Raw genomic sequence first — 42,788 nt, forward strand, 5'->3', positions numbered from 1 at the left:
TGCAAACTATTTCGCCGCAGCAGGATATGACCCCGATTAAAACGGACGGGCTCTAGCGTTTCTGCCAGTGGGTATTCACAAGGGCGGGCGCTACGGGCGAATTCGATCGGCGACATAGGCACTTCATGACAGGTTAGGCCGAAGGCGCAAAAAGCCTCAAGCTGCACCCTGAGCTCCGGCACAGGGATCTCGCCAGTCAAGGGGAGGAGGTTGCGACATCGCCACGATCCGAGCGAGACGCTCCGATGAGGGTGGTCAAAGATACTGCTATCCCAATGTCTCGTCTTAAAGCTGTTGCTGCGCCGCAGCAAAAGACCGCCAAGGCCCTCAATCCTTTGCGACGGCATTCTTCTACAAGGGTTAACCAATCCTGAGCCCAATCCTTGTGCGGATTGCCCAAGAAGAGTCCACGCTGAGCCCAATTCTTGGCCATGTCACAGATCTGTTACATTCTTGTTTTTGCGAAGAAAATGTCCGGGAAACGCCACGTCCTGCCGGCGTCGCGTGAACCAAAGCTAATATACCCAAAAATGAGACAGTGAATGCAACTGAGAGTGACAAGATACTCCTTTCACACCATTTTGATAATGCTGTAATGCGAAAGGCGAACATTCCTCCTGCTAAAGCGGGTGTCAGCCAATGCAATCTCTTGTTGCAGTGGGTGGGCTCGTTTTTCTTCAATTTATGATCTGTCGAAAGGTGCAATAGTGAGCAAGAGCAATTGGCGTGTCAGCATCTTCGGTGCAGGCTACGTTGGCGCAGTGTCGGCTGGTTGCCTGGCGAAAGACGGGTTTACGGTCGTGGCTGTCGACCCAGATCAGTACAAGGTCAGATGCATTTCCGAAGGGAGCTCGCCGATCTATGAGCCCGGCCTTGCAGACCTTATCGAAAAAGCAGTCAAGCAAGGTCACCTGTCGGCAACCAGCGACTACAACGCAGCGATCCGCGACACTGACATTTCGTTTTGTTGCCCAGGAACTCCTAGCCGCGAGGATGGCTCTCTCGATGTGAGCTATGTCAAGCTCGTCTCTGAGCAGATAGGCGAGGCGTTGCGGGACAAGGACGATTACCACATGGTAGTCATGCGTTCGACCATTCTCCCGGGAACCGTCGAATCCGTCGTGGTACCGGCTCTCGAGGCAGCCTCCGGCAAGAAGGCAGGAGTGGACTTTGGTGTCGCCTATTATCCAGAGTTTCTGCGCGAAGGCACGGCCATTGCCGACTATTACGATCCAGGCGCCATAGTCTTCGGCCAGTTCGCAGGTGACGAGCGCACGATAGCGGCCCTTCACGATCTTTGCTCGGCCGTTGACGTCAAGCCGCATGTCATCCCGATCCGTAGCGCCGAAATTGTGAAATACGCCAATAACTGCTGGCACGCGGTGAAGATCTCGTTTGCCAATGAAATTGGCAATCTCTGCAAATCCGTCGATATCGATAGCCACGTTGTCATGGACGTTGTTTGCGCCGACACGCGTCTGAATATCTCTCGTGCCTACATGAAACCCGGATTTGCTTATGGCGGCTCGTGTCTGCCGAAGGATCTGCGTGCTCTGCGCCACTTCGGCAAGATCCAGAACGTGTCGACCCCCGTTCTTGATGCGGCGGTAGAGGCAAATCAGTACCAGCTCGACCGTGCATTTCGTCTCGTCTATCGCAGCGGAGCCAAGAAGGTCGGACTGCTTGGTCTCACGTTCAAGTCCGATACCGACGATCTTCGCGAGAGCCCGCTTGTCATCTTGGCCGAGCGGCTCTTGGGGAAGGGCTACGAGCTTGCGATCTATGATTCGAACGTGTCGGCTGACAACCATGGTGGCCGCAACTACATCTCGCATCTCGCAGGCTTCATGAAGTCGTCCCCGGAAGAGGTTGTGTCAGAGAGTGAGGCAGTCGTTGTCGGCATCAGCGGCAATGCTACGCAGGAGGCTTTGAAGAAGGCGGCTGACGGCATCAAGGTGATCGATCTCGTTCGCATTTCTGGAGAGGTTCCATCTGGCGTCCAGTACGAAGGGCTCGTCTGGTAAGCGCGAAATGTTGAATACCCTCAAGCATATCGTGTTCATTCTGACGGTCGCCCTGTGCGCTACGCTGCTGCCTGAGGGAGCGTTCGATGCGAAGGCCCGGGACGCGGCGTTGGTGGTCGGCGTCATCGGGATATGGCGATGGTCTTGGGGGCTCCTGCATTTCGTTCGTAGCCTCTGGTTCCGCCATGTGCGGTTCCCCGCAATGCGCAAGAAGGCCGAGGCGGCTGCGCGGCAATTGGGATTGGGGCACGCATTCTTCCTGGTCACCAGTTTCAGGATCGATGCGCCGACGACGACAAAGGTCTACCGCGGAGCCTTTAGAGCCGCGGCCAACGCGCCCGCCGGCGCTACGGTCGTCTGCTCCATCGTCGAACTCGGCGATGAGCTGCTGATACGTCGGCTGGCATCGGTCATGTATGGCGACGCTCTGCCGTTCCGCCTCGAAATCGTCCGGATCCCTGGTACCGGCAAGCGCGATGCGCTCGCTTCCGGGTTTCGAGCGATCGGCGCTCTCAATCCAGGTCGGAACGACACTGTTTCAGTCATCGACGGCGACAGTATCGTTCCGACCGATCTGGTCCAGCGTTGCGCGTCCTTGTTCCTGATCAATCCCAAGCTGGGGGCGCTGACGACCGACGAGGTCTGCACCGTGGAAGGCGCGGAGATCTTCAAGCAGTGGTATTCCATGCGATTTGCGCAGCGGCAAATTCTGATGTCGTCACATGGTCTTGCCGGCCGGGTTTTGACCCTCACCGGGCGCATGTCGATGTTCCGCGCGGCGCTGGCGTGCGATCCCAATTTCATCAACGACGTTCAGAACGACTACATCCAACATTGGCGTCTCGGTCGCATCAGAATGCTGACCGGCGACGACAAGTCGAGCTGGTTCTGGCTGCTCAGGAACGGATACGACATGTATTACGTGCCCGACGTGCAGGTGGAAACGATCGAGCAACCCCCGAGCCCGAGTTTCATCAACTCGGCCTATGTCCTGATGACGCGCTGGTTCGGGAACATGCTGCGCACCAATTCCCGCGCCTTGCGCCTCGGTCCATTGAAGACCGGCGCATTTACCTGGTGGTCGATCCTCGATCAACGCATGTCGATGTGGACAAGCCTGTCCGGAATCACGCTTGCGCTCCTTGGAACGGCGATGATCACGCCCTGGACCGCAGCCTTTTATGTCCTCTGGGTCATCGTCTCGCGCTACATCCTGGCTTTGACTTTCCTGACGGTCAGGCCGTCGATCAATCTGGTCTATATACCGCTTCTATACTTCAATCAGATTTTCGGCTCGGTTGTTAAGGTCATCATTTTCTTCCGTCTGGATCGGCAAAAGTGGACGCGCCAGAAAACGGCGTTCAAGAAGACGGATTCCCACTTCGATGCCCAGTTCAAGCTTTGGTCCTCCCGCCTGATGAACACCGTGGCGGTGTTGGTCTTCGTGTCGATCCTGGTGATCCTCGCCAATCTCGATGACTACTTCACGGAAGCTCAGCCGGAGCACCTGCCAAAAGTCACGGAGCGCGTATTCTGATGGCCGCAACCGCCAACGCAAAGCGAAGAGAGCGCGAGTTTCCGCGCTACAAGGTGCCGCTTTCGGCGCTGATCGACGGAAAGCGAGCCGAGGTTTGCGACTGGTCGGTTGCCGGACTGGGTCTTGCCGCGGTCGACCTCAAGCTGCTGCCCGACGAGCTCGTCAGCGTAACGGTGCTCATCGAGACGGAGGGCTCCCGCCTTGAGCTGACCCTCAACACGAAGGTTGTCTGGGCGAAGCCCGAGGAGCACCGCGCCGGACTGCAAATTCTCGATTCAGAGGACAAGACCGCGCCATTGGCTGATTTCGCCGATCTCTACCTGGCCGGCCGCATCCTGCAGAATGATTCAAAAATACTAGTATGGGAAAAACAGATGTCCGAAATTCAAGATGCCAAGACGGCAGTCGTGGGTGCCACGCTGCCGGCGGCGGGCAGCAATGGTCTCGCAGGGCGTGTATTCGGCTTATCCATTTTTGCCATCATCGGCCTGGCCGCCTTCTTCTTCCTGTTCGATATCGTATACAAGAGGCTGTTCACGTTCGAGGCCATTTCCGCAAGCATTGCTGCGGAAACCGTATCCGTGTTCCAGCCGCGCGACGGACTGGTCGAGTTCGAGAATATTCCTCAGAAGGTAAGGCGCGGAGACAAGCTCGCGACGATCGTCCTCGACGCGGCGGACCAGAACGGCAACAAAACGGTTGACGTCATCTCGCCCTGTAACTGCTACGTCCTGTCGATCGATCATCCAGCTTCGACTTATGGCCGCGCAGGCTCTCGTATCCTGTCTCTGGCCGACGAGGATGCCACGTCTTATGTGTCTCTGCGGCTCCCGTTCCGCCGGCTGTCTAGCATCTCGGGCAGCCCGCAAATCTCTCTGACCTATCTCGACGGAACCACCGTCACAGGTGTCGAGATCCTCTCCGTGCCGAAAGTAACCGAGTACACTGCGACGCAGCTGGAAATACTGGTGAAGCCCGGGCGCGACATCAACCCATCGATGATCGGGCAGCCGGTGCTTGCAACATTCGACGTCGCGCCATGGCATTAAGTGTCGCTGGCGATCTCCGCAACCATCAATCTGGAAGCATTGTGAATGAGCACTGAGCCAATGCCCAAGAAGATAACACCTGCCATCATGATCGGCGGCAGCGGCACGCGCCTCTGGCCGCTGTCGCGAACCAACATGCCGAAACAGTTCCTTCGGCTGGTAGGAGACCGGACCCTCTTCCAAAACACGCTCGCGCGAATCAACGATCCGTTGTTTTCGCAGCCGTGGCTCCTGACCGGCACGTTGTTCGTCGAGCTGGTCAACGCACAAGCCGGCCAGATGGGCGCTCCGTTTCAGGGAATTATCCTCGAACCCCTTCAGCGCGGCACTGCAGCCGCCCTGGCGGCCGTTGCCATCACGATCAGCGAGAGCGATCCGGACGCGCTCGTGCTCGCCATGCCTGCGGACCACGTTATCGAGAATACGCCTGAGTTCATCGAAGCGGTCAAGCGAGCCATCCCGCTTGCTGAAGCGTCGAAAATTGTAACGTTCGGCATTGTCCCGACCGCGCCGGAAACCGGCTTTGGCTATATTCGACCTGCGGAGCCGTACATCTACAAGGGCCAGGAGGTTGGCGCGCTCGTAAGCCAGCCCGGGGGATTCCTCGAGAAGCCGGACCTCGATCGTGCAAAAGAGTTTGTCGAGCTCGGCTACCTATGGAACGCCGGTATTTTTCTCTTCAGGGCATCGGTCTTGACCGAGGCGCTGCTGCGTCATGCCCCGGAAACCTATCGCTCGGCGAAGTGCTCAATAGAAAATGGCAGGCGGCGTGATCTCGGCAGCCACGTCGTGCTTATGCCATCAGAGGAGCACTTTGCGTGTTGCCCCCACGACGTGCCCATCGACACGGCCGTGCTGGAAAAGAGCGACAGCGTAGCCGTCGTCCCTTGCAATGACATCGGCTGGGCCGATATCGGCTCGCTTTCCGCTCTTTGGGACATCAGCCACAAGGACGAGAATGGGAACGTACTGAAGGGAGACGGCTTCTTCTCGCAGTCGCGAAACTGCTTCGTGCATGCGGAGTCCGGCCGACGCGTTGTCTTGAGCAACATCGACGATCTTATGGTCATCGACAGCGAGGATGCCGTTGTTGTGCTGCCCAGGTCGGAGGCCCAGGGCATCAAGCACGTCGTGACCTTCCTCAAGCAGATCAGCGCGCCGGAGATCAACTTTACTCGCAGCATGACAAAAGCGTGGGGTGCGATAGAGATCGATCGTACTTTCGACAAGGGCCAAGTCTGCTCCGTTGAGGTGCAGGAAAGCAGCTCGGTCACCTATCGCGTGGCGGGAGCGGAAAGCGAAATCTGGCTTTTGCAGGGCGGAGGTATCGCCGAATACGGTCTGGAAGGGACGTTTGCGCGCTTTTCTTCGGGGATCCCGGTCACTTTCCGAAAAGGGCAGATCGTGACGATACGAAGTGTCTCCGGACCGGTGCGTTTCACCTACATGCGCAACAGCCCTGATTTCAGCTGCAGGATCGACGACTGGTTCCCGCAGGTGGCGGAGGTAGACGCCATTCGTGCGCGGCTCGCCTGAGCCCGAGATGAGTGCGTCGACGAGCATAACAGTAGACATCGGGGGACGGGAGCTGCCGGTATTGGGCTCGACCGCCCAGGGTGTTCTTGTGCCTGCTTTTCCGGACATTCTTGGCTACGCCGGCGCCGCCCGGATCGTTGCGCTGAAGAATGGGGCGACATGGCAGGGGGAAGTCCAGGTCAAAGTGGAACTGCGTGAGAATGACGCCAATGTCATTCTCACCGGCCCGCTTGACGAGAAGCGTCGGGTCCTGAGCATCGTGAACTGGTATGTTGGCCGCTCGCACTCGTTCGCGGATGCATTCGGCGATACCGGCGAGGCAGTTCGACTGGCCACTGGTGGTCTGGGCAATACGGCCAAGGCCGCTGCCTTGGCAGTGGTTGCTGTCAGCCTCATCTTGCTGATCTCCTATTTGACGTTCCAGCGCAGCTTCTCCACGGTATCGCAAATGGCATTCGTGGCGACGCCAGGCGCGGAACTCGATGCGCGAACTGCCGGCAAGCTCGAATATGCCAAGACCGATGGACCGGTTCAGAAGGGCGAGTTTTATGCCGCCCTGAGGACGCCGCAGGGCTTCGCCAAGTTTCTTGAAGCGAACCAGGAAGGCACGATCAGCGCGAATGCCGTCGGTGCTGAGGACTATGTCCGAAAAGGACAGCCGATCCTGCGCCTGTCCTCCACCAGCTCCAAGCGGTTTGTCGCGGTTTTTGTGGAATTCGATGATGCCGTGAAAGCGCTGCAGTCCGCCACGGCCAGAGTCGAATTCGTGAAATCCGGCAAGGTGCTCAACCTGTCCGTCAATCCTGGCAACTACGCGAATGCTCCCCGCGTGTTCACCGATGAAAACGGGAAGGCGTTGGCGCAGATCAATCTCAGCATCCCCGAAGACACGGAGGTGCCCTTGGGGGAGCCCCTGATCGTAAAGTTTCAAAGACCGCTTTGGAGGTCCGGCGAAATGTCGGCGCTACTTTTGAAGACTCTTTCCCTCGTACTGCCTCAAGGGTCGTGAAGCCATGCGTGCATCTCAGATATCCAAGAGGCACTGTGCCAAGAGGAGCCGCGTCGCGGCTGCTGCGCTTGCTTTGACTTTGGTTGGCTTTCCCCAGTTGTCGCGCGAACTGCCGAGCTCTTTCGCCTATGCCCAGGAATTGACCGTCGACGAGAAAATTTCCGAACTCAGCGAGCTCGCGCCATTGGAGCGGGACCTGTCGGCAGAAAGTCTCACCTTCGGCGCCGAGGTAGCACTTACTCGCTGGACCGAGTTGGAGGCTGACCCGGCGGCGCGCTCGTTCGATGCATATTTCGAGGTCTTCAGGGAGGTCGCTCGGATCGAGAGCGTGGAGCATGCGGCGCAGGTCTCGGGCGTCGACGGAACGAGCAAACTTGCCTCCATGGCGTCGAAGGCGGCAGTCTTGCGTGCCGAGATGCGGAGCAGAGGCTTGACGGGGCGAGATGCCGGTATTGCCGCGTTGAAAACGCTGATCTCGAGTTCCGATCGAAGTGTATTTTCCGGCGATCCCGACATCATAAGAGTTCGCTACACGCTCATTTTGGATTATCTGTCCGGCATAGATATCGCCAGGCTAAGCATTGAACTCGCGGTGCGGCTTTCCGAGGCGAAGCTGCATCAGCTCTCTACGGATATTTACGCAGATTTTCTCCCTCTCTACTACGAGAAGTTCACCTCTGAGCAGGAGCGAGGGGAGCTTCTTGAGCTGGCCGCCGGAAACGCCCACCTTGTCGGCAATCCGGCGGTGCTGCGTGTGCTCGGCGACCTTTTGGTTGGCTCACCGCGCGAAGAGAAGGCCTCTCTGGCCCGCATGGTGTTTGAAAAGGTCGACTTAAATTTCCTGAAATCTGCCTATGCGTCTGCGAGCGGAACGGCCGAACGAACGCTTGCGGCATGGCTTCATGGTGTGGAGGTCGCAAACGGGCGCCAGCCCCAGCAGACCCTGGATCAGTTGAGCGCGGGAACGAGCCAGAGCCTCGATCCGCGCGCTTTCGAGCTGTTGACCCTCTCGGTGGAGGACGAGGCGGAGCGCGGCAGGATTGTTGGCGAAGCCGTCTTGAAGGACATCGAGAACGGCTACTCCTTGATCGCCTATCAAAAGGCGGTCAATCTCGGCTTGTCACCTGAAGCGGCGACCGATGCCTATCTCACCCTGACTGAGAGTCTCGCCAGCGCCGGCTACAGCAATTATGTCAGGGTGCTCGCGTCGGAGGTCAGGGCGTCGGTGACGTCCGGGGAGCTGACCCTCAATGAAGCGCAGACGGCTGCACTCCTTCGCAGCGTCGAGCTCGTTCGCGATCCGTCGCTCGTTCTGGAGATAGCCGGAACTCTCCCGGGAGCCACTGCGGTCGGGGAGGTGACGGCGCTTCGCGCGAAGATCCGCGCCGTCTTCTCCATGCCCGTCGATCAAGCCATCGGTGCGCAACCCATCGCCTTTCAGGCAAACGCCCCAAAGGCCCTGGCGTTTGCCGCAGGTCTCATAGACGGAAGCGAGTCCGACTGGGCGCAAATTGGAAAGCTCAGCGCCTCGAGCGCAGATGACGTCGCATTGCTTTCGCAGGTCTCGGCTCGACTTTGGCAATATGCGGCGCGGCGAAATCTTCTGATCGAGGCGCTCAGCGCCGATGGCGACATGGAGCTCAAGGAAGCCGTTGCCATCGGCGTCACAGCTTTCGCAGGTTTCGACGTCAGCCGCGGTGCCGGCGCCGAGTTCGCCGTTGCGCTCGAGAAGCTTCTGCCGAGCATGCGACCTGAAAACAGGCCCCTTCTGGCCGCCTCGATCGGCAAGGTGCCGGACGCAAGCAAGCTCAACGGGGAAGCACTAGCGCGCTATTCGCGCTACGTCGCAGCCACCGGCCGGTCCTTGAAACACTTTGCGGAAATCTCGAAAGAGGGCTCGTCGAAGGTCGCTGAAGCTGAAGCAGTTTTCGCAAGCGTGAACGCTGCCAGCGCCGGCTTGAAAGCCAACCCCGACTATCTCGAGCGGGTCACCGGGTTTCGCAGGCTCGCAGAGGCACGCGCCGCGGTTCTGGATCGAAAGGGATGGCTCAACAGTGCCACGCCTCCAGCTGCGTCCGCACCGCCGGTGCTGGATTTCAGCGGCACGTCTGCGACAAGCGACGGAAGGCTGGTCGTTGCTTCGCCAAGGCAGGACGGCCTTCCTGCTGCGGCAGCGCCGTTCATGCCCAATCTTCTCCTGGGGCCTGAGGCCGTCGCGTCTCGAATTCCAGTTCCCGCACTTCGCGAAAGCAATGAGTCCCTTGCCGGTATCTCGAAACGCGGTGAAACGCGGGCGACGCGCCTTATCCGGTTCTCATCGGAACACTTCGACGAGATCATTAATCTGGGCGTGCGCGAATATCTGTTCCTCAATGCCGCTTCTTCGACCCCGCGCGTCATATTTGTCACCCGCGGTGTCGTGACGATGAGTGATCTGGTGGCGCAAGTGGCAGCCACTGACCCGGACGCAATTACCTTTGACGGCAACGTTGTGACACTCAATGTCCCGCTCGCTGTCAATGATGGCGCCACCCTGATCGTCAGCGGCCGGGAAATCAAGGAACTGCGTCTGAACACCAGGGCAGGTGCCTTCATCATCAATAGCGGCAAGTTGTATTTCGACGGTGTGTCCGTGACCTCTTTCGACGACAGAACGGGCAAGCCGAGTTACGTCACTGACCACGAGAAGGGCATATTCTTCCGCCCCTTCATCCTCGGTTGGAGCGGCAGCGAAACCTTTGCGGCAAATTCCCGTTTCGTCGCACTCGGTTATGCGGGGGGGCGAACCTACGGCATGTCGCTTTCCTCCGGCTCGACCGACACGATCGTTCGTCAGGTCCAGGCTGCGCCGCCGACAGGCTACTTCATCAACAACTCGTTCGAGAACCTTTATTACGGCTTCTACGCGTTCGAGGCGAAGGACATTGTCTTCGTCGGCAACGAGCTCGTGAACGGCGTCATCTATGGTCTCGATCCGCATGACCGTTCGACGAATTTGAGGATGGCCTACAACACGGCCTACGGCACGCAGAAGAAGCACGGCATCATTATTTCGCGCGAAGTCGATGACAGCTTCATTCTAGGTAATCTCTCTTTCGAGAATCACGGCTCGGGTATCATGCTCGATCGTCTGAGCTACGGCACGATCGTCTATGCAAATGATGCGAGCCGAAACGAAGGCGATGGTTTCTCCGCCATGGAAAGCCCTTGTGCGCTCGTCGACAGCAACGTGTTCTCCGCAAACGGTCGGGCCGGGGTAAAGGTCAGGAACTCCTGGGACATTCATGTCGAGGGCAATCAGATACGGGGGAACGCAGCCGCCGGCATCGAAGCCTACATCGACAACCTGGTAGAGGCGGAAAAGAGCGAGTTTCGCGATTTCGAGGAGGATCCGTTCTACCCGATAGCGACGATCGCTGCCCGCGATAACGTCATCGAGAAGAACGGTGTCGGCCTGTCGACTCGCGGGGCGAGTGAGGCGATGTTCTTCCGAAACAAGTTCATTGACCAACTGCCTCGATATGCAGGTGGCGATCTCAAGCCTCTCGGTCTCGATATTATCGCACGCAGCATGGAATCGGGCGTTTCAGTGCGGTCGGTGTGCATGCCGAAAATACCCGTGGACAAGGAATGCTCCCTTTCACGAAGGGGGATCATCTTTGCGCAGTCGGCTCAGCCCGGGTTCGCCGGCGCGGATGCAGCGGCCAACTATTGCGTGGATACCATCGGTTCGCCGCAGGCTGCAGCCTTCAACCCGCAGACCGGAAACTGATCGGATGATGGTCGCGATGAAGAAAACACACCTCATATATGCCTTTGCGATTGCTCTGGCTTCGTCGATCGTGCTGACGGCTTCGTTGACAAGTGCGTCGGAGATGCCGAAGAGGCTGGCCGCCGACACAAGCGAGGCATTCGTTCAGCAGCAGAAAGCAATTGCAAGCTTCAAGGAATCCGCCGATCCGGAAGCGCGCTTGGACTATGCGCGCCTATTGGTCCGCGGCATGCTCAAGAACGATCATAACCCGCTTCGGGCAGCCGATACCAAGGCGGCGATGCAAATCTATCGCGGGCTTGTAGAGGAAGGTGATGCCGCTTTTCGCGACAAGATCCTCAGAGAGTTGAGCAAACTCGTACTTCGCGAAGGCACTATCGAGAACGAACAAGAAGTATCGGAACTCCGCAAGCTGGTCGACGCCGCCGCAAGCAGCAAGACGTCGCGCCTTTCGCCGGCGGGGAGCGAGGAAGTCGTCGGCGATCTGGAGCAGGTCCTGCGTCAGAAAATGACCAAGGGTTCGCTGGATGCTGCTCTTGAGCTTCTGCTGTTGCTGACCAGGCAGAATTCTCCGGAGGCAGACACGGTTCGCAGCCAGATGCTGCTCATGGCCAATATTTCGGTGCTTGATGGGGACAGTTCCGTAATCAAGCTCACTGACCGTTACGCTGCATCCCTTGATGCCGAGCAGCATCCGGAGGCTCTTAGATCGTTACTCGAGCTCGCAGCAGGCGGCGGTTCGGACAGCGTAGTCGGCCTCATTGAGGACAAGCGCGAGCTCCTTCTGAAGAGTGCAGGCCGGGAGGGGATCGCGAACGTGATCTGGCAGCTTGTGGCTGCCGGCTCCACCCGCGCGGCGGAGTTGATCGCGCTCGACCTTGTCGACGAGAATGTCTACGGCTTCGACGAAGCAGACGCGATGTGGGCCGTTTCCGCACTTCAAGAAGCCGGGAGCTACCGGACGCACTACCTCATCGCGAAGCTTTACTATCAGGGTATCTACGTCGCGAAGGATCTGCCGCGGGCGACCGCCGCAATGGACAACATGGTTGCCCAGTTCGCGAAAGCGGGGCAGGACCGCCTCATCGTCGCGGACCGCTTTTCGCGTATGAATCTGTCCGACAGCCTTGCAGCGAAATACGCGCTGCCGATCTACATGGAAATATGGAAGGACGGCAAAGCCTCAGTTATTGGACGTATCGCGCGTATCATCGTGAGCGCCGAGAAGGGCGGCTACTACGCAAGGCCCGATGCCATGCCGATGCCGGCCGCGCAACTGGTGGCCGAGCTCGAAATGGCCTTCCAACTCGGCGACGCTTCGGCAGGTTTCATTCTCGGCGACATCTATCGGGAAGGGCGCCTCGTCAACGCCGATGCGAGCAGGGCCCATGCCATTTATGACGAGCTTCGCGCCGAATTGGCCGGCGATGCGGAGATGGACCTAAAGCTGCGAGTCCAGGTTGCCAAGCTCATGCGCCACGAGCTCGAGGCTACTATGAACTATCCGGCATATTATTTGGAAGTCCGGGATCTCGCGGACAAGCAGGATCTTTGGGCGATGAAGGAATACGGCGCGCTGCTCGTCAAGGGCGGCCCGCAGCTTCAAGCTGATCCTGAAAGGGGTTTCGAGTTCCTGCTGAACGCCTTGTCGCGGGGCTATTTCTCCGCGGGGCCGGACGCGGCCGATTATGCTTTCAGCAGCGGCAGCACGGAAAAGCTCGAAAAAGTCGCGAGCGTTTATTCGAGCTTCGATCCGCGTCTTCTGACGCCGGAAAGCAACATTCAACTCGCCAAGGTTGTTTTCGCCCTGAAGCAATACGACAAGGTAGAGGAACTGCTGAACACCCCCGAGGTTCTCGCGCTTCCGGCAGGCCAGTTTCTGTTAGCCGAGGTGCGTCTTGCAAGCGGCGCCCTGGACAAGGCCGCGGCCCGCGACAAAATGAGAGACATCATCGTTGCCTTCAGGGGCGATGATGCGGCACTTGTTGGTTTCATCAATCAGCTGGCGTCGGCGGATGATCTCCGGCCGGACTTCATCGAACCCGTCCTGTCTCGTCTGGCAGAGCTTGCCGATCGGGGTGATGTCGATGCGATAAATGCTGCGTTCAAGCTTCGCCAGAAGTGGCCGCACACGCAAGCGCTCAATTTCCGGAAGGTCGTCGATTGGTGCGGGACGCTTGCAGAGCGCGGGCAGGGCGGACCGCTCACGCGCGTGGCGCTGAATGCCAACGAGCAGGCAGTCGGCCGCGAGAGTTACGAATACCTTATCGACAAGGTTGAAACGGTCCTGCACCATCTACCGAGCAACGGCAATCTGCGCATGTTCCTTTCCCGCCAATATATGAGGCAGGACTATCGCAGCAAGGATCTGCCCAAGGCGAACGCGCTGATCGCGCAGGCGGCCGAGCTCGGCAATGAAGAGGCGCTCAACGAGATCGCCACTAACTATTACTTCGGCCAGGATGTGCCGCTGGACCGCGCCCGCGCCGAGGCGCTTTACAGAGATCTGGCCTTTATGGGCTCCAACCGAAGCTCGCTGGCGCTTGCCCGAAGCTATTCCAAGGGGCCGAGCACTCGCGTCTACGAATCGAGAGCCTTTGCCTACTACATCAAGGCGGCTTTGAATGGCTCCGTCACTGCCATGACCGAAATGGGGCGAAGCTACCTGGCAGGGGCCGGAGCAGCGCAAGACGAAAAGAAGGGCGTTGCTTGGCTCGAAAAGGCTGCTTCGCTTGGTGACACCGACGCCATGACGCAGCTCTACTACTATTACTTCATCAAGAACCCGACCAATGACAATCCCGAGGCTGAGCGGTGGCTGGATTCGCTTGTGGCCGAGGACGTCCCTGAAATGATCGTGCGCAAGGCGGTACTGCTCTATGACCGTGACAAAGAGGGTAATCGACGCGCAGTACTGGCACTGCTCGATCATGCGGAAGAACTGGGCAGTCAATTCGCCCGGCGATTGAAGAATATGTACATCAAAGAAGACCGCGCCGGGGTGTCCAAATGAAACAAGCGCTCTGCCTTGGAAGTCGTCGCTTGATCTTCGCCTGGGTTGCGATGTCATGCGCTTTGATCAGTAATATCGCGGCAGCGGGTGATATTTTGTACACCTGTACTGGCCTTGAAGAAAAGTCGCCATATACCGCATTCGGCGTGAAAATGTACCAAGGATATGACGGTTGGTTTTTCCGCAAAGGTGACTTTGAAACGTTGTACGAATTACCCGATGATACCCTTCAGATGCTGGGTCGCATAAATAGCGCGCTGAAAGCTCAAGGTGTGCATCTGATCTTAGTACCAATGTTGCCGAGAGCGATCGCAGGAAGTGCATTCGTGCCCAACGGCGGGATGCTTTCCGATTTTCTTTACGACGCCCACTTGGCTGGTGAGCAATTCGACCTCTTGATTGAAACTATTCGGCATAGAGGTATTGATGCGGTTAATATAAACGAGATCCTGAAGGCGACCCCGTCTTTCAATCCGGGGAATTACTATTTCAAGCGAGACATCCACTGGACGCCCGAAGGGGCGCGACTGGTTGCCGCCGCCGTAGCCGACCGCATAAGGAGCCTTCAAGATGGCAGGGAAGGCTCTATCGAATTTGAGACGACGCAGAACTCCGGCGGTCGACTCCACAAGGCAAACTTCAATGCCATCCTGAACGAGCTTTGCCAGTCAAAAATTCCACCTGAGGATGTGAATATATACGAGACCAAGCAGAGGATCGGCTCTCTCGACGATCTAGTGGAGGACGAGACTTCTGCTCAAACAGAGCAGGTCCATGTTGTTGGCAGTTCTTACACGGATGAGCTAACACCTTATCATTTCAACGGTTTTCTAAAGCAGTTTCTGAAGCAAAACGTAGGCGGTTTCTCGGTATCAGGTGGCGGCGTCAATCAGTCAATTTATGCTTGGGCCCAGAATAGCAAGGGTATCGGGAAGAAGCCTCGCTTCGTCGTATGGGAGTTCGGAGATCTCGATGACTTGCGAAAGCTGACGACGGACATGAATGACTCCATCGTGCCAGCTATATTCGGAGACTGCGGAGATGTTTTCGCTGTAAGCGACCGTGCGTTCGAGGAGACCGACACCATCGGCTCCGATCTGCCAAAGCTAATGGACAAAGCCGCCGACTACTATCTTCGCTATGAATTCAGCAATAAAGCTCTATCGCGCTTCCAGCTGAGATATCGCTTAGAAGATGGCTCGGTGAGGAAAGTAAATTTCGAGAATCCTCCTCGGGTTCCCGGACTGAACACGCTTTATCAGTCCCTGCCAGCGAGCGCCGAGACCAGGCCCGTCCACGTGAACCTGAAAATTGAAGGCGGTTTGACTTCTGCCGGCCGCGTAAAGCTGTGCCGGTACCCGAGTGGAATAATTTCCCCAACCGCTACATCCAATTAATTCTTAGGGAGAAGAGAAATGAATCCGAAATCACAAGCGGTTCTTGCCGCGCTCGCCCTGACGATCGTAACTGCCATCGCGCCCAAGCCAACACTCGCAGGCGATGCTGCGCTCTACGATGCACCCATTCCAGCGGACAAAAGCCTTGTCCGGTTTCTGAATGTGAAGCTGAAGAGCGGCGTAATCCTCGACTTTTCGGGGCAGAAACTCGACGTGGATGCCATCGTCCTTTCCAACTACCGCGCTCTCGCTAATGGATCCTACAAGATCTCCGACGGGGCCTCTTCGGCTGAGGCCAAACTCGAAGCTGGCAAGCTCTACACTATCGCGGTCGGCGCAGCGGATGGCATCGTTGTCATCCAGGACAAGGATGTCGAAAACCCCTCCAAGTCCGCTCTGTCCTTTTACAACTTCTCTGCGCAGCCGGCCAATCTCCTGCTTCGGTTGGACGGGGACAGCAAGGCGCTGTTCAAAGACCTGGCACCCGCCGGCATGGCATCAAAGGAGCTGCCGGTGATCGACATTGGTCTTGAGGTAACGGAAGGCGACAAGAAGGTCATGGATGTCGAGAAGGTATCGCTGACCGCCAAGGAACGCCAAAATATTGTCGTTGTCGAGACGGCGAACGGACCAACCGCGTTTGCGGCTGTTACCGGCATCGATAACTAAAATACATTTGAGAGTGGGGCAACGGGCTGTGAGTACTGACAAATCTCGTAATTTTTCTTTCAAAAAGATGCTTGCTGCCGCCATTGCGGTATCTACCGTCTCCGCCGTGCCCTTCGGTGTGGCTCGAGCGGAGAATCCACTCATCCTACTCGACCCGCCGAAGCTCGACTACAAGGCGGTCTGCAAGGTTGACGCCGGTGGACATCAACGTCCCAAAATCGACCGGGACTGGACCACAACCGATCTGAAAGACATTCGTCTTCAACCCGACCAGGTCGTGGCCCTCGCACTGGAGTACAACCGCGGCAGCGAACGGCTGCAGAAATCGCCAGAGACAGCGGAGCAGATGTTGCGCGCCACGCTGGAGCAGTATCCGGGCAAACGCAATACTTTGCTGATCCCGCTCGCCCGCGTGCTCGTCGAATCAGGCAAGCCCGAGGTGCAAAAGGAAGGGGAGGCATATCTGCTCGAAGCCTACGGCAGCGGCAGCATGCGCGCGGCCTTCGCGCTCGGACAGCTTTATGGTGATGCGGGGCCGAGCGAATTGCGCGATCTCGCAAAGTCGCGGCACTACCTCGAGAAATCGGCGCTGGCTTCAGATACTCAAGGTCTGATTGAATATGCTCGCATCGTTACTTTGGATACTAAGGCATCCGAAGATCAGAAGAAGAGCGCTGTTACCAATGCACTTTTGGGCTTGATGGCGCAGATCAAGGAAGGCGATTGCTCGGCTCTCAGCCAGATCGGGTTCCTCTACCTTCGAGGAAGCCTCGTCGGCAAGGAAGTGAATACCGCGTTGAAGTGGCTGGAGGCTTTTGCCCAGACCGGCGACGCGCGTACCGCTCAAAATCTCGCCGAGCTGTTCCATTCAAACCAGGTGGATCAGATCGACATTCAGAAGTCGATGACCTATCTGAAGCAGGCCGCCGACGGGGGCATGGCATCGGCCCAGTTCAATCTCGGCAAAGCATATGCGACCGGAATTTCCGTGCCGCAAGACCAGAATCTCGCCATCAAGTATCTTACGCTGGCCTCCGAAGACGGCCTTCGTCTGGCCGACGAGTGGCTGGCGCGCGTATATGCCGCCGAATTCGGCGGTCAGCGCCACGATGCCAAGGCCAAAGCGTATTTCGAACGCGCCATGCAGGCGCCGGATCGCTCGGAAAACGTTCCGGTTCTGTACGGGGAATTTCTGGCCACGGGCAGCGGTTCCAAGAAGGACGCGGACAGGGCAATCGAGATCCTGCAAGCCGCGGCCGATGCGGGATCGCCCGACGCTAGCGGCGAAATCGGGAAGATCTACCTCTCGTTGGGGAAGTCCGATCCGGCCTATCTGACGAAAGCCATGCAATTCTTCGTTGCGGCGGCCAAGACCGGGAACTCGGACAGTGCATCCAAGCTTGCCGGCATGTTTGCCTGCGGTCAGGGTACCCCGATCTCGATCGAACTTGCGAACGAATGGCGCCACCGGGCGGCCGTCTTTGGCTCGGTCAACTCAATCTACGTGACTGGATTGAACCTGCTCGCCAAGAACGACGAGGCTGACCGTGCGAAGGGCCGAACCTACGTTCAGCAGGCGGCATTCAAGGGAAGTCCGGATGCGATCGGTTATGTGATCGCCCGTTGGGAGAGCGGAAGCGAGGGCTTCGCCAAGAACGCCGAGGCGGCGCAGCGCCTCATCCAGTTCGTTTCCTCATTGAACAACACGGATCAGCAGCGGCTTGCCGAGCTCGCGATGATCAGCAACCGTTTCGACGTTTCCTCCAAGCTCCAGGACAAGCTCACTCAAATCGAGGCGCTTGGGCCTTATATCGAATCGGGCGACAAAAACGCCCTGCTGCTGAAGGCGCAGCTCCTGCAGCGTGCCGGCCATGCAAAACCTTCCACACTCACGGAAATCTATCGAAAGCTTGCGGAAGCGGGAGATCCCCGCGGGATGCGCGAATACGGCAAGATCCTTCTGGCCGACCTTTCACAGGATTCGACGGCCGGGCGGCAGTGGCTGACGAAGGCGGCGGAAGCCGGCGACTTCAAGGCGAAACTCGCGCTGATCGATCCAGGTGCATCGAATGCGCTCCAGGATCTGGCGAAGATGACCGCCTCCGGCGAGGCGTGCACGGTCGACGAAATGGTCAACGTCGCCCGGGTATACGCAACCTTACCCGATCCCGAAGCCAAGACGCTGGCTCGCTACTGGCTCTCGCTTGCGGAAAGCATTTCCGACCAAGACGCCGACGATCTTTATGTCATTGGAGCGGCCTTTCGTGACGGTGTCGATGGCATCGAAAGTCGGGCCAAGGCGGAAGAATTCTTCCTGCATTCCTATAGTCTCGGCCGCATCTCGGTTCTTCGCGATCTGGCTGAGGGGGACCTTCAGGGCACTTGGAAGCAGTCTTCGCCGGAGAAGGCCAAGGACTACTTGCTGAAGCTTTATGCAATGGGGGATAGGGATGCCGCAAACAAGCTGATTAGCGAAATCGCCGATGCCAGGATGTCATCGAGCCCGGAAGAGGTGAACGAACTGCTCGCTTTCCTGGGCAATGAGGTAGCCTCGCCTGGAAAGTACCTTCTCAAGCTCGCCCGTCTGAACGTTGACGGCAAGCTCGGCAAGCCGGACAGCGAGTCCGCTATGCGGTGGCTGGCCACTTCGGCCGACAACGGCGATCAGCATTCGATGTATCGGCTTTATCAGGCCTATTTCTTTGGCAGCGGCGCGCCCAAGGACATCGGCAAGGCCTTTGAATGGCTGGAGAGATCTGCCGGTGCCGGAAACCGAAAAGCCGCCAAGGAGCTCGCCGTCGCCTACAGGGTGGGCGTTGTCGGACTGGAAGCCAATTCAGAAAAAGCGGCCTACTGGGAAGGCAAGTTCAAGGAGCTTTCCAGCGAACAGTAACAATTGCTCCCCCTGGGGACAGGGATTGTGAAATCGAGTTCGAGGTTCTGTTGAGAGCCTCGTTAGGTGGAATAGCCAAGCTCAAATGGGTGCGTAATGAGTGTTCTTCCCAAGGCCGGCGTGATCGCATGCCTGCTTTTATCCATCTGCGTGGTGAATGCGGACGCGCAGGCCAGTGCTCTAGCCGTGCCGTTTGAATTAGCCAGGCATGCCGAACGCAACAATGGCAAGACGCGATGCGCGGAAGCCATTCCGTCGCCGGTCAAAACGCTGGATCTTTCGAGCATCTACGAGGAGGACGATGAGAGCCATTCCACGATCGATGCCAAGAACAAGCAGCGATACGATGCGGCCATTGCGGAAACGCGTCGCTTCGCAGCCTTCGTGACAAAGCTGGCGAGCAACTACACCCAGACGGACGGCAACCGTATCGATGCCGCCGCGTGTACTCTGAAGGCGCTGGATGCATGGGCTAAGGCAAACGCGCTTTCTGATCTGAAATCCCGCCAAAGTTACTTGAGCGTGACGCGCATCATCGCCGCAGCGGCCATCGCTTACATCCAGGTACAACCAGCCGCGGAAGTTCTGCGCATGGACACGCGGGCGATCGACAATTGGCTTATTAAACTCGCCGATAGGACCGTCCCGGTTTTCACCGATTCCGGGGATCGCACCTCGAACAAGCAAAACCACCGCTACTGGGGTGGCTTCGCAGTGGCTGCGGTTGGTGTAGCGACAGGCCGGAAGGAATTTCTCGAGTTCGGATTCGAAAGCTACAAGCTCGGTGCATGCCAAGTGACGGCAGAAGGTGCCTTGCCGCTCGAGCTCGCCCGGAGGAAGAAAGCCCGAGATTACCATCTGCATGCGGTAGCGCCCTTGGTCATGATCGCTTCATTGGCGCAGTCCAACGGCTACGACGCCTTTTCGATCTGCAACAACGGACTTCAGCGCCTGGTTCATTTTGCACTCAATGCCGTCAACGATCCCTCGGAGATAGAGAAACTCGCGGGCGAGAAACAAGTGCCGCTGCCGCGCAAGAAGAACGGGCTCGTGCGCAGCGACCGGATCGCATGGCTTGATGCATATCTGCACTACTATCCCGAGGACAGAGAGAAGTTTGGCACGTTCTTTGATGAGCCTTTGTTTTCGGCAAGCCTCGGTGGACGGATAAGCGCCCTATACAACTTAAGTCAGCGAAACTGAAATGAGCTTTCCATTCGACTTTTTCAGGAGATTACCTTGAGCGTAAAGTTCGGAACCAGTGGTCTGCGCGGCCTCTCTGTAGATCTTCAGGGACGGCCGTCTTACGTCTACCCAGCGGCCTTTGTAAATCTTCTGCTGCGGAACGGCCATGCAAAGTCGGCCGATCGTGTGCTGGTCGGCTATGATTTTCGCGATTCCAGCCCTGCCATAGCGGCAAACGCGATGATCGCTTTAAGGCAAAGCGGTCTCGTTCCAGTCGATTGCGGGCATCTGCCGACGCCTGCACTCGCCTATTACGGGTTTCAGGCCGGCCTAGCTTCGTTGATGGTCACCGGTTCGCATATCCCAGCGGATCGCAATGGCATCAAATTCTACCTTCCGGATGGGGAAATCGGCAAATCCGACGAGCGGCAAATTGCCGAAATCGCTGCGGAACTTAACGACATGCCCGTTCCTGCGCTCGGGGAGATAACGAGTTACGAGAACCGAGCCGGGGAGGCGGTTGCACTCTTCATGGAGCGCAACAAGATCGTTCTGCCAGAAAGCGCGCTCTCGGGGAAACGCTTCGGAGTTTATCAGCACTCGACAGTCGCCCGCGATATGCTGAGCGAGATCCTTCGCTACTACGGTGCCGAGGTCGTCGAACTCGGCCGGTCAAGCGTGTTTACTCCGGTCGATACGGAAGCGGTCTCGGCGGAAACGATCGCTGCCCTTCGAGAGTGGTCCTATCAATTCGGCCTCGATGCCGTCGTCTCCGCCGACGGGGATGGCGACCGCCCCTTGATAGCGGATGAGACCGGATCTCCCATCAGCGGCGACATTTGCGGCTACCTCACCGCTCTGTTTCTCGGCGCGGATGCAATTGTTACCCCAATTACCTCCAACTCCGGCATAAAAACCGCGGGCGGCGTCGAGGTGGTGCGCACAAAGGTCGGCTCTCCATTTGTTATCGCTGGCATGCAAGAGGCCCTTGCATCGCATCGGCAAGGAGTCGTCGGCTTCGAAGCCAACGGAGGGACTTTGACCGCTTCGGAATTCCGAGCAGCAAAGGGTACGCTCAGGCCACTGCCCACCCGTGATTCATTCCTGCCCGTACTTGCCGTGCTCGGCTCCGCCGCAGCCGCAGGTCTCAAACTCTCCGGTTTGAAAGATCGGTTGGGACTGCCCTTCACGGCGGCGGACCGGCTGGAAAAATTCGCGACCGAGCGAAGCGTGAGCCTAATGGCTCGGCTACAGGCCAACCGGGAAAACCTCTCCGAATTCCTGCATCCGCTGGGCCTTCCGATTGAGGTCGACATGCTCGACGGGCTCCGCGTCACGCTCGACAACGGCAGGACCGTACACTTTCGGCCGTCCGGGAACGCGCCGGAAATGCGCTGCTATGTGGAGGCTGCCAATGCCGCCGAAACGAGAGAGGTCCTGGAAATGGGGCTCAGGCTCCTGCGGGAGGCCGATCTGGCCTGAGCCGTTTAAGAACGCGTTCACCAAGGCTAGGCCGACGTGAACTTTGAAATGCCAATGCGCAAACGACGTTTTTGTCCGATGGGGATGGACTTACTATGAAATACATGACGTTTTGGGGACGGACTTTGTTGCTGGCTGGGGTATGTATTCCTTTGGCAGCATGCACGAATACCGCGCACGAAGCCTATAACGATGCCAAAGTCCAGATTGGTTACGCGAAGGCGGGTTTCGAACCGCGCCGCGATGCTGGGGCCTTGCTCGCATTTGCTGCCAAGAACGCAACCGGCAGCAAGGACATTGTCAGGCATAACCGCGAATACGCAAAATACGAGCTCCGCCGGCGCAAGTACCAGGAAGCCTATTCTGCCTATGAGCGTGCGGCACTGGCGGGCGATAACGGTTCGGCCCGCAAGCTTGTCAAGGGTCACTACGACGGTCTCTATCGGCCCACTGACGTCGCTGTGGTGGCACGCAATGTTTATCTGCCGCTCACAGCGGACAAAGCGGATGTCAATACCCGATTGCTGCTCGCCAAACTGCTGGACAATGGCGAGATCACCGGACGTGAATTTGGCACCTCGTCGGAGTGGCTTCGCGAAGCGGGGGAAAGAGGTTCGACCAAGGCATTACGCGAACTGGCTGAACGCGCGGAAAAAGCCGGCGATGTTGCGCAGGCCTCCGAGCTCTATGCACGCTCGGAGACAGCGTCCAAGGCAGAAAGGTCGTTGCGGCAGGCTCGCAGTCACTATCTTGGGCAGGAGGGCCGTCCAAACGTGAAGCTTGGTCACGCCTGGATGGAGCTAGCGAGAAAGTTGGACAGAAAGGGCGCAGCCCAGCTCGCAGCTCGAATTCATCGCACGACGTCCGGGCAACGGGATGGCGCCTATTTGACGGATGTAGCGGCCGCGGCCGGCGTCAACGTGTTTGGTCAGGGGCAACTTCTGCAGGCATACAACGCCGCCAAGACCGATGAAGAACGGGGCAAGATCATCGCTCCGTTGCGGGCTGCGGCAGAAAAGGGTGACGGCAACGCGAGCTACACCCTCGCAATGCTTTTCATCAACACCGGAGATAAGTCCGGGCAGACAGCTGACCTCCTCGTTAAGGCCTATGCTGGCGGCAGGGCGGAGGCGCTCGATCAAATAATCGCACAGGTGCTGCGCGCCGAGGCCGGCCAGAAATCCGCAGACGAGCTCTATAGCACGGTGGAGAAGGCCGCTGAAAAGGGCAATGTCGAAGCAGCCAGGGCTTTGAGCTCCATCTACCGGATCGGCGGATTCAAGTCTGCGGATAAATCGGCCAGCCGAAAATGGCTGCGCTTGGCGGCAGACAGCGGCGACGTGAAATCCCAATATGAGTTGGGAGTGGATCTCTATGAAAATGGAGGCGACGGCCAGTCGAAAGAGCTTGCCCTGAAGTACCTGAAGATGGCGGCGCAGCAAGGCGATGCCTTCGCTCAGAGTTACCTCAGTTCTACGAACTGAGCCGGGATCGAGCATGTTGGAAGTAGAAGAGGTCGGTGCCCTCAAAGTCTTCGCAGGTGAAGTATCTTTCCTGCTCCACTGGCTGCACCACAACGCCCTTCCGCTGTGGCTGAAGTCAGGCTTTGATCGTGAAATGGGCGGTTTTTTTGAACGGGTCCGTCTCGATGGGGAACCCAGCCGCCAAGACAGCCGGCGTGCACGTGTCCAGCCGCGTCAAGTGTACTGCTACGCCGCGGCCGGCCTTCGCAACTGGCCCGGCGCTTGGCAGGAGGTTGCGCTCGAAGGCTTCGCTTGGTTCGAGAAGGTCTACCTTCGGGGTGATGGTTTCTATGGAAGCCTCGCTTCTGCCTCAGGCGAGCTGATCGACGACGGCTTCGATCTCTACAATCAGGCGTTCGCGCTCTTTGCTTTCGTCCAGCTGGCGCTGGGATTCCCAGAACGGAAGGACGAGATGGAAGCAAAGGCGCTGGCCCTGCTCAGCGCCTTAAGGGCCGGATATGCGCATCCAATGGGCGGTTTTGAAGAGGCTTGCCCACGAAAGCTGCCCTTGTGCTCCAATCCGCACATGCATCTGTTCGAGGCGTCTCTCGCGTGGGAAGTCGCGGCGAGCGATCCGGCGCCCTGGCGCGCGCTCTCTGACGAGATCGGCAACCTTGCGATCTCGCGGTTCATCAATCCGGAAAGCGGCGCGCTTCGGGAGTTTTTCGACCACGATTGGAAGCCTTTCGCGGGAGATAAGGGGCGTGTTGTCGAGCCCGGGCATCAGTTTGAATGGGCATGGCTGCTGTCTCGATGGGGCCTCTCCCGAGGCAATCCGGCTGCAATAGCGAAAGCAAGACGCCTCTTCGAGATCGGAACCAAACATGGGATTTGTGAGACGCGGCAGGTCGCTATCATGGGTCTTTTCGACGATTTCGCAATCTTCGATCCGGTCGCACGGCTCTGGCCTCAGACCGAATGGTTCAAAGCGGCCGCAACCTTGGCATTGATGAATTCAGGTCACGAACGGACCGCCTATCTGCTCGAGGCGGTGCGTGCTTGCAATGCTCTCAGGAAGTTCCTGGCGACTGAGATGACAGGCCTTTGGTACGACAAGCTCCTGCCGAATGGCAGGTTCGTGGCCGAGCCGGCTCCGGCGAGCAGCTTCTATCACATTCTGTGCTCGATATACGAAGCCGCGGATATGTTGGAACGTATGCGGTGAAGTCTAGGCGAGTGCTCTTTTATTTCTCTTGAAGACCGTTTGGTCCGTTGCGACCGAACGGAAGGGGTTTGGCGTGGTTTTCTCTTCTGTAATATTCATATTCGTTTATTTGCCTTCCTTTCTGGCTCTCTATTACATTTGCCCACAGAGGTTCCGATCTTTATTTATCCTTGTGGGATCGTATTGCTTCTATGCCTGGTGGAGAATTGATTTTGCAGCTCTTATGCTTGCCACCACGGCGTTCAATTATTGCGCCGCGCTCCTCATCTATCGCACCGAGAATGAGCATTGGCGCCAGAGAATCCTAATCTCTGCTATTGTTGGTGATCTGGCTCTGCTGTTTTACTTCAAGTATTTCAACTTCTTTGCGGACAGCATTGCTTATTCATTCAATGGCGGCGAGCCTTACAGTTGGTCCCTGCAGCATGTCATTCTGCCAATCGGCATCTCATTCTACATTTTCCATAACCTGAGCTACATCATCGATGTGCATCGGCGGGATCTTGTCCCATCTCGCTCCTTTATCGACTATGCCGCGTTCATCGCGTTCTTTCCGCACCAGATTGCCGGCCCTGTCCTGCGCTTTTCGGACCTGGCGGAGCAGTTCTACGGTCGCGATCACAATATGGCCAAGTTCAACTACGGTGCCATGCGCTTTCTGACCGGTTTGGCCAAGAAGGTATTGATCGCCGACTCAATCGCGCCGATTGCCGACGCTGCATTCGCCATTCCTGATCCGACAATGGCAGAAAGTTGGCTCGGCGCTGTTGCCTACACCCTTCAGCTTTACTTCGACTTCTCCGGATACTCGTCAATGGCAATCGGCCTCGGCATGATGGTGGGCTTTCACTTCGTCGAGAATTTCAACGCTCCCTACAGGTCGGTAAACATCACGGATTTCTGGCGCCGCTGGCACATCTCGCTTTCAAGCTGGCTGCGTGACTACCTCTACATTTCACTTGGCGGCAATCGAAACGGGCCGCAGCGCACCTATTTCAATCTCGCTGCAACCATGGTCCTGGGCGGCCTTTGGCATGGCGCCAACACAACATTCCTCGTTTGGGGAGCCTGGCACGGGTTTTGGCTTGCCGCTGAGCGTTATTTCAAGGTCTCCGCGAACGCACCGTTCCGCGTTCTTTCCTGGGCCTTCACCATGCTCCTCGTCTGCATTGGCTGGGTATTTTTCCGGGCAGCCAACATGACGGAGGCGATGAACATGCTCGCCGGTATGGCGGGACTCAACGGCTTCGCCCTTCGAAGCGATTATGCGTGGCAGTTTCCGAGTTTCGCTTTCGCGCTCATGACGGTCGCTGTGGTCGTTGCCGTGCGTGAACCGCAGCTCCGTCGGGCTTTTGCCTTGAAAACAACGGGGGAACTGGTGGAAAGCGCCAAAACCGACGATCCGCCGGTCAGTCTGCTCATGGGGATTGCATCGACCGTTCTTGGGCTGATCGCGATCCTAAAGCTCGTGGCCGACAGCGACACACCCTTCCTGTACTTCCAGTTCTAGGGCTTTTTGAAAATGAGCACTGATCAAGTCTTCTTTTCGTCCGATGACAACAGCTCCGAAGTGAGAGCCAAGCTGCGTCATCTGCCGGCCTGCTCAATGCTGCTCCTGTTCCTCTACGGGGTCTTTGCATTCGTCCATTTCTGGAACAGCGCGGACCTTGCCGAGCATCGCCGCGAAAGACCCTCGGTGTCCGATATCGTGCAAGGCCGTGAGGCCTTGGCAGTGGAGGCAGTCTACAAGGACGTGTTTCCCATCCGCGACTTCTCGACCGGCCTGTTGAATGCGATCAGTTTCGGCATTTTCGACGAAGCCCGCGGCGGCCTGATCAAAGGGAGCGATGGCTGGCTGTTCACTGACGAGGAGTTTAGCTGGGATCTCAAGTCCGCAGGTGCCATTGAAAGGCATTTGAAACTGGCAGCGGACGCGACAGCCAAGCTTCGGCAGTCCGGTATCGAGCCAATTCTCCTCCTTCTTCCGGAAAAAGCTGATGTTTATCGCGACAAGCTCGGCCATGTAGAACCGCCTGCCTCGCGACAGCATTATTATGCCGACATCCGCCGGCGCCTGCTCGAAATAGGGGGTGTAGAGATCCCCGACCTGCAGCAGGCGTTTGTGAGGGCCCGCAAGGGGGGCGCGGTTTTCATGCAATCGGACACCCATTGGACGGTCGAGGGGGCTGGTATCGCAGCGCACCTTGTCGCGGACGTTCTGATCAAGGATGCGCGGCTCAGGCACCAGGACTTTGCGATCAAGCGGGAGTCCCCAATTTCGCATATGGGCGACCTCTATAAGTTTGCGAAGTTTTCCGCCTTTGCGCCGCTGTTTCCGCAGCCCGGCGACCCTCTGGTGCAACTTACCGCTGTCCCCGCGGAGGTTAGCCTCGATGTCTTGTTCGAGGAGGAGACGGCCCCCGAAGTGGCAATCGTCGGCTCGAGTTACAGCGCCAATCCGAAGTGGAGCTTCGAAGCACAGTTGCGAGCGTATGCACGAGCGGATGTGGTCAATTTTGCAGAAGAGGGAAAAGGTCCATTTGCTCCGATGGAATCCTTTCTTCAAAGCAAGCTCAGTGAGCAGAAACAGTTGAAATATGTGGTCTGGGAAATGCCTTTGCGCTATTTCGACGAGACCAAGTACTAGCCAGCCGTAGTTCAATGAGGCCCCTCTGTTGGAGCATTGGGGGCCTCGGCGATTTTTCACCCTGTAGACCGCTGCCAAAGCCACATAAGACGAGCGCTTAAAGCACCCTGTCTCGCCGGCACTTCGTTCTCGGCGCGATATGCTTCAATTTGGAACTATCTACGAAACGGAAGATTTCTAGTCGTCAAATAACGTGAGCGCCGGGGCCGAGAATTCTTCTCGGGATTTCTCAAGGGTCTTTGAGAGGGCGCTACCGTGACGACAAATTCAGACAACTTCGACCTGACGACGTGGAAGCTTTGCCTGCCGATCGACGAGGACGGAGGAACAACGGGCACCGCTTTCGAGATCCTCGATCTCTCGGGCTTCGAGCATTCCCGGTACTTCTACAGTGCCGATGATGGCGCGATGGTTTTCCGCGCCACTGTGGACGGTGCAATCACCAAGGACACGACATGCGCTCGATCGGAGCTGCGTGAAATGGATGGTACCTCGCTGGCCGCCTGGACGCTGGCTGAGGGAGGGACCATGACGGCGACCCTGAAGATCGACGAGGCACCGCAAACCTCGGACGGCGAGTACGGTCGAATTGTCCTCGGTCAGGTTCATGGTTCCGAGGATGAGCTGGTCCGACTGTATTGGGAGAACGGCGAGGTCTATTTCAAGAACGATCAAGCCGGTGAGAATAATGAACCGGTGAAATTCGTCTTGCAGAATGCCGAGGGGGAGAGCCCGGACATTTCTGTAGGGGAAGTTTTCTCGTACAAGATCGACGTTCAAGGAGATGCTTTGACCGTCGTCGTCTATGCCGACGGCGACACCTATACCTCGGTGACCACGATCAGTGCCGCTTGGGCGGATGACGAGTTCTATTTCAAGGCGGGTATCTATCTCGGAACCAACCAGACGAACAGCACCGGCTCCGGGCAGGTGTCGTTCTATGGCCTCGACTTTTCTCACGTGGTCGGGGAGGGGCTGGACGGGCTGTCTGTGTCGGGGGCAAGCAGCGATTCAAGCGATTACGCGGCCGACACGACCGGGACGATCGGCAATGACGTGCTGGCCGGAGGAACGCGCGACGACGTCATCTACAGTTATGGCGGCGACGACGTGGTTCGCGGAGGCGACGGCGCGGACAAGATCTTCGGGGGGGCGGGCGCAGACAAGCTTGTCGGTCAGGGCGGCGCCGATGTGCTCTACGCCGGCCTTGGCGACGACACTGTCTATGGCGGTGATGGCGACGACACGATCGTCGGAGGCGCAGGCAACGACACGCTTAAGGGCGAGGTCGGCGCAGATGTGCTTTCAGGCGGTGACGGCGACGACACCTTCTACGGCGGCGACGGCGACGATTATTCGAAGGGGGAGGCCGGCGCCGACCGGCTTGACGGCGGCAACGGCGCTGACACGCTCTATGGGCAGGACGGCAATGATACGCTGTTGGGCCAGGCAGGTAATGACCGGCTGGATGGCGGAACCGGAGACGACACGCTGTACGGCTATGGCGATGATGACCGGCTCTATGGAGGTGACGGCGCGGATAAGCTGATCGGTGGCGAAGGCGCCGATACGCTCTACGGGGGAGCCGGCAACGACAAGCTTTACGCCGACGAGGGGGCCGACAATCTCTATGGCGGCTCCGGCGCAGACAGCTTCATCTTCAAGTCGCTTGCTGCATCGACGTTGACTTCCAGCGGCCGCGACGACGTCTACCAGTTTTCACAAGCCGAAGGCGATACGATCAATCTCGCGTCCATCGACGCAAATGCGCTCGTCAGCGAAGGGCAGGCCTTCAAGTTTATCGGAACAGACGCCTTTTCCAGCAAGGCCGGGGAGCTGCGTTACGTCAACACGTCATCGGAAACGTATATCTATGGAGACGTAAACGGCGACGGAGCCGCGGATTTCTCAATCCACGTCGACGGAGTTTTCACGCTGCAAGGGAGCGATTTCGTCCTTTGAGCATGCCGCCTGGAGATCAATGGCTGCAAATTGCCGATTGCCGCCCGCTCCCACCGCGAAGCGCTTTTGCCGCGTGACGCGGCCCCCCGTACAAAGGGATTATTCGATAGTCCTATTGAACACTTTCGCGGATAACGGCGCTTTGTTACGGTTCATCGCACCGCAGCGTCGCATAAGGAGTGGACGCGCAACAACTGAGATATTTAGGCTTCTAAATATCGAATCTCATGGCTTTAGTGCGTATCGCTTTTACAAGCGGAGGTTCACGGATGAGCGACTACCAGCGCGCAGTCCTGAGGGCTGCCTTGGAGGACATTGACAATCTCGCCGCGCCGCGAAACCTCGATGAGGTTTGCAGAGTTCTTTCGCTGGACCTGGTGGATTTCGCCAAACTAGGCCAGTTCGGAATGAAAGCCGTAGTCCAGCAGGCCCTGGAAGGTATTGCGATGGGACGCTTGCCGTCTCGATCCGCTTCTCGACGTTTCCGCCACACATCGAAACTTCCCGTTGCTGCTCAAAAGTAGCGCGTCGCGCCTGCCGAACCGGGAGGGAGGAAGGTGTCGACCGCGGGCCACGGCTTGCTATTGAGGCTGAAACGCCTTTCCAGTTGGAAACAGCCATAAATATTGCATGCGAACCTCGGTTCGCCTGATGATGCGAGTTGGCCTTTGCAAGCGGGCAGACGGTTAGGATCCGTTCAAGACGAGGATGCACTCCCAAATCAGAGTCCCTTCGGCGGCCAAATTTGGCCGGAGCTAGATACGGATGACCGAGTTCGCCCGTTCCGGCAAGCAACAATAATTGCGAGGTCTGCAGTTCGAGTCTCTTCAAGGCGGCGGATTAGAATGCTTGTCCCTCAACGCGCCATGGGGGCGCTGATCTCCTAATGGCGTGAATCTTTTCTGGGACTGTCGTGGCAGGCGGGAGCCATCAGGCTGTGGAGGACAGCCCAGTCAAATAATAGAGCTCCATCTCACCTTTACCCTTCACTTCCACAAGGCCGCGCCTCTCGAAGGTGTAACGCTCGCCGAGAGCGTTTCTCGCATCCTCGGTCACCTGGATTCGGCCGGCGCTGCCATGTGATTCCATCCGCGACGCCGTGTTAACGGTGTCACCCCAGACGTCGTAGAACAGCTTCCGGGTTCCTATCACCCCCGCCACCGCGGGACCGGTGTGGATGCCGATGCGCACTGAGAGGTCTTCCTTCAGCTCGGCGCTGAGCCGTTTGGTTGCTTTGATCATGTCCAGCGCCATGTCTGCAACGGCCGCGGCATGGCCGTCTCGCCGCTCAGGCATTCCGCCCGCAACCATATAGGCATCGCCGACCGTCTTGATCTTCTCTAGCCCATGTTTTTCCGCCAGCAGGTCGAATGCCGAAAACACGCGGTTGAGAAACCGTACGATTTCGCTTGGAGCAAAGTGGCTGGCGCGGGGAGTGAAATCGACGATATCGGCGAAGAGGATCGTCACTTCGTCGAAGTGATCGGCAATGATCGCCTCGGGATTGTTCTTGAGGCGAACGGCGATGGCCTCCGGCATCAGATTGCGGAGCAGCGCTTCCGATCGTGCGTATTCCCGCTCCAACGCCGCTTCGGCTTGTTCGCCAACTCTCAAGGCATAATAGATCGAGCCGAATACGAGCAGCGAGGCCCAGACCATGCAAATTACTTTGTGGAGCGCGGATGTCGCCGCAGGAATAGGGACGATCAAGGCAGCTTCCGGCAACCAGAATTCAGCAACGATAAAACTACCGATCATCACGCTGAACAGTGTCAGACCGACAAGGATGCGCTCAGAGCCGAGAAAAAGCAGCACAGCGGGGGCGCCCAAAAGTAAATAATGTACACCAAACTCCGACCCGCTCAGGTAACATGCAAAAATGAAAATTATCGAGTTGGCAACACAAATGTAGGTTATTGCAGTGACCTCATTTATTCTGTGCAGAAATGGCGTCACCAACCAGAGCAAAGGGCATAGTCCTGCCAGGATTGCCAGTGGGTAGAACATCTCCCACTTGGTGACCGCATAACTGATGGAAAATATTGCAAACCCGCAGAAGAGAAAACCGTTCAGCATGTTAGTGAGTCGAAGCCGTCGGGCGACTGTTTCGGGGTAGCCGATCGTCCCGAATTGGATGATCTCGGTCGTTAGTCTCCTGACAAACAGACCATTCCCTGAGTCAGCAGTCGACGATTTGACCGACGAACCGCTCCTTGCGTGGGCGGACATCTTTTGCTCCCCTTGACGTTTGATATCGAACCGCCGATCACCGGAAGCCGGCCATTCCAGAACACCGGTACGGGGAACGTCATCGAATCGATGCGTGTAGAAGTCGCGACTCCAGTAGTTCTCGTGTGCTTGCGAGTAGTGCTTTCGTTCCGAAAGAGGATCCGGCGTCCGCGGCCGTTAGTCAGTGCCGCCAATACACCGGCGCTGCAAACTGTCTAACGCTCAAATAATATCCAGTTTGACGAGAGCATCCAACCGGCATGTAGCGGGCGTGAAACCTAGCCAAATATGGGCTCTATGCCTTAAGCCTTGCCGTGACAGCAACGGCATCCGTTTTTGGGAAGTTTGTTCCATTTTCGCTAAGAAAATCGCATAATGTATCGTCCGGAACTCCCCAGTCGGCGGGGGTCGCATGCGCACCCCTCACGTGTTGTTGATTGTGATCTCGCAGCGACTGGTTGCACTGCACCCTTTTTGCTGTTCTTTTTCGCACCTGCGAACAGATCGCTTCTGCAACCCGCCGGACGAGAGACACCTCCCAGTCCGACGTCCGGCCAGAAAGAGGATCCGAACATGGGTGATCTCCTGAAAGGTATCTCCAGTTTCCGCGGCGCGGTGTTTCCCAACCAATCGGCGCTTTACCGCAAGCTGGCGAGGGAAGGCCAGCAGCCACACGCTTTGATGATATCCTGTGCCGACAGCCGGGTGATGCCCGAGACTATCACGCAAGCCGGTCCCGGGGATCTCTTCGTCTGCCGCAATGCCGGCAACATCGTTCCGCCTTTCTCGACCCTTAACGGTGGAGTCTCCTCGGCAATCGAATATGCCATTCTGGCGCTTGGTGTGAGTGACATCGTTGTGTGCGGCCATTCGGACTGCGGAGCGATGAAGGGCCTGTGCCATCCGGAGTTGCTCCAGCCGATGCCCAATGTCGCCGCCTGGCTCCGCCACAGTCATGCCGCCTATTCGATCGTTTGCCGGGCCTATCCTGACGACCTTTCCGAAACTGACCGGGTGCGCGCCGTGGCGATGGAAAACGTCGTCGTTCAGCTCGATCACCTGAAGACGCATCCTTCCGTGGCCGCGAAACTCGCCACCAGCGAGATCACCCTTCATGGCTGGTTCTTCGACATCGAGACCGGCGAAGTCCAGGTCTATGACGGGGCGACAGCGACCTTCACGGTGCCGCAGGACGGGGAGCCGCTGCCGGTCGCGTTCACCGGCCGCGATCGCCCGCATGTCATGCCGCAAATCGCAGCAACACTTGCCGCGGAGTAGCGCCATGACAGCCAATAGCTCGTCCTTTTCGCGCGACCTCGCCTCGTCGCTGGTCGTTTTTCTCGTTGCCATTCCGCTGTGCCTCGGAATCGCAATCGCCTCCGGCGTGCCGGCGGCAATGGGCCTGATCTCCGGGATCATCGGCGGCATCGTCGTCGGCTTCCTGTCAGGCTCGCCGCTGCAGGTCTCCGGACCTGCCGCCGGACTTGCCGTCATCGTCTTCGGTTTCGTCGAGGACTACGGCGTCGCCATGCTCGCTCCCGTCCTGCTCGTCGTCGGATTCCTGCAGATCGCCGCGGGATTCCTGCGGGTCGGCTCCTGGTTCCGGGCGATCTCGCCGGCCGTGGTTCACGGCATGCTCGCCGGTATCGGTATTCTGATCATCTTGGGGCAGATTCATGTGCTGATGGATGCCAAGCCCGCTGCCGGCGGGATGGAGAACGTCGCGGCGATCGAGGACAGTCTCGCCCGTCTTTGGGGGACTGGCCTGACGAGCGAGGCAACCGCGTTGAAGGTCGGCCTCATATCTCTCCTTGCAATGGTGTGCTGGGAGAAGTGCCGGCCGAAATCCCTTGCGCTGGTTCCGGGAGCGCTGGTCGGGGTCGCGGCGGCGACGGTCCTCGCCGCCGCGCTGCAGCTGCCGATCGCGCGAGTGGAGGTGCCAGCCTCGCTCGTCGATAGCATCACGCTGCCAACGATGGAAAATTTTGCCCGAATGCTTGAGCCCGGCATCATGCTCATGGCTGTGATGATTGCCGTGATCGCCAGTGCCGAAACCCTTCTCTCGGCTGCGGCCGTCGACCGGATGCATGACGGGGTGCGTACCAAATTCAACAAGGAACTTTTCGCGCAGGGCGTCGGCAATGGGCTCTGCGGCTTGCTTGGCGGATTGCCGATTACCGGCGTCATTGTCCGTTCCTCGGCGAACATACAGGCCGGGGCGCGCACGCGGGCCTCCGCCATCCTGCACGGCTTGTGGATATTGGGTCTGGTGGCGCTGGCGCCGGCTTTGTTGACCTTGGTTCCCTTGTCGGCCCTCGCCGCGGTTTTGCTGGTAACCGGATGGCGATTGATCAGCCTGCGCCACGTCCGGCATCTTTTCGAGCACCATGGATTGGTCCCGGTCGGCATCTGGGCGGTGACCGTCGCAATGGTCGTCCTGCAGGACCTGCTGGTCGGTGTCGCGCTTGGCCTGGCGCTGTCGATCATCGAGATCGTGCCGTACCTTCGCCGAAAGCTTGCGATCAGGCATGCCGAGATAGACGAGGAAATCCATGTCCAACTTGGCGGCGCCGCCACCTGCAGGGACGTGCCTATACTGCTCAACACGCTCGAGCAGTTGCCCGAAGGCCGTAAGGTGAGGATCGTCGGTGAGGACCTTCATTACATGGATCACACCAGCGCAGAGACCATCAGCGAATGGTTACGGCGGGAGGCGAGGTCCGGCCGGGCCATTGAGGTCCATCCGCCGCGGGCAGTGCGGCATCCCCGGCTGAAACCATTGTTTCAGCGATTTTCCACTGAGGTCGCATAGGATATTGGGAGGGCGGTCGCCCTCCCTTTTTCTTTGGGACCGCATCTCAGCGAATGACAGGCCGCCACTGACGACGGCCTCTGGAGGGTGAGGCCGACGGCGGCCCTTTTCGCGATCGCTGTTCTCGGAGCCCAGAGCGTCTTATAGTTTTCGACACAGGGCGGTAATCCGTGCCTCCGAGCGCCGAGCCCGCAACCAATCCGGCGAATGCGGCTGCGACTAATTTTGGATGAAAACGGCGGCGACTAAGAGCACCAATAGCTGGGTGCGTCGACTCTCCGAGACCGTATTCCCGAGCATGGATGGTACCTGCGGGTGATGACACTTTGAATTCCTCGGCGTTTGCCGAAGACGCAGGAGGCATCATGCCCGGGCCAAGTCCGTAGTCAGCGAGCGATAGGCCTCCATCTGGCGCCGGCGCTCACCAAATTCATCCAGGAGCATCCCCAGATCGAAGTCTCGCTGGAGCTGGACGACCGCTTCGTCGATGCGGCCGCCGGCGGCTTGGACGCAGTCCTTCGGCACGGCGCGATCGGCGACAGCCGGCTTATTGCTCGGCGCCTGGCAACGAGCCGCCGATTGCTCGTCGCCTCCCCCGCCTATCTGGAACGGGAAGGGCATCCGGCGTCGATAGACGAGCTGCAGCATCATTGCGGCATCCTCTATTCGATGCGCGAGGGCGATTCCGGGCCAACAATGGCCTGGTGATGAGGGAGGCGGCGATGGCGGGCCTCGGAATCACGCTACTGCCGACCTTCTTCATCCATGAAGCCGTAAAATGCGGAGTGTTGGTGCCGATCGACGTCGGCGCGCGGGCGGAGGGCGCAGAGCTTTTCATAACTTACCCCCGCGATCATGGCGCTCGGCGAAAATCCGCGCACTGGCCGACAGCTTGCAGCGGAGCTTCGGCAACCCACCCTACTGGGACCGGCTGGCCAGTTAGATTGATCTTCGGCGGAGTAATGGCTCGACTGGGAGCCGACTGCCGACCGTCCGCTGCTAGGAGGTGCAACACGAAAACCGGACACATGGCCGCCCGATGCCAAGGTCTGAAATCGGCACCAAAGACGACCTTTAGCTCCGCTGCTCTCGACGGCGGTAGCGGGTGGACTGCGGAAGTTCGGCTGTCTCGGCCGATGAGACCGGAATGTGCCCAACAGCGGCCATCGCGCCAAATGGCACAGTTTATATCTCCAAGCGGCCACACTCAACATTCCACCCACAGGTCTCTGTGAAGAGGCTATCCGGTTAGCCCGGTCGCTGAGCCGGACGCGGGCACTCGTGCGGCACGTCTCCGCAAATGCGCCCGAAACAAGGTTCGGAGGTCTCGATAGTTCTCGAAACCGAGGAAGCCAGCGAGCCGGACCACGGTCGTCGGTGACACCGAACAGGCAAGTGCCACCGAATTGGAGCTACCAAAGGCTATTAGTTCCGGCGTGGCGAGGGCGCAGCGGACAACGCGTTCAAGCTGATCTGGGAATTCGAGTTGTCTCGAGGCAATCAACGACTTCAGCTCCGAAAGGCTGCTCGGCGGTACACCTTCGTTCCGGTTTCGCATAGTCTGCTGTTCTCCAGATGCGGCAGCGCCTCGTTCGACCGTCAGATTGCTTGCGGTGTGAAGTCGCTTGGCGCGACAGGCATCACCCCCTTGAGCAGCGCGACCGATTTCTCCAACCCTTCGAGGCTATTGAGCAGCACGTCCTCGTGCTCGATCGACAGCCAGCCGTCATAGCCTGCCAGTTTCAGCCGGTAGCAGAACTGTCGCCACCACTCCTCGCCATGGCCGAAGCCGAGGGTGATGTAGGACCAGCTTCGCGCCGGAATGTCCATCAGCGAGCCATTCTCGAGGAGCGAAGTTGTCGCCTGGACAGGCGCGTTGAGCATCGTGTCCTTGGCATGGACGTGATAGACGGCCTCGCCGAGTGCTTCGGCGGCGACGAGAGGATCCGCGCCCATCCAGAACAGATGCGATGGATCGAGATTGGCGCCGACAATCGGGCCGACGGCCGCCCGGAGCTTCAGAAGCGAGGGAACGTTGTAGACGCACTGGTTGCCGTGAAGCTCCAGCGCGATGCGCTCGACGCCGCAATCTTTCGCCAGAACGACGATTTCCGTCCAGAAGGGTAGGAGCTTTTCCTCCCACTGGTAACGCAAGATCTCTTGCGTTTCCGGCGGCCAGGAAGAGACGACCCAATTCGGCATCAGATCGTCTTCACGTCCTGCCGGCAGTCCGGACATGGTGCAGACGGTCTTGATCCCCATCTCGCCGGCGATGCGGATCGTGTCCTTGAGGCACTCGCCCTGTTCGGGCTGGGTTGGATGCAAGGGATTGCCGTTGGCGTTCAACGCAATGATCTCGAGCCCACTGTTTTCGAAGGCGCGAGTGAAGGCGCGGCGAGCATCGGCGCTTGCCTTCATGGTCTTCAGGTCGAAGTGGGGAGCTGTCGACCAGCCGCCCGTGTTGACCTCCACGCCCGAGACACCAAGGCGCGCGGCGTTGTCGAGAAGCCGATCGAAGGTCATTCCGCCGAGGCTGTCGGAAACGAAGCCGAGTTTCATCTCTTTAATCCTTTACTGCTTGTAGAGGGACGGCTTTTCCGCCCTTGCAAGGGTGATACGCTCGCCCTTCACGAGGGCATCGACGCCGGCTTCCGCAATGCGCGCTGCGCAGTAGCCGTCCCAAGCGTCCGCCGCGATGGGAGGGAATTCCCCGGTTCGCACGAAATTGAGAAAGGCCTTGTTCTGAAGCCGGTAGGCTTCCGAAAATCGCGGCCTCCAGTCCGGCGCATAACGCTCGTAGGACATGAGCCGGCCGTTCTGGCGCGTATGGATCGGCGCGTTGAGAAAGACTGATCCCTTTTCGCCGATGAGCTCACCGCGGACGTCATAACCGTAGGCGGCGTTGTTGTTGATCTCGATGTTGACCAACTGGCCCTTGTCGGTCTCCAGGACCATGAAGACCGGCGCCCCCGTTCTGGAAGCGTCTATCCCGGCTGGCTGGAAGACGGAGATCGCCTTGTAATCGGCGCCGAGGACGAACCGGGCGACATCGAATTCGTGGGGGGCAGAGTTGGTGATAGCCATCTGGCCGGTGAAGTTCGCAGGCGCTTCCACGTTCCGGTGGAAATTGTGCATCATGATCGCTGCCCCGAGCGAGCCGTCGTCCAAGGCCGCTTTCATGTCGCGATAGGACGGATCGAAGCGGCGCATGAAACCCAGTTGGACAAACTGCCGGCCGCGGGACACTTCCGCCTCGATGACGTCCTGGCACTCCTTCGAGCTTTGCGAGAGTGGCTTCTCGCAAAGGACGGGCTTTCCAGCTTCGATGGCCGCAAGCGCAAGCGGCGCATGGGTTTCGTCGGGGCTGGCAATCAGAATGGCATCAACGTCATCGCGTCTGATGGTGGCAAGCGGATCGTCCGAGACGTCACCTGCCCCGTATTCGTCGGCCGCTTTGCGCGCACGCTCCTGCGAGGCGTCGCAGACAACCTGCAGCGAGGCTCCCGGAAGATCTTCAGCGACAATGCGGGCGTGGTCGGCCCCCATGATACCCGCGCCTATGATCGCTATTCTGACAGACATTTTGAACCCTTTACTTGCGAAGCGCCCATTGCCGCAGCGATCGGTCGCCGTAGGCGGCGAGTACCACGATGAGACCAAGGACGAGGATGAACCACTGTGGGCGGACGCCCGTAACCACGAGATAGGATTGGATGGAGGACAGAACGAAGGCCCCCATCAGCGCACCTGGCAGCGAGATCCTGCCGCCGGCGAGCAGGCAGCCGCCAAGCACGCAGGAGGCAATCGCCTGCAGTTCCATCAGGCGCCCCATCGAGCCGTCTGCGAAGCCAAGCTTGCCGGCCTCGAGCGTGCCAGCGAAACCCGCCAACATGCCGCACAGGACAAAAGCGGACAGTTTGATGCGATCAACGCGAACGCCACGCGAGTGCGCGCTTTCGGCCGACCCGCCAACGGCGAGAAGGCGGTTGCCGAAAGGCGTTGCTTTCAACGCCACCAGGAGAATGACGGTCAAGCTCATGAGCCAGTAGAGCGCGGTGTTAAAGCCCAGGAAGTCACCGCCGCCGAGGACGAAGTAGGTCCAGCCCTTGCGCGCTGCATAGGGGATAGAGAATGAAAATCCCTCGGTCAGAGCGATGGCGATGCCTCGGAAGATCATCAGCGTCCCAAGCGTGATGATGAGGGATGGCGTGCCGGTTCGGGTGACCAGCAAGCCGTTGAACAGTCCGATCGCGGCGCCGACCAACACCGCAGCAACTGCGGCGATCGACGGGTCAACCTGAGCCGCAAGCCAGAGGTAGGCCAGCGCGCCCATGCCGAAAGTCGAACCGACCGAGATGTCGATCTCGCCCGTCCCGATCACCATAGCGACGCCGAGACTCATCAAACCCAGCGTTGCCGTCACCTGCAGGATGGTGCCGATATTGTAGAGGTTGGCCCATCGACCGTCCGATGTTGAGGCGAAGATGACGATCAAAACGGCGCCGATCAGGAAGATCCCGATCTCCGCGTGACGCCGAATGAGAGGCTTGGCGGAGGAGAGAGCCATCAGACCGCCTCCCGCTTTTCCACGACGCGCCCGCCCTGGCGGATAACCTCTTCGAGTTCTTCCGCCGTCATGGAATCCGTCGTTGCGTCCGCGACCTTTTCGCCATTCTCCATGATCACAATTCGGTCGGCGAGCTTGTGCACCTGGAAGATGTCGTGGGTGATGTAGATCACGAGCAGGCCCTGCTCCTTGAGCTGGACGGCGAGTTCGTTGACGTGCTCGCGTTCGCGTACCGACAGATGGTTGGTCGGCTCGTCCATGATGATGACTTTGTTCTTGAATTCGACCGCGCGACCGATCTTCACGGACTGGCGTTCTCCGCCTGACAGGCGTTCCACCTCGTCGTCCGCGGAGACATTTGCACGCAAGCCGAATTGCCGGATCACGCGTGTAGACTTCTCTCGCATCTTGCCCATATCGAGGAAGGGGAGGCCGAGAACACGCTTGACCGGCTCGCGTCCGAGATAGAAATTGCGCGCGATCGACAGGTTATCGCAGAGGCCGACGGACTGCTGGATCGTCTCGATCCCCTGGTCGATCGCGAGCTTCGGGTGAAATTTCTCCACCTTATTGCCATCGAAAAAGACCTCGCCCGAGGTCGGGGCGTAAATGCCGCAAAGGACGCGGATCAGTGTCGTCTTGCCGGCGCCGTTGTCGCCGACCAGGCCGATCAGCTCGCCGGCGTGAAAGTCTACCGAGACGTTCTTGAGGGCGTGGAAAGCTCCGAAGTGGAGATCAAGGTTCTTGACCTGAATGAGGGGATTGCTGTTCGCCATTTTGATGTCCTCCCGCGTCAAACGCTGTGTCCGAGGAAACGGGCCAGTTTCTGATTGAAGATGACCGCCACGATGAGCACGAAACCAACGAAGGTGATGTACCAGGACGAGGGCGCGCCAAGAGCGATTAGTTCGTAGCGGAAGCTAACGACGATCAGAGCTCCAAGTACGGCTCCAATGATCGAGCCGCGTCCGCCAGTCAGCAGGCAGCCGCCGATGACCGCGGCAGAAATGGCCTCGAGCTCCATATTTTCGCCGAGCGTGACATGGGTTTGCGGCTGGTTGCATAGGGTCAGGATGCCGGCGAATCCGGCGAGCAGCGAGCAAAGGACGAAGGCCCAGATCTTCACTCGGTCGGTACGGACGCCGCGCGATTCCGCGCTTTCACGGCTTCCCCCGGTGGCCAGAAGGCGATTTCCAAAGGGTGTGGCCCAGAGGACGATACCGAGAACGGCCGCGACCACGACAAGCCAGAATATGGCCGCTTCGACACCGAACAGTTCGCCACCGAACAGACGGGTCACCGGATGGATGCGAGCATCGGCTGAGAAATTGTGGACCGAGCCACCCGTCCAGACATAGATGACCCCGCGGACCGCAAAGAGTCCGCCCAGCGTCACGATCATCGACGGCAAGTGCCCTTTCACCACGGCAAACGCCTGAAGAAGGCCGACGAAGGCAGCCATGACCAGCGCTATGACGAGCGATCCGGGCACGCCGAAACTCGGCTCCAGTGTGATGAAGGCCACGCCAGCCAGCCCGTAAACGGAGCCGACGGACAGGTCGATTTCCTTCGTCATGATGACAAGGGCCTGGCCCATAGCGACGAAGGACAAGATGGCTGTGAACTGCGTGACATTGGTGATGGTCTGGGCGGTCCACCAGCCGGAAAAGTCGATCAGGGAAAACACGACAAGCATGACGACGACGCCGATGATCGCGCCGAAGCCCTGGCTTCGCACAAGCTGTTTCATGACACTCTGCTCGCTGGTTTCAATGTGCGATATCAGGCGCACAAATGAGTCGGGGCAGCCGGCGCTCCTCGTCGCAGCCGGCCGCCCCTCCGGGAGGAACCCTTACCAGGTGTTCTGCTCGTCGTAGGCCTTGTCGCCGAAAACGCCGCGAACCAGTTCGGCCCACTTGTCGGCGTTGTCCTTGTTGATGATCACGGGACCGGTCAGGATATTCGACTGCGGTGCGTAGCCGAACTCCTTGTTCCAGTAGAGCCATTCCATCGGCGCGTAGCCCTGCAGCCAGAAGCCCTGGCTGTTCGTCGCCAGCACATGTCCGGCGCGCACGCCCTCGATCGAAACCGGACCCTCGTCAACCGTCAGGACGGTCACGCCCTTGTCGTCGACATCCGGGTCGAGCTTCATCTCATTGGCGACACCCCATGCCCAGGGTGAAGACCAGCCAGCAACCGTGAAGATGTAGTTGGTGTCCGTGTTGGCCTGCAGGAAGGACTGCAAGGTATTGCGTGCCGTCGCCGGTTCGGCGCCGATGAAGAGTTCATCAACCTTGGCGCCGGCCTTCTCCATTGCGTCCTTCATTCCGGCGCAACGAGCCTTGAGACCCTGGTGGGCGGAGTCATGGCTTGCGCAGACGACACGGGTCGGCTTCGGAATTTCGCCGGCTTCGGCCTTTTCGAGCGCGTATTCGCCGAGCTTCTTGCCGGTCAGATATTCGTCGCCGCCAACATAGGTCAGGTAGGGAATGCGCTCGCCCTCAGGCCGGCCGTCCGGAATATTGAAGGCGACGACCGGAATGCCGGCTTCGATGGCCTTGCGCAGCGGCCCTTCAAAGGCGTCGGAACTGACGATCGGGACGGCGATGCCATCAGGTTGAGTCGAGATAGCCTGCTCGAGAAGGCGAACGTGTTCCTGGACCGAATAGTTGTTGGTGGAGATGTATTCGGTTTTGATGTTCGGATATTTCTTCTCGAACTCCTCCATCGACTTCGTCAGCCAACCCATGTTCGGATCGTTCGATCCGATATGAGAGACCATGACGAAGCGATATTGCTTTTCGCCGTCCTGCGCATTGGCTATGTCTCCGAGTGCGGTGGCGGCCATCAAGGCAGAAAGCAAAATCGAATTTCCGAATTTCATGGGGTTCCTCCTCCGTTAACGATGTGATTATCCGGATTGGAATCACATCAGACAAGGGAAGATGAAAGCCGCTTTCTGATGCTAAATACATCACTAAGTCGATGTGACACAACACAGCGGCAAGCCGTTCAAAAATTTAGCGTTGCAATGAGTGATAACTTCCGAGATGATGTTTTTACCATCAGTTTTAGGCGGAAACTGGAGAAAGCTGTGGTCGATCACCTGCAAAATCGGACATGGAAAGGCCCCAAGGTCCAGGAAATTGCCAAGCTCGCAGGAGTCGGTCCTGCGACGGTCGACAGGGTCCTCAACAACCGCAGCGGCGTCCGAGAACGAACGAGAGCCCGCGTCCTAGGGGCGCTCGAAAAGCTGAAGAATGAAAGCGCGGACCGCGACATCCCTTTGCATATTCGTCTATTTTGTGATTCTGGCGAAACCTTCAATGCAGCAATGGCGTCCGCTGTAACCGAGGTCAATCGAACCGTTGCCGGCATCGAGATCGAGGGAGATTACGTAACCACGAGCGAAGTCGAGCCCTCATCATTCGCGCGCCGGATCGAGCAGCAAGGCAGCGCAGCGGATGGAGTCGTGGTCATCGCTCGCGAGCATCCGGCGATCAACCGCGCGATACGAAAGCTGCGGACCATCGAAATTCCCGTTGTCTGCCTAACGACGGATCTGCCGAGTTCCCGTCGCAGCGCCTACATAGGCAATGACCAGTATGCCGCCGGCAGTGTGGCGGCCCTTCTGATCGGCAATGCTCTCCCAAAGGAACGTAGCAATATTCTGATCGTCATGAGCGTGGCGTTCCGCTGCCAGCAAGAGCGTGAGATGGGCTTCCGGAGGGTACTGCGCTCCGATTTTCCATATTTGAGGATCGAGGAACGTGTGATTTCGGACGACAGGCCGGAGAGCACTTGTGAGCAGTTAACCCGCTATTTCGAGGCACATGGTCACCCGGCCGCGATCTACAACGTCGCCGGCGCCAACCGCGGCGTGGCAGCGGCGCTGGAGCACGCTGGAAGGGCCCGTGACACGGTCTTCGTCGGCCACGAATTGACCAACCACTCGCGAAACCTGCTGGAATCCAGCGTCATGGACTATGTCATTTCGCACGACTTCAGCGGCGAGCTCACGGCAGCCGCCAAATGGATCCGTGACAACGTCGGGGGCGTAACCGTGGAGCCGTCCTATTCGCAAATCCTGGTGCACACCCGATACAATTGCGGTCTGTGACGAAAAAGACCCCCGGTAATGGCGGAAATCTGGACAGGGGTGGAATCGCCTCACCCGCGTATCGCCGGAGCGAACGTCTCCGAAGAGCTCCAATTGAGCCATTCATGGCATCTGCATTCGCCGACCGCTTTGGGTCCTGGCTGTGTAAAAACGCTGATGCCATGGCCAATTGTGGGATATGAGCGTAGCTCAAGCGT

Annotated in this window: 30 protein-coding genes; 21 read left to right on the forward strand and 9 right to left on the reverse strand. The window is 58.4% G+C overall.

Annotated features, from left to right (window positions below):
- The first annotated feature begins 629 nt into the window (after window positions 1-629).
- The 18 genes from CO676_RS28060 (at window position 630) to CO676_RS28145 (ending at window position 29,387) form a co-directional block, all read left to right on the forward strand.
- A complete protein-coding gene (locus CO676_RS28060; RefSeq protein WP_245424514.1) occupies window positions 630-2,024 on the forward strand; it encodes a nucleotide sugar dehydrogenase in 1,395 nt (464 codons plus the stop codon).
- A gap of 7 nt (window positions 2,025-2,031) precedes the next feature.
- Entirely contained in the window at window positions 2,032-3,561 is a 1,530-nt protein-coding gene (locus CO676_RS28065; protein WP_097523498.1) for a glycosyltransferase, read from the forward strand.
- Window positions 3,561-4,610 (forward strand): PilZ domain-containing protein, encoded by a 1,050-nt coding sequence (locus tag CO676_RS28070; RefSeq protein WP_097523499.1) that lies wholly within the window; start codon window positions 3,561-3,563, stop codon window positions 4,608-4,610. The genes CO676_RS28065 and CO676_RS28070 overlap by 1 nt, the downstream gene beginning before the upstream one ends.
- Before the next feature lie 87 nt (window positions 4,611-4,697).
- Window positions 4,698-6,146 carry a sugar phosphate nucleotidyltransferase gene (locus CO676_RS28075; protein WP_179875679.1) on the forward strand — a complete coding sequence of 483 codons (1,449 nt, stop codon included), beginning with the start codon at window positions 4,698-4,700 and terminating at the stop codon, window positions 6,144-6,146.
- Window positions 6,147-6,207: 61 nt separating this feature from the next.
- Complete coding sequence (locus CO676_RS28080) at window positions 6,208-7,155, forward strand: hypothetical protein (RefSeq protein WP_097523501.1); 948 nt, start codon at window positions 6,208-6,210, stop codon at window positions 7,153-7,155.
- 4 nt (window positions 7,156-7,159) lie between these two features.
- Window positions 7,160-10,927: a right-handed parallel beta-helix repeat-containing protein gene (locus CO676_RS28085; RefSeq protein WP_097523502.1), complete on the forward strand. Its 3,768-nt coding sequence runs from the start codon at window positions 7,160-7,162 to the stop codon at window positions 10,925-10,927.
- 16 nt (window positions 10,928-10,943) lie between these two features.
- Complete coding sequence (locus CO676_RS28090; RefSeq protein ID WP_179875680.1) at window positions 10,944-13,940, forward strand: tetratricopeptide repeat protein; 2,997 nt, start codon at window positions 10,944-10,946, stop codon at window positions 13,938-13,940.
- Entirely contained in the window at window positions 13,937-15,337 is a 1,401-nt protein-coding gene (locus tag CO676_RS28095; RefSeq protein WP_097523504.1) for a hypothetical protein, read from the forward strand. Before CO676_RS28090 ends, CO676_RS28095 begins: the two co-directional genes overlap by 4 nt.
- Window positions 15,338-15,355: 18 nt before the next feature.
- Entirely contained in the window at window positions 15,356-16,006 is a 651-nt protein-coding gene (locus CO676_RS28100) for an alginate O-acetyltransferase AlgF (protein ID WP_097523505.1), read from the forward strand.
- 28 nt (window positions 16,007-16,034) lie between these two features.
- Entirely contained in the window at window positions 16,035-18,899 is a 2,865-nt protein-coding gene (locus tag CO676_RS28105; protein WP_144340213.1) for a tetratricopeptide repeat protein, read from the forward strand.
- Window positions 18,900-18,995: 96 nt separating this feature from the next.
- Window positions 18,996-20,102 carry an alginate lyase family protein gene (locus CO676_RS28110; RefSeq protein ID WP_097523507.1) on the forward strand — a complete coding sequence of 369 codons (1,107 nt, stop codon included), beginning with the start codon at window positions 18,996-18,998 and terminating at the stop codon, window positions 20,100-20,102.
- Between the two features lie 36 nt (window positions 20,103-20,138).
- On the forward strand, window positions 20,139-21,566 hold the full coding sequence (locus CO676_RS28115; RefSeq protein WP_097523508.1) for a phosphomannomutase: 1,428 nt from the start codon (window positions 20,139-20,141) through the stop codon (window positions 21,564-21,566).
- A gap of 95 nt (window positions 21,567-21,661) precedes the next feature.
- Window positions 21,662-23,050: an SEL1-like repeat protein gene (locus tag CO676_RS28120; protein ID WP_144340214.1), complete on the forward strand. Its 1,389-nt coding sequence runs from the start codon at window positions 21,662-21,664 to the stop codon at window positions 23,048-23,050.
- Between the two features lie 13 nt (window positions 23,051-23,063).
- Window positions 23,064-24,254 (forward strand): AGE family epimerase/isomerase, encoded by a 1,191-nt coding sequence (locus tag CO676_RS28125; RefSeq protein ID WP_097523510.1) that lies wholly within the window; start codon window positions 23,064-23,066, stop codon window positions 24,252-24,254.
- A gap of 223 nt (window positions 24,255-24,477) precedes the next feature.
- Window positions 24,478-25,764, forward strand: a complete 1,287-nt coding sequence (locus CO676_RS28130) for an MBOAT family O-acyltransferase (RefSeq protein ID WP_245424516.1) — start codon at window positions 24,478-24,480, stop codon at window positions 25,762-25,764.
- A 12-nt stretch (window positions 25,765-25,776) separates the two neighbouring features.
- Window positions 25,777-26,901 (forward strand): hypothetical protein, encoded by a 1,125-nt coding sequence (locus CO676_RS28135; RefSeq protein WP_097523511.1) that lies wholly within the window; start codon window positions 25,777-25,779, stop codon window positions 26,899-26,901.
- Between the two features lie 255 nt (window positions 26,902-27,156).
- Complete coding sequence (locus CO676_RS28140) at window positions 27,157-28,863, forward strand: polysaccharide lyase family 7 protein (protein ID WP_097523512.1); 1,707 nt, start codon at window positions 27,157-27,159, stop codon at window positions 28,861-28,863.
- A 269-nt stretch (window positions 28,864-29,132) separates the two neighbouring features.
- On the forward strand, window positions 29,133-29,387 hold the full coding sequence (locus CO676_RS28145) for a hypothetical protein (protein WP_097523513.1): 255 nt from the start codon (window positions 29,133-29,135) through the stop codon (window positions 29,385-29,387).
- Window positions 29,388-29,793: 406 nt separating this feature from the next.
- On the opposite strand, the gene CO676_RS28150 is transcribed toward CO676_RS28145, so the two are convergent.
- On the reverse strand, window positions 29,794-31,092 hold the full coding sequence (locus tag CO676_RS28150) for an adenylate/guanylate cyclase domain-containing protein (protein ID WP_097523514.1): 1,299 nt from the start codon (window positions 31,090-31,092) through the stop codon (window positions 29,794-29,796).
- A 573-nt stretch (window positions 31,093-31,665) separates the two neighbouring features.
- On the opposite strand from CO676_RS28150, the gene CO676_RS28155 reads away from it, so the two are divergent.
- Together CO676_RS28155 and CO676_RS28160 are read left to right on the forward strand one after the other, a co-directional pair.
- A complete protein-coding gene (locus CO676_RS28155; protein WP_097523515.1) occupies window positions 31,666-32,370 on the forward strand; it encodes a carbonic anhydrase in 705 nt (234 codons plus the stop codon).
- Window positions 32,371-32,374: 4 nt separating this feature from the next.
- The gene (locus tag CO676_RS28160; RefSeq protein WP_097523516.1) at window positions 32,375-33,904 is read left to right on the forward strand and encodes a SulP family inorganic anion transporter; all 1,530 of its coding nucleotides are present in this window, start codon (window positions 32,375-32,377) and stop codon (window positions 33,902-33,904) included.
- 363 nt (window positions 33,905-34,267) lie between these two features.
- Here the strand turns inward: CO676_RS28160 and CO676_RS36385 are convergent, their stop codons facing one another.
- The 8 genes from CO676_RS36385 to CO676_RS28205 all read right to left on the reverse strand — a co-directional run bounded on the left by CO676_RS36385 (window position 34,268) and on the right by CO676_RS28205 (window position 41,355).
- Window positions 34,268-34,555, reverse strand: coding sequence for a hypothetical protein (locus CO676_RS36385; protein WP_245424517.1), 288 nt, complete (start codon window positions 34,553-34,555; stop codon window positions 34,268-34,270).
- 589 nt (window positions 34,556-35,144) lie between these two features.
- Window positions 35,145-35,462: a MurR/RpiR family transcriptional regulator gene (locus CO676_RS28175; RefSeq protein ID WP_179875681.1), complete on the reverse strand. Its 318-nt coding sequence runs from the start codon at window positions 35,460-35,462 to the stop codon at window positions 35,145-35,147.
- 41 nt (window positions 35,463-35,503) lie between these two features.
- A complete protein-coding gene (locus CO676_RS28180; RefSeq protein WP_097523517.1) occupies window positions 35,504-36,463 on the reverse strand; it encodes a sugar phosphate isomerase/epimerase in 960 nt (319 codons plus the stop codon).
- A gap of 12 nt (window positions 36,464-36,475) precedes the next feature.
- Window positions 36,476-37,486, reverse strand: coding sequence for a Gfo/Idh/MocA family oxidoreductase (locus CO676_RS28185; protein ID WP_097523518.1), 1,011 nt, complete (start codon window positions 37,484-37,486; stop codon window positions 36,476-36,478).
- Window positions 37,487-37,496: 10 nt separating this feature from the next.
- Window positions 37,497-38,471 carry an ABC transporter permease gene (locus CO676_RS28190; RefSeq protein WP_097523519.1) on the reverse strand — a complete coding sequence of 325 codons (975 nt, stop codon included), beginning with the start codon at window positions 38,469-38,471 and terminating at the stop codon, window positions 37,497-37,499.
- On the reverse strand, window positions 38,471-39,247 hold the full coding sequence (locus tag CO676_RS28195; RefSeq protein WP_097523520.1) for an ATP-binding cassette domain-containing protein: 777 nt from the start codon (window positions 39,245-39,247) through the stop codon (window positions 38,471-38,473). Before CO676_RS28195 ends, CO676_RS28190 begins: the two co-directional genes overlap by 1 nt.
- Window positions 39,248-39,264: 17 nt before the next feature.
- Window positions 39,265-40,221, reverse strand: a complete 957-nt coding sequence (locus tag CO676_RS28200) for an ABC transporter permease (RefSeq protein ID WP_097523521.1) — start codon at window positions 40,219-40,221, stop codon at window positions 39,265-39,267.
- Window positions 40,222-40,323: 102 nt separating this feature from the next.
- Window positions 40,324-41,355 carry a sugar ABC transporter substrate-binding protein gene (locus tag CO676_RS28205; RefSeq protein ID WP_097523522.1) on the reverse strand — a complete coding sequence of 344 codons (1,032 nt, stop codon included), beginning with the start codon at window positions 41,353-41,355 and terminating at the stop codon, window positions 40,324-40,326.
- A gap of 210 nt (window positions 41,356-41,565) precedes the next feature.
- Here CO676_RS28205 and CO676_RS28210 point away from each other — a divergent pair, with 210 nt between their 5' ends.
- Window positions 41,566-42,591 carry a LacI family DNA-binding transcriptional regulator gene (locus CO676_RS28210; RefSeq protein WP_245424519.1) on the forward strand — a complete coding sequence of 342 codons (1,026 nt, stop codon included), beginning with the start codon at window positions 41,566-41,568 and terminating at the stop codon, window positions 42,589-42,591.
- The last annotated feature ends 197 nt before the right edge of the window (window positions 42,592-42,788 follow it).

It is taken from the genome of Sinorhizobium sp. BJ1 (assembly GCF_002531555.1).
In the GTDB taxonomy this organism is placed as follows: Bacteria; Pseudomonadota; Alphaproteobacteria; order Rhizobiales; family Rhizobiaceae; genus Sinorhizobium; species Sinorhizobium fredii_B.

What these genes read in the sequence shown, in the direction of transcription:
- CO676_RS28180 (WP_097523517.1), bottom strand. Translation starts at nt 36,463, where the DNA reads ATGAAACTCGGCTTCGTTTCCGACAGCCTCGGCGGAATGACCTTCGAT.
- CO676_RS28175 (WP_179875681.1), bottom strand. Translation starts at nt 35,462, where the DNA reads ATGCGAAACCGGAACGAAGGTGTACCGCCGAGCAGCCTTTCGGAGCTG.
- CO676_RS28150 (WP_097523514.1), bottom strand. Translation starts at nt 31,092, where the DNA reads ATGTCCGCCCACGCAAGGAGCGGTTCGTCGGTCAAATCGTCGACTGCT.
- CO676_RS28145 (WP_097523513.1), top strand. Translation starts at nt 29,133, where the DNA reads ATGAGCGACTACCAGCGCGCAGTCCTGAGGGCTGCCTTGGAGGACATT.
- CO676_RS28070 (WP_097523499.1), top strand. Translation starts at nt 3,561, where the DNA reads ATGGCCGCAACCGCCAACGCAAAGCGAAGAGAGCGCGAGTTTCCGCGC.
- CO676_RS28200 (WP_097523521.1), bottom strand. Translation starts at nt 40,221, where the DNA reads ATGAAACAGCTTGTGCGAAGCCAGGGCTTCGGCGCGATCATCGGCGTC.
- CO676_RS28125 (WP_097523510.1), top strand. Translation starts at nt 23,064, where the DNA reads ATGTTGGAAGTAGAAGAGGTCGGTGCCCTCAAAGTCTTCGCAGGTGAA.
- CO676_RS28160 (WP_097523516.1), top strand. Translation starts at nt 32,375, where the DNA reads ATGACAGCCAATAGCTCGTCCTTTTCGCGCGACCTCGCCTCGTCGCTG.
- CO676_RS28155 (WP_097523515.1), top strand. Translation starts at nt 31,666, where the DNA reads ATGGGTGATCTCCTGAAAGGTATCTCCAGTTTCCGCGGCGCGGTGTTT.
- CO676_RS28065 (WP_097523498.1), top strand. Translation starts at nt 2,032, where the DNA reads ATGTTGAATACCCTCAAGCATATCGTGTTCATTCTGACGGTCGCCCTG.
- CO676_RS28185 (WP_097523518.1), bottom strand. Translation starts at nt 37,486, where the DNA reads ATGTCTGTCAGAATAGCGATCATAGGCGCGGGTATCATGGGGGCCGAC.
- CO676_RS28190 (WP_097523519.1), bottom strand. Translation starts at nt 38,471, where the DNA reads ATGGCTCTCTCCTCCGCCAAGCCTCTCATTCGGCGTCACGCGGAGATC.
- CO676_RS28085 (WP_097523502.1), top strand. Translation starts at nt 7,160, where the DNA reads ATGCGTGCATCTCAGATATCCAAGAGGCACTGTGCCAAGAGGAGCCGC.
- CO676_RS28130 (WP_245424516.1), top strand. Translation starts at nt 24,478, where the DNA reads ATGCTTGCCACCACGGCGTTCAATTATTGCGCCGCGCTCCTCATCTAT.
- CO676_RS28195 (WP_097523520.1), bottom strand. Translation starts at nt 39,247, where the DNA reads ATGGCGAACAGCAATCCCCTCATTCAGGTCAAGAACCTTGATCTCCAC.
- CO676_RS28090 (WP_179875680.1), top strand. Translation starts at nt 10,944, where the DNA reads ATGAAGAAAACACACCTCATATATGCCTTTGCGATTGCTCTGGCTTCG.
- CO676_RS28110 (WP_097523507.1), top strand. Translation starts at nt 18,996, where the DNA reads ATGAGTGTTCTTCCCAAGGCCGGCGTGATCGCATGCCTGCTTTTATCC.
- CO676_RS28205 (WP_097523522.1), bottom strand. Translation starts at nt 41,355, where the DNA reads ATGAAATTCGGAAATTCGATTTTGCTTTCTGCCTTGATGGCCGCCACC.
- CO676_RS28095 (WP_097523504.1), top strand. Translation starts at nt 13,937, where the DNA reads ATGAAACAAGCGCTCTGCCTTGGAAGTCGTCGCTTGATCTTCGCCTGG.
- CO676_RS28100 (WP_097523505.1), top strand. Translation starts at nt 15,356, where the DNA reads ATGAATCCGAAATCACAAGCGGTTCTTGCCGCGCTCGCCCTGACGATC.
- CO676_RS28135 (WP_097523511.1), top strand. Translation starts at nt 25,777, where the DNA reads ATGAGCACTGATCAAGTCTTCTTTTCGTCCGATGACAACAGCTCCGAA.
- CO676_RS28120 (WP_144340214.1), top strand. Translation starts at nt 21,662, where the DNA reads ATGAAATACATGACGTTTTGGGGACGGACTTTGTTGCTGGCTGGGGTA.
- CO676_RS28075 (WP_179875679.1), top strand. Translation starts at nt 4,698, where the DNA reads ATGATCGGCGGCAGCGGCACGCGCCTCTGGCCGCTGTCGCGAACCAAC.
- CO676_RS36385 (WP_245424517.1), bottom strand. Translation starts at nt 34,555, where the DNA reads ATGATGCTGCAGCTCGTCTATCGACGCCGGATGCCCTTCCCGTTCCAG.